Genomic DNA, 57,671 nt, shown 5'->3' on the forward strand with positions numbered 1-57,671 from the left:
TTTGCATTGACGTAAGGGAAAAGAAGAAGCGTTAACTCGTAGCCCAGGAACGCCGAATAACCGTTCAAACCGCTTGTTATCGTTTCCGTGCCTCCCTTTAACAAAAACGGCGTCAGTCGTGCAAATTCGAAGTTCGGTCCAAAAAAGAGAAGCAGCAAGCCCATCCAAACCGTTAACACGAAAAACGCCATCGTTGCTTTGGAGATGTTATAAATCCCTTTAATGAGCAACAAAAAAGCGACAATATCTATGAGGAGCTTAAAAAGCATAGGATGCGTAGTGGGAAAAGCCATCGTTTGAAAAATATAAACATAATGTTTCGCTACCATACACCCTAATAACGACCAAACGACAATTAAAACGAAATAAAGGGGATATGCCCCTATTTTTGTCAACGACGTCTCCAATATCTCAAAAACAGACCTTCCTTGGCCCAATCTGTAAACCACTGCAATCAAGCCGATATTTAGCGCTGCGATCAGCGTAAACACCGGCACCATCAACCAGCCGTTGTAGCCGAAGACCTCTGCCATAATCCGTGGAAGGCTAAACACGACCACTCCCGTCTGAATCATATACACCATAATCGCGATATGGACAGGATACAACTTCTCTTTCATAGGCGGTTCCTCGCTTATTGTTTGATCCTCGTCTTCCGTTTGTTGGGAGAACGGGACTGTGAAGGCCGTTCCTGTATCCAACTAAAGGGAGCGCGTATGAAGATATCAAGCCAATCCTTAAAGTTGATTGGTGCTACCGGTGTCAAATACGACGATTTTAAGCTAGTCAAGCCGCTCAAGTGAATGAAGATGATGGCAATCGCCATCACGATCCCAAAATTTCCAAGGAGTCCTGCCATTAATAGCAGCCCGAACCGGATTAACCGGATCGATGCGCTCATCACATAACTTGGAATAACGAAAGAAGCGATCGCAGAGGAGGCTACCGCAATGATTAAGATATTGCTTGTCAGTCCAGCCTGCACTGCCGCTTGCCCGATCACGATACCGCCTACGATGCCGATGGTTTGGCCGATTTTTGTCGGAAGTCTGGCACCAGCCTCACGCAGCAGTTCTATGGTGATCTCCATAAGCATCGCTTCGTACAAGGGAGGAAAAGGGACGCGGCTCCTGGATTGCGTTATTGTAATGAGCAAGTCCTCGGGAATCATCTCGTAATGGAAGGTCGTAACGGAAACGTACAGCGCTGTAAAAGAGATCGTAATGACGAAGGCGATGAACCGAAGCATTCTGGTCATCGTGCCAATCGCCCAACGTTGATAATAGTCATCCGATGAGGCAAAAAACTCAAAAAAGGACGATGGCGCGGAGAATGCGGACGGACTTCCGTCCATAACGACGACAATCTTTCCGCCTGCCAGTTTGGATGCTATGGCATCCGTTCTTTCCGTTGTCTGAAACAACGGGAATACGGAGTTCGGATGATCATCGATCAGTTGAGCCAGCATGTTACCGTCATGTACGACATCAGTCTCGACGAGCTCAATTCGTTTCTTCATTTCCTGCACGTTCTCTGTATTGGCCAGACCATCTATATACAGCAGATAAACATCCGTCTTCGAAACCTCGCCCACCTGCAGCTTGAGCGCCTTCAGGCGAGTTGATCTTATCCTGCGACGAATAAGCGACAAGTTAATAAGAACGGACTCGACAAAGCCGTCATGAGGTCCATTGATGGAGGTTTCCGTCTCCGATTGCGAGATGCTTCTTGTCTCCGGCAAGGAGACGCTTACGAGATAAACACTGCCTTTGTGGAACAAACAGACATTACCGTCCAATACCCCTTTCGACGCTGATTTGCAATCCAAAGCGGGCTTGTATTGAGAGCGGCTCAACACCTCTTCCATCTCGTCCGGTGTAATGGAGCGGAACGAATCGGATATTTCTCTGGTGAACTCTTCGTTGCCTACCAAATGGCTGAAATACAGCATATCCAATTGAGACTCCGGCCAACTCCGATGAATGAGGTCAGCGCAATCCGCGAATAACTCTTGCATGATCGGAAGCGTTGGATGCCGCTCGAGCAAGGCTTGCTGATCAATCGAATCGACATCGCGAAAAGCATTTTTGTTGTCTTTGCCGGGCCTTAACCATTTGGCGAGCAATGACATAGGATTCCTGCCTCCTAACATGGGTTGTTGCTATAATATTCGCAAAATTTTACAGTCCCATTCAGGAGCGGCCCCCTTCATCTATTAAGCCATGAGAAAAACCGTCAGGAGAAACTACCCTGACGGTTCTTTGAGTTCGAGTATGGCCACATTGCGTGAACAAAACGATAACGAGCTTGCCGAAATAGCTATGGAATTCCCTCTAGGACAACCCCTTACAGGTTATTTGATGTTGCGTCTCACCGACAAACTCGAACATTGCATGTTTGGATCGATATCCCCGCTACTCAGAAGGTTAGTTTCAGAGCTAAGTAACGGCGACTCGTTGCCGTTGCCGGGGCTGTGCATAGTACGGGCCGAAAATCGGCCTCTCTGTACATTTGTGCATTTCTCCCCAATTTCTCAGATAAATGGAGCCTTTGGATACCAAATTGTACGAAAATACACAAATTCTCGCTTCATATCTTCGATCGGGACGACTTTGAATCAATATTTGTGTATTTGTACAAATGTACGAATAACTTATTTTTACCTCATCATAATTGTGTATTTTTGCTCAATTTTATTGTACCGTTAGTTCATGGTTTTTTCTGAGTGTGACGTAGATACAGCCAAATTGTAATTTTTCGAGCCCCACGGCAAGTCGAATCGAATTTTTTCAAGATAAGGACCTCATCCCTCACTTTACAGTGGAAATCGAGGTCCTTTCACGTATAAAACCGAACGTTCCCTTATCATTCGAACACTTTTGGGACAGCCCCCGGCTTTTTTATTTCTTTGATGGAAGTATCCGGTCATACAAGTAGTCCACGATATGCATTGCCTCCATGCGGAAAGGCGGCTTGTGTTTTTCGATCCCATGCTTCATCTGGAGCAGGCAGCCCGGATTGCTTGTCAGCATATAGCTCGCTCCCGTCTGGCAAGCATGCTCCATCTTATGCTCCAGGAGCTGGCCGGCCATCTCCGGCTGAGTCACGTTGTAAATGCCGGCAGAACCGCAGCAGCGGTCGGCTTCCTTCATCTCGACATAGGAAACGCCCTCCACGCTTCGCATAAGCTGGCGCGGCGCGGAAGAACCTTTCATCACGTTGCGCAGATGGCAGGAATCCTGGTAGGTAACTGTGCCTTGCCCGCCTTCCGCAGCAAGCTCGGCGAATGCCGGGATTCTCCCCTTCTCGACCACAAGCTGGCTCACATCCTTGACTCGCTCTGCGAACCATTGCGCTGCCTCCCGCACATCGTTGTCGGCATCTTCGCCAAGCAGATGATCATATTCCACAAGAAGCGCGCCGCAGCCTCCCGCATTGGAGGCGATATAGTCTACGCCGGCCTCTTTGAATACGCGCACGTTCGTCTTTGCAAGCCCGCGAGCGTCGTCCATCTCTCCGCTATGCGCATGCAAGGCGCCGCAGCATACCTGCGTCTCCGGGATGACGACGTCGAAGCCCGCTTCCGACAACAGCTTTACCGTATTCACGTTCGTCCCCGCGAACATGACATCCATAATGCAGCCCCGGAACAACGCTACGCGGGCAATGGCTTCTCCTTTGGCAGGATAGAAGGTCCCAAGCCGCTCCACCACGCCCTTCGAGGATGCATCCGGCAGAATCGCCTCCATCTCCTGGAGATGCTTGGGGAACATCTTCATCAAGCCCGTGCCTCGAGCAAACTTCTGTAGGCCCGACTTCTGATAGAAGCCCATAGCTCCGCCTAGCAGCTTAAGTTTGCCGCGGTTAGGGAATACGCCTTTAAACATGACCCGGCGAAGTCCGCGCACCGGCAAACCATGCTCCGCGTGATCCTCGATCGCGTCGCGCGCCTGCTCGATCAGCTGTCCGTACTTGACGTCCGCGGGGCACGCGGGCTCGCAAGCCCGGCAGCCCAGGCAATGGTTCATCTGATCCTGGAACACCTGGTCGGGATCCATTACCCCATCGGCGACCGCTTTCATCAGGGCGATACGGCCGCGCGGCGATTCCGGCTCCAGTCCCGTCTCGCGGAACGTCGGGCATGCCGGCAAGCAGAACCCGCAGCGCATGCAATTGGTGAGCTGGTCGTAATCCAGCTTGTTCAGCAGCGTTTGCGCCAGCGGATTGGCATGCTTAATATCCGGCTTCTTCATCACGGTTCCGTTAGCCATGCTGCAACACCACCCTTTTCCTCGTTTCCTTCGCGAACAGCTTGCCAGGATTCAGCAAGCCTTGTGGATCGAAGGCCGCCTTGATGCCCTTCATCACCTCGATGCCTGGCGCTCCTACCTTCCATTCCAGATACGGCGCCTTTACGAGTCCCACGCCATGTTCGCCTGTAATGGTGCCTCCCAGTTCGATCGCCGCTTCGAAAATTTCCGCAAAAGCCGCTTCGACACGGTGCACTTCCTCCGTGTCTCTCGCGTCCGTAGTCGCCGTGGGATGCAGATTGCCGTCTCCCGCATGGCCGAAGGTAGCGATCGTCACGTTATGCTTGCGGGCGATCTCGTTAATGCGCAGCACCATATCCGCGATCCGGGAGCGCGGCACTGTCGCGTCCTCGAGAATCGTCGTCGGACGAAGCCTCGCCAGCGCCGTGAAGGCGCTGCGGCGGGCCGTAAGCAGCTTCTCCGCTTCCTCCCGGCTTTCGGCCACCTCCACGCGATCCGCCGCTTCCAAGGCGCAAATTTCGCGAATGCGCGCAATATCCCTCTCTACCGATGCAGCATCGCCATCCTGCTCGATAAGCAGAATCGCTTCCATATCGCGAGGAAGACCAAGGCCAGCGAAGTCGTCGACCACGCGAATCGTCGGATTATCCATAAATTCCAGCGTAGCCGGTATGATGCGGTTCTCGATAATGCGGGATACCGTCCGAGCGGCTCCATACAGATCGCGGTACATCGCCAGCATCGTCTTTTTGGTCTGAGGCGGCGGGATCAGCTTGAGCGTGGCCTCGGTAATAATGGCGAGGGTCCCCTCGGAGCCGACAAGCAGCTTCGTCAGATCATAGCCGGCAACGTCCTTCATCAGCTTGCCGCCGGTTCGTATAATGTCGCCGCTGGCCAGAACCGCTTCCAGCCCGATGACGTAATCCTTTGTCGTGCCATACTTCAATCCCCGCAAACCGCCAGAGCATTCCGCGATATTGCCGCCGATCGTGCTGATCCGCATGCTGCTGGGATCGGGCGGATAAAACAGACCGAGAGACTCCACATGCGCGATCATCTCGGCCGTAATAAGTCCGGGCTCTACCGTTACGGTCAAGTTCTCGGTATCCGTCTCGATAATCCGGTTCATGCGATGCATGACCATCACGATGCCGCCCTCCACCGGCACGGTCCCTCCGCAAAGGTTGGAGCCGGAACCGCGGCTTACCAGCGGAACGCCATGTTTGGACAGCAGCTTCATAATGGCGGATACCTGCGCCGTGGATTCAGGATAGATGACGCCTTGCGGCAAGCTTTGCAGCATGGGGGTTCCGTCATACGAGTGGGCAACCAGCGCCTCGGGATCATTGCGATAGTGGCGTTCGCCGACAATGGCGCGCAGTCCTTCAATCAATTCGGCATTCATGAAATAGACCTCCGTTTTCCAATCAATAATATAGATCAGGTCATCTGATGACTTTGCAATCATTATAGCTTATGCTTATATTAAAATACAGACCTAATTTTAGAAATGCTATATCGACGGCTTGCCAATAGATGACGGAGGTAGCGCACTATGAAAATCGAAACAGAAAAAGGACACGAGATCGTCAGCCGTATCCTCTTGACGAAAATTAGCGAGGGAGAATGGAAGCCGGGCGATAAACTGCCGTCCGTGGTGGAGCTGTCGTCTTCGTTCGGCGTTGGCCGATCTACCGTCCGCGAGGCGCTAAGCGCCCTTAAAGCGATGGGCTGGCTCGATATTCGCCATGGGGGCGGCACCTTCGTTAAGAAGGAACTTCCCAGTGAGCGCAAGGACGGCGCCGATCCCTTTAAGGATGCCGCCTCCATGATGGAGCTGCTGGAGGTGCGCAAGGTGCTGGAGACCGGCACGGCGTCGCTTGCCGCCCGAAATCGCAAGGATGAAGACCTTGACGCATTGCAAGCCATCCTCCGCACGATGCGCGAAGCGCTGGAGAGAGACGATACCGCGGCGGGAGAACAAGCCGATGTCGCCTTCCACGCCGCCATTGCCGCCGCTTCGCATAATTCGCTGCTGTCCGGCTTAATGGATTCTCTGGCAGAACGGCTTGGCCGCACGATCGGACAGACGCGGGAGCTTTGGTTTTACCAGGAGACGTCGACCGCGGTCCGCTTGCTGGAGGAACATGAAGGGATCTACGAAGCGATCGCCGCCGGAAATGCCGAAGAAGCGTCCCGATTAATCGGGACGCATCTAACAAAGGTCGAGAACGTATTGCGAGAGCGTCTCTAGCCGCTCGCGGCGCCGCTTATGGCAATCGGGCCCTTAAGAAGCGTCCCGTGTGGGAAGCTTCGATTGCGGCAACCTGTTCGGGGGTTCCCTGCGCCATGACGCTGCCCCCCGCCGCTCCGCCTTCCGGGCCGATGTCGATGACGTAATCGCATTGCCGGACAACGTCGATATTATGCTCGACGACAATAACCGTATTGCCCGCGTCCACCAGCTTGTTTAGCAGTACCATCAGCCTGCGGACATCGCCCGGATGCAGGCCGGTCGTCGGCTCGTCGAGCAGATAGACCGCATGCTTGCCCGTCCCCTTGCCCAGATGCTTTGCCAGCTTGATGCGCTGCCCTTCTCCCCCGGACAGGGTACTGAGCGACTGACCCCACTTCAAATAACCAAGGCCGACCTCGCAGAGCAGCTTAAGCGTATCGCCGACCTTTGCGAGACCGCCAATCACGGTCAGACTCTCTTCGATGGATAGATCGAGCAGATCGGATATACTGTATCCTTCGTGCGTGACGGCCAGCACCTCGTCCTGGAATCTCCGTCCCTTGCATGCCGTGCATCGCACCTCGATCTCCGGCAGGAAATGCATATGGATCGGCACGACGCCAAGTCCCTGACATCCCTCGCAGCGGCCGCCAGCGGTATTAAAGGAAAAATGTTTGGCCGTCAGCTTCCTTCTCTTTGCCTCGGGAAAACTTGCGTACCAATTGCGCAGATGCGTATACACATCGGTGTAAGTCGCGATATTGGAGCGCTGCATGCGGGACAGAGGCGATTGATCCACTTTGATGAGCGAGCCCGCATGCTCCCAGCCTGTTATGGCCTTGCACCCTGACGGCGCAGGTTTGTCCGGACCGGATTCCGCCAGCAGATCGAACACTAGCGTCGACTTCCCGGAGCCGGATACGCCCGTTACCGCTACCAGGCACCCCAGCGGAAAAGCAGCCGTGACATGCTTTAAATTCCGAAGCGTCGCTTCCCTAACCGTCAAAAATTGCCCCGTCCCTTCGCGGCGATTCGAAAGCGCAACCCCCTTCTCCAGTTCCTCCCTGAAATACGCGCCCGTTACCGACTTCGGCTGTTCCATGAGTTCCTCGAGCGTGCCTTGTCCGACAACGTTGCCGCCGAATGCGCCCGCTCCGGGACCGATGTCGATAATGTGATCGGCTGCCCGCATCACTTCTTCGTCGTGCTCGATAACAAGCACCGTATTGCCAAGGTCGCGCAGCTGCTTCATGACCGCGATAAGTCCTCCCGTATCCTTGGGATGCAATCCCGCCGTCGGCTCGTCGAGAATATACAGAACGCCGGTCAGACCCGAGCCAATGATTGAAGCCAGCCTCAGCCGCTGCGCTTCTCCTCCGGACAACGTCACAATCTGGCGGTCGAGCGTCATATATCCGAGCCCTGCTTCAATAATCCGCCGGATTCTCACGATCATGTCATGGATCAGACTTCCGACGAGCTTCTCTTCGTCGTCCGAGAGACCGTCCCTCATCTCCTCCAGCCAGGCGAGCGTCTTGCCCAGCGCACCGTAGGATGCTTCATGGATGGCCAGTCCGTTCACTTTTACAAGCAGACTCTCCTTCTTGAGCTTCGCGCCTTCGCAGCTATCGCAAATCCGCTGCTCGAACAGCGCCGCTTCGCCGGATTCGCCGCCCTTCTCTTTGAACCTTCGCCATATGCCCGTGACGATGCCTTCGTATTTGCCTTGACTCACCGTCTTCGGCGCCTTCATGTCGGGAAAGCGGGAAGCGAACGCTTCGCTGTCGACTCCATAATACAGAAGATCCAGCGCGGCGGAATCGAATTGCGCAAGGCGCTGATTCTCGTCGAATGCAACGCCGTAATGCTTCGCCGCCGCCTTAAGCGTGGCGATATTGTAATCGGCCCAGGCATCGAACCAGATGGAAACCGCCCCTTCCCGCAAGCTTTTGCCGTTATCGAACACCGCCTCCATGTTAAGCGTCGATACATGTCCGAGTCCGTCGCAGCTCTCGCAGGCACCTTCCGGCTTATTGAAGGAGAAATGGGACATCGTCAGCCTGTCCAGCGAATGACCGCAGGCGCCACAGTTCACGGCAGCGTCTCCTCCATTGTCGTCTTCCCATAGCCCCGCTGCCGGCTCCGCTTGTCCAATGACGCTGGCGACGTTCTCGCCGCAATTCGGGCAGGGTCGTTGCCCCAGCTTCGCATATACGATTCGCATGAGGGTGTAGATATCGGAAGCCGTCCCAATCGTAGAACGCGGGTTGCGATTGGTCTGATGCTGCCCGACGCTGATGGATGGCGAAAGGCCCTCAATCCCCTCGACCTTTGGCTTGCCCACGTTATCGGACACCAGCCCCATCGACTCCATATACTGCCGCTGGCATTCGCGCTGGAGCGTATCCATGGCGAGCGTCGATTTGCCCGAGCCGGAAGGTCCGGTTACGACGATCAACTTATGCTTCGGGATGGACAACGAAACATTTTTCAGATTGTTTTCACGCGCGCCTTTAATCTTAATCATACCGTTCATTCTTTTGCCTCCCAGTCCGATTTTGATCCAACCCCATCATTCTACAACATTCATGCAAGTCCGAAGCTTTGAGCGTATAATGGATGTAATAACGCCGTTTTTTGACCATCAATCCGTCAAGTAACTTTAAGGTATTAAATGAAGGTTCGACGACGGCGAATAGAAAGGGTGAGCTTGATGGGACAAATCAGGATCTGGAAGCCGCTGCAAATCGCCAAAAGCCTCCGAATTAGCACAAGCGCGCTGAGGCACTACGAGAGCTGGGGGATCGTGCCTCCGCCCGAACGGTCGCCGAGCGGATATCGGCTCTATACGGACGAACATTACGCCTACTTCGCTTGCATTCGCGCCATGTATCCCGGCTACGGTATGGATACGGTAAGGCAAGCAATGTCGCTTATCATCCAGAAACGCATGCACGAGGCGATGTGGCTGATCAACAAATGTCAGGCAGCGCTTCACGAGGACAAAGTAATTGCCGAGAGAACGATTGAACTGCTGGAGAAGGAAGACTTGTCCGAGGCCGACCGGAGAGGCGGGCGAGGCAAAATGACGATCAGCGAAGCGTCGGAGCTTACAGGCGTGCCCAGCACCGCAATTCGCCATTGGGAGAAGGAAGGATTATTGGAGATTCCTCGCGGCGAGGATAACGGATATCGCTTCATGACCGGCATGCATGTCCGGCAAATCTCCATTATTCGAACGCTCCGTGCGGCTAATCACCCGCTGGACGTCATTCGCGAGGTCATGGTCCAGCTTAACCATAATCATATCGGAAATGCGCTTCGAATCGCCCGCGAGGCAAGCGATTATTTAGATCATCGACTTCGGAATCAAGTCAAGGGGGCACACTATTTTTATCGATTATGTCTGGCAACGGGGTTAATGGATGAGGGCTAGCGACAGAGCGATATAGACACTCAAAAATTAATTTCGCGGACAGAAATTGGACAATAATATACCTTTTGTATCATTTTCTGCTATAATAAATGGCAACGACATGGGTCTCGCGGACTAAGGAGGAGCCAATGCAGATGGCAAGATACGGAAAGAGAATCGCGGAGCTCCGCAAAAAGAGGGGAATGAACCAGGAGACGCTTGCCGGGCTGTTGGGCATTACGAGAGCGTCCCTGTCCCATTACGAGACGGATCGCAGGGAGCCGGACTTCGAGATTTTGACGAAGATGGCCAATTTGTTCCGAGTGTCATTTGACGATCTTATGGGCCGTACGCAGCATGTGGCAACCGACCCCGCACATCATATAACGGAATTTTTAAACCGCGTCGAGTTGGCCGACGATCAAATTGAAAGCCGTTACGAGCTGACCATAGACGGTCGCAAGCTAACGCCGGACGAGACGCGGCGCTTCATTGCTTTCATTCGCTCTGAGCGAGCTGCGCATTCGGATCGGACAGGCTTTTAGCGGGTTCCTTGCCGACTTCGATCAGATGCGCGATGGACTCCCAGCTGATGCCAAGCCGGTCGAGGATATCGCAAACATCGAGCACTACTGCTCTACTGTTGCTTTCTACCATATCATAACCCTCTTTCCGCCCAACATTGGTATGTACCCGAGTTCATTATACTAACGTCGGGCGGATTCGTAAACGGACATCATTTGTCATCCGATGAGAAATTTTGTCGAATACCCCCGGATTGAGCCTCGACTTGACATTTAATCGCAAATTCTCTCCATATCCTCATAATCAACTCCTTAGCCACCCCTTACATTCGATCGTAATGTAAATATGGTGCCCTAATAGGAGGCTACTGTGAAAAAACCGATTCAGTGTACATTATTGGAATACTCTTGCAGCCCGCCATAACCCCATATATAACTATAGTTGAAGAGACAGATCAAAGGGGGTATGAGATCGCGATGACCAGGACGATCTACGTGGCGACGGATGGCAGCGACCGGGACGGAAACGGTACTGTGAAAGAGCCGTTCGGAAGTTTGGATCGCGCCGTGCAAGAAGTACGAAACCTTACCGCAGCCGGACTGCTCAAACCTGTTACCGTTTATATTCGGGGCGGTTGTTATGAACGGTCAGAACCGTTATGGCTTGACGAAAGAGATTCCGGCTCCCCGGAATGTCCCGTCACTTACCGCGCTTATCCAGGAGAAGAGGTCGTCATCACGGGCGGCAAAGCCGTTACGGGGTGGGAGCGGATGGAAGACGGAATTTGGCGAGCGTCCTATGATCTCGACTACGTCCCTTCGACTTTGTATGCGGATGGTCGTCGCGTCCTTCAGGCACGCCTGCCGTCAGTGGGCTACTATGAGACGGATACTCCAATCACCCCCCTACACGATCATAGACTAGGCATCACGTTCAAAGAAGGCGAAGCTCCGGAGATCCCCGCGGGCGATTGCCGCTTGTCCGTCTTTGTATGGCCCGGGGAAGGAGAATGGAACTGGTTCTCGGAGACGAAAACAGCCGTTCATTACGATGCAGCCAACCGATACCTCTCCTTCGGCAGTCCCGCTTCCTGGCCGATCGGCGAAGGCTCGAGATTTTATATTCAAGGCTCGCTTGCATTTTTGAGGTCACCGGGCCAATTCTGCATCGACGAATCCCGGGGATACGTGTATTATCGGCCGGCGGACAGCGGCGCGGATCCCAATGAACAGACGATCATTGCGCCGGCAATGAAGCGAATATTGCAAATACAGGGCTCTAGTCCCGAACTTCCCGTCTCGGGAATCACCTTCTCCGATCTGACGTTTTCGTGTACGGATTTTTTCCCGGAATACCGCATGATGGAAAATAACGTAGAGCGGGATGAGCATCGCGAAGGACTCATCTATATGAGAAACGCGGCGAATATACGGATCGAACGCTGCAGGCTGCTGCAATCGGGAAGCTGCGGCATCTATCTCGACAGGGATGCAGCCGGCATCAGAATGGACGGCAACATCATTGCAAGCTTTGGACATATCGGCATTAGCCTTAGCGGATATGCGCCGGGCGAAGGTGCTTTTTCCGGCCCCGCTGCAGCCGACCGGAACGGCCATCATGCCATTACGAACAATTACATCGAGCATGGCGGCGAGCTTGTCGGCCACGGCTGCGGCATCTTGCTCTACCAAAGCGGACATAACTTGATCGCGCATAACCGCATCTCCCATATGCCGAGATACGGGATTTCCATGAAAGGGCTGCGGTACGGCGAGATGCCCCCCGAATTGTACGGCTTGACGGTAACCTGGGATAATCACTGGGACTTCCTCCACGCGCGGGATAATCTCATCGCGGGCAACGATATTTCAAACGTGATGGAAGACAGCCAGGACGGAGGCATGATCGAGGCTTGGGGCGTCGGACGGGGCAATATCATTACGAACAACGACCTTCATGACAGCGGCATTCATTTCTCTTTTGGATTCGGCATCTATCTCGACGATGCGGCAGACGACTTTACCGTCTGCAATAACGTCATTCGAGGTTTATACAGCACAGGTAAAGGGAAACTGTGGATGTTGATCTTCTCCAAAGGGATCGGCAATCGCATCTTCAACAACCTGCTTGTCGATAATCCCATGGCGATCTCGGGCATCGGCTCGCAGGAAATGGCCGGAGAGCAAAATAAAGCTATCGAAATCGCTTCCAATATCGTATATAATTCGGGAAACCTTTATTATTTTGTTAATTACGCCGACGAACGGTTCGCTTCCGCCGACCGAAATCTGTATTGGCGGAATGGAGAGCCTTGCCGAATTGCCGGAGAGCTTCCCCTTGTGCCAAAAGGTCCCGACGAACTGGGACGGAACGTTTACGAATGGTCGCAATGGCGCACTCTCAAGGAGGGCAGCTACGACGCCGCTTCTCTATGCTGCGATCCCCTGTTCGTCGACCGGGCCTCCGGCGATTATCGGCTTCAAGCAGAATCTCCGGCCTATTCGCTTGGCTGGCAGGACATTGCGCTCGGCGAATTCGGTCCCAGGCAGTCGTATCCCGTGTGATGTAACGACCTACTCATCCTATGCTCGGGGGGCTTGAATACCATGAAAGTCGTGTTCGGCTTCTATAAGTCCAAAAAGTATTTGCAGCGGGTTATGCTGTCCATCGTGACGACGATGGTGCTTGTTCTGGTCGTGTCTTCGATCGCCAACACTTATATGCTGGAGAGAACCGTCAAGCGCATCCAGGAGGACTCCAACCTTAAGGTGCTGTCTCAAATTCGCTATAATCTGGCCTACATGAACGACATGATCTCCAGACTTTCCAATTTCGTTTACCGCGACAATTTCCTGATCCCGCTTATGTTCAGCACGGAATTGCCCAAGATGGATCTCATCAGGGGCCACAGGCAGATGGCCAATATTATGGAGAGCACATCGTTCCTAGATTCCATGGTCATCTACAACAAGTCGCAATCGGAGCTGTACGGCACCAGCGTCAACTTTATGCTGGACGGGGGCATTACGAAGGAGCGTATTCGTAAAGCGCTGATCAACGACCGGCCGCATCCCACCAACCGACTTATTCCCATGAGTCTTAACGGCAGCGTAAACCGGATCGATACGTTCGCATTTATTGTCACCGATTCATTGAAATCGTTTACAGAAACACAATCGGCTATTATCCTGTTCATTAAGTCGGATTGGGTATTCGACAGTCTAAAGAAGATGAACGTAACGAGCGGGCGCGACCTCGGGGAAGTCTATATTCAAACGGAGGACGGCTCTCTGTTGACATCCGACGCCGGCGCAAGCTACGCGGGCGCGGAGAATCAGAGCCGGCTGACGCAACTCGTTCATGCGGACAAGGTAGCGCAGGGCGGAACGACATCGGGATTCGTCATAGGAGAGGTTGCGGACAGGAAAAGCATGGTTACATATATGGATGACAGCCTGGGAGCATGGACGATTCTCTATATACAGGACTATAAGCAGCTTATGGCGGAAGTAACCAAATCGCGCAATGGATCGCTGGCGATCTCCGGCATCTTCCTGCTGTTCGCCATCGCCGTATCGATCGGGTTGTCCTATAAGCTCTACAATCCAATCGAAAACATGCTTAAGCAAATCAGGCCTTATCTGGCTGCGAACGATCGGAAAAACGAGCCTGCTGCCGGCGACGAGCTTGGTCTCATGAGCGAGAATGTGAAGCAGCTGTCGGACCAGCTCAAGGAGATCAGCTCCGAGCAGATCGTAAGCAAATATTATGTCAGAAGATTTCTTACGGATAGTCTTCTGTTCTCCCATGCCGATATGCAGCATCTGATCGAAAAACATAATCTTAACATTAAAGCCATGGACGGACTGCTGGTATGCGTGCTGAAGTTCGATCACTTCGCCGCTTACGACGGCAAGGTCGGCAACTCGTCCAAACTGCTCTACAACTTCGCGATCGTTAATATCGCTGTCGAGATCATGAGCAAGTCGTATCCTTGCGAAGCGGCAGAGATGCGAGGCGATCACTTCGTACTCATTTTGTCCAAAGTGCGGCGAGAAGATGCTGCTGCAATCGAGAACGTCCAAGGCATGCTGCGCGAGGTTCAAGATACAATCGACCGGTATTACGGGCTGTCGCTCACTTGCGGCATCAGCGACCCAATCTCTCAATTTCCTTCGCTCTCCTCGGCGTATGCGCAGGCGTTGCGCTTATGCCAATACAAGCTCGTAAAAGGCCACAAGTCCATCATCTCGTCAAAGGATGTTCGCGACAATCTGGCTAGCAAGCAGTCCGATCTCCCTGATGGGGTGACGCGAAAGCTGACCGAGGCACTCAAGAAAGGTCAATTGACGAACGCCGGAGGCGAATTGGAGAAGGCGTTTTCCCTAATCGCGGGCTACAATTACGATGACATGATTCGTGCCGTATCCAACCTGGCCTTCCAACTGAAAAACGTAGCGGGAGAAATCAATGACAATCGGATTGTCGCTTTTACGATCGATATGGAGAACCTGCATCAGCTCCTGCAAGAGAAGGAGACGCTTTCGGAGATGTATCTCTCCCTCCTCTCGGTATGCAGCCAAATTTGCGAAGGGCAACGCCCGGCCAATATGGAGCGCAACGAGATGATGCTGGAGACGGTAAAGGAGCTGATCGAGCAGCGTTTCACCGACATCAATCTTAGTCAGCAGTCTATCGCGAGCACAGTCAAGCTGTCTTCCGCCTACATCGGCAAGCTGTTTAAGGAAAGCTACAACATGTCCATTACGGAATACATAAACGAGGTGCGTCTTAAACATGCACAGAAGCTTCTGGAGGGAGACAGCTATACGATCTCGGAAATTATGGACAAATGCGGGTACGCGAATCAAAGCTATTTCTTCCGCCTCTTTAAGGGCAAGGTCGGCACCACGCCGAAGGAATACCGGATGAAAAAATCGTTAACCTGACCGCAAGCGATAACGAAGCAACTCCTGCAACTCGGATCTTCCAGGCCGGCAATCGGCCGCGGAAGGTCTTTTTTTGCTGTCATCAAGTCTCTTGAATCCGCGCCGTCACTGTATTTCCTGCGGAATTGCAGAGAATCGAAAATTGTACACTTCGGCAATACAGCTATTCGCAAACTCTATTCTATTCAGCCCGGCTCTTCCCGTGGCAAGATGGCTTCAGCGACGACGCCGCGCACCAATCGATACAAAGGACGGAGGAGATCCTAAAGTGGCCAACCGGCTGTACAAGGAATGGAAGCTGATGATCAAAAATCGGGAGCTGCTAGCACTCTCCTTGCCGGGCATTCTATATAAGCTCGTAATCGCTTATATCCCGATGGTCGGACTCATTCTCGCCTTCAAGTACTTCAGGTACGACCAAGGCATCTTCGGAAGCAAGTGGGTCGGACTCGACAACTTCGAGTTTCTGTTCAAAGCCCAGGACGCCTTCCGCATTATTCGCAACACCTTGCTGTATAACGTGACATATATCATTCTCGGAACCGTTGCCGCCTTGCTGCTGGCCTTGCTCCTGAACGAGTTGCACGGGAAGCTGGTCAAAATTTATCAAACCGCGTTGTTTCTGCCCTACTTCATCTCGTTCGTACTCGTCGGATATATTACCTCCGCATTCCTCGATCATAAGGCAGGTTACCTCAACACCATGCTTGCCTGGTTCGGGATGGATCCTCACAAGTGGTATCTGGAGACGACGCCATGGATATTTATCTTGCCGATCGTCGCCTTATGGAAGGGTATCGGCTTTTCGACTCTCGTGTATTATGCCGGCATTACCGGCATCAGCACCGAATATTACGAAGCCGCGAGGCTCGACGGCGCTTCCCGCATTCAGATGATGTGGCGCATCACCCTGCCGCTTCTGAAGCCGCTTATCATTATTTTGTTTATCCTGGGGCTCGGCAACATCTTTAGAGGCGACTTTGGCTTGCATTACTTCGTGCCGAACAACGTCGGACCGAACTTCCCGACTACGGATATTATCGACACCTACGTCTATCGGGCGCTCACGAAGCTCGGAGACATTAACTCCGCGGCGGCCGTCGGCTTCCTGCAATCGGTTGTCGGATTCGTTACCGTCATCGCGGCCAACTTCATCGTGCGCCGCATCGACCGGGACAGCGCACTATTCTAAGAAAGGAGCAACACAGCGATGCCTACCGCCAAACGATTCAACATCATGAACGGCTGCATCAATATATTTTTGACGATTCTGTGCTTGATGATCGCCCTGCCGTTCGTCCTGGTCGTTGTTATCTCCTTGACCTCGGAGAACAGCCTTGTGCAAAACGGCTACCAGTTCATTCCTAAGGAATGGTCGCTGGAAGCGTATCGCATCACGTTCGCACAGCCGGATCCGCTGATCCGCGGTTACTTGGTCACCATTATGATAACCGTCATCGGAACGGTTACTTCGCTCCTGCTGACGGCGATGACCGCCTATCCCATCTCGCGCCGCGACTTCCGTTACAATCGGCCGATCACGTTCTATATCTTTTTTACGATGCTGTTCAACGGCGGTCTGATTCCATTCTACATTCTGATGACGCAATATCTGCATCTAAAGAACTCGCTGATGGCCCTTATTATCCCGGCCCTTCTAAGTCCATTCAATATCATGATCATGAAAGGGTTCCTCGACAAGATCGGCAAGGAGATCATCGAATCCGCCAAAGTGGACGGCGCCAGGGAAATCCGGATCTTCTTTACGATCATTCTGCCCTTGTCCACGCCGGCTCTGGCCACATTAGGGCTATTCATTTCCTTCGGGTATTGGAACGAATGGTACAACGCGCTGCTGTTCATCGACAATGACCGGTTCGTGCCGTTGCAGCTTCTGCTTGTTCGCATTCTGACGCAGATCGAGTTTCTTGCGAATTCGCCGCTGGCTCAGGTGGCCGACAAGCTGGCCTTCGCGAATTTCCCGACCATGTCCGTCCGAATGGCTATGGCTATTCTCGCCGGCGGTCCCATGCTTGTCATCTTTCCTTTCTTCCAGAAATATTTCGTGAAGGGTATTACAGTAGGTTCCTTGAAAGGTTAAGGGACGACTATTGTGCCAAATATAGAAAACATACATTGGAGGGTTCAACGTGAAAAAAGAAAAAACGACCGTCTGGAGCAAATGGGTTCCTCTTGTCCTCAGCTTAGGCTTGCTGGCCGCCTGCTCCAATACGAACAACGCTCCCGAAGCAACGAATGCGCCAAGCGCCGGCACCGATCCCACCTCAGCCGCTTCGGAGATTCCGTCCCTGCCTGAAGCGAAGCTGACTTTCATCTATCCCGTAGCCTCGAATCCGGGTTCAGATCAGAAGCTCGTCAATGATGAAATCAACAAATATCTGAAAGAAAAAATCAACGCCACCGTCGACTTGAGACCGCTTACGTTCGACGAATACGAGCCGAAGCTCAACGCCATGCTCGCCGCTGGCGAAAACTTCGACATCGCTTGGAGCTCCAAGGGCTGGCTCGGCAACTATCAGCCGTACATCGACCGCGGCGCCTATCTCGAAATTACCGAAGACATGATCAACACGTATGCCAAGGAAGCACGCGCCAATATTCCGGACAAATTCTGGCCGGACATGAACGCAGTCGACGGCAAGGTATACGGCTTCCCGATTTATCAGGTCGCCGCCAAGACCAAGAGCCTGGTCATTCAGAAACGTTTCGTCGATAAATACAATCTGGACCTGGCCTCCATTCAAACCTACAAGGATATCGAGCCGTTCCTGAAGCAGCTCAAGGAGAACGAGCCGGACATCATCCCGCTTGGTCTCGCGCAAAACTCGTGGGGACTGTACGCCAACCGCGACGAGGTTGGCGAGGGCATGTCCGTGACGTACAGAAAAGACGATCCGACGCTTAAGATGGTAAGCAGCCTGGAGCAACTCGACAGCAAAACGGACTATTATAATACGATGCGCGCCTGGTATCAAGCGGGTTATATTAATGAAGATGCGCCTATCATCCAAAACATTAACGATCTCAAGGCTAAAGGCAACGTGGCCGTCGGCCTTGAATTCACCTCCAAGCCAGGCGGCGAAGTTGGCGAAATGGCCGTAAACGGCGGCAACGAGGTGGTCTACGCGCCGATCGCGGACAGCTACTTCACGGGAATTGCCAGCGCCATGCATGTCATTAACAAAGGTTCCAAAAACGCGGAACGCGCCCTTATGCTCATTAACCTGCTCAACACGGATCCCTACTTGTACAATCTGATCTGCAACGGCATCGAAGGCAAACATTATACGAAAATCGACGACAAGTTCATCGAGCCGATCAAGGATTCCGGTTATGCGCCTAACGGCGACTGGGTATTCGGCAACCAGTTCAATGCTTACTTAAAGCCGGGTCAAGCACCTGACACTTGGGATAAAACAATCGAGCTCAACGATAGCGCCATCGTCCCTGCATCCAGCGGCTTCGGCGTCAACGAAGAAAACATGAAAGCGGAAGTGGCCAATATTACGGCCATCAACAACGAATATCGCGTCGCGCTGGAATCCGGATCCGTCGATCCAGTCAAAGTATTGCCGGAATATCGGGCCAAGCTGGTCGCATCCGGTCAAGAGAAGTTCGACAACGAAATCAATGCGCAATGGGAACAATTCAAAAAAGATAAAGGGATCGGACAATAATGTTGCAAGCCTTCCCGCCCGCACATGGAAAACCGTCGATCAGCCTGGGCTGACGGCGGTTTTCTTTCATGAAACGGGTCAAATATGAACAATGTTTGACAAATTAAAAAACCTTATTCCCTGGCTGTGTATAGTCCGCGCTGCTTCTTGAAAAAATAGCTAATAAGTGCTAGAATCTGAATTTAGGTGAGCCTGTCAGGGAAGGAGGTAATGGGGCATGCATAAGTGGATTATGGCAACATTGCTCGGAGTAGCTGGCCTGTTGGCCGTGTACCTGCTCACGTTTAATCTCCCTGAGAAAGAGGAGCACGTAGCTGAGGAGCAGTTTACCGTTCCCGATACGCCTGTGGATGCTGCAACTGCCGAAGCGTTTTACAAGAGCAACTGCATGGGATGTCACGGCGATCAGTACCAAGGCGCTATGGGTCCTGCGCTTGCGAATATCGGCAGCTTGAGAAGCAAAGAAGAGATCTACAAGACCGTACTTAACGGCAAAGGCGGCGGAATGCCATCTTTCGAAGACAAGATTACGGAAGACGAACTGATCAATCTTACGAATTGGCTGGCGGAGATGAAATAAAAACCGTCCACGGCCGTAAGCCCCGCTCGGCGTTAGCGCCAGGCGGGGCTTATTATATTACCATGATCGTCTAGGATTGCGCCTTGCTATGATCCTCTCCGAGGCTCCAAGCTTTGTAGAGCTGCTTCATATAGGTTGTCATCCAGCCGTTAACTTCCTGCAGATCTGCGACGGGAGCGCCCGTTTCATGATGGATCGGCATATAACCCGGAGGACCGAACTCCGAGGTAAATGTCGCGACTGCTTCTCCCCGCTCTTTGCGTAGCAGCAGCATACGGCGCCACCAGCCGCTAAACAGCTCCAGCTCCCCCTGGAAAGCGTCTGCCGCGGGATGAGGCACCTGCGGGCCTTGGGGGTATCCGATCCTTCCGTGGATATGAACCGTTCTCTCTATCGCGAGAGACAGATTCTCCTCCTGATCCTGCAGATGCGACTCGCAGACGTTTACCCAATGGCTGAAATCCGCTGTAATTTTCAGCTCGGGGAATCGGCGAAGCAACCTGGCCGTCGTCCATGGCGTGAACAAGGGTCTGCTGCGATGCGTCTCATGACCGACCGGTATGCCGAATTGCTTCTCGATCCTTAACGCGCCTTCGTAAAAAGCATCTTGCTCGGACTCGCTCATGCTGTCCCTAGCGCTTTGGGCGTTGATGAGGACGGGACGGAAATCAGCCGCCCGCTTCACCAGCCCGCCGAAACTTGCGAGATGATCGCCGCTTGTATGGATTTGCGCTATAAACCGCAGATCGAGCCGTTCCAGCGTTTCTTTAAATAGCGTTGCCTCGTCCGCGGGCGGCAGCACCGTCTCGACGCCGTCATGACCGGCTGCTTTGGCCGCTTCCAGCTTCTCCGTCAGCGTTCCTTCCATACCCCACAGCGATTGATACGTAAGTAATCTCACTGTAAGTCCTCCTTGTTCGCAACTGTTCGATTAGTGCGGATAAGCTTTGTCGAATTCCACGCCGCAAGGCCCGCCGTCTTCGTTTAACTCAAGATCGACGGAAGTGCCGTCCTCGCGGAACAACGGACGGTAAAAGCCGCTTATACGGGACGCGGATGCATTGGCGTAATGGCAGATAAACGCTCTGCGGAATCTGTCTTTCGTCTTGTTCCGGTAGGAACCGTGAATCAGGTTGCCGTTAAAAAATAGAACATCGCCCGGATCCATGACCGCCGGCACGACAGCCCGGTCTTTGGGCGGCTTTACATAATGGGTTGTAAACGATTCCCCAGAATCCGCAAGCTCCGGACAACTGATCTCATGCTCCCCCGTGCGCGGCACAACCAGCAGTCCGCCGTTCTCCATGTCCGCAGCGTCCACTGCGGTCCATGCGGCTATGCAATTGCCCGGCTCCACTTGCAGGTAGAAGTTGTCTTGATGCAGCGCCTGACCTCTCGAACCTGGCGGCTTGTAGTAGAACATGCTTTGCGCGGCTAACGCTTCCTCGCCGTACAGCTCTCGCAGCACCGCCATAACAGGCGCATGAAGCATATACTTCTTCGCGGTATCGTTGAACCGGTGCGGTTGCATGACGCGCGGGTATCGCTTCAGCGGATCTTCCGTCCCTGCCTCCATATCGGGCTCAAAAAATCCAGGCACTGGATTCTGGCCGATTCTCTCAAATGTATCCGATATTTCGGCGAGCTCTTCCGGCTGGAACAGCCCTTTCACAATAACATAACCTTCCTCTACAAATTGCTGCATTTGCTCTTCGCTTAATATACGAACCTGCTTCTCCATATCTCTTCCCCTCCGTTTGCGGATCCATGATTGTCAATTCGATATTGCTTTCTTCATGGTTTCATTATAGAATTTCGAACCAAGAGGGGGAATAACGATAATGGTCGATAACCATAACAATCCTGCTGCAACGACTTTCACTCCTCCGCCCGGCGTCCTGGTCTCCGGCCACTTCCAGGAGACGTATGGATACGAGGTCATCCGACCGGAAGGGACTCGCGATTGGCTGCTGACGTTGACGGTGGGCGGCGTGGGCGAATACCGCCTGGGAGATGAGGTCATTATGCCTGCTGATGGAGATATTATACTGATTCCGCCGGGAACGCCCCATCATTACTACGCGCCCGAGCATGGCTATTGGGATTTTGTTTGGGTTCATTTTATCCCGGAGCTTCGCTGGCTTGAGCTTCTGCGCATGCCGCAGAACGGGAGTCGCATCATGACTTTCTCCTTGGGCACATCTTCAACCTTCATGCGAATGAAAAGCGCTTTTCTTCGGCTGGTTCGCGAAAACCGGCATACGGGACGCCATGCCGAGCTGCTTTCCCTTAACGCGTTGGAGGAAGTGCTTATTCATCTGGCCCAGCACGCGGTTACGACGGATCAACGGCTGGATGAACGGATCGCCGATACGCTGAATTATATGATCGACAACCTGAACGTTGCTCACGCCATTCCGGCCTTGGCCAGCCGCGTGGCGCTTTCGCCGTCCCGCTTCTCGCATTTGTTCAAGGAACAAACGGGGGACTCCGTTTTGGAGACGCTGCTTAAGCTGCGGCTCAAGCATGCCGCGAGGCTGCTGAAGCATACCCCTTCGCTAGTGTCCGAGATTGCCGGCCAGGTCGGCTTTCAGAGCCCTTTCTATTTCACGAAGCAATTTACCGCGATGTTCGGCGTTAGTCCTTCCGATTATCGGCGGAAGGACTAGTTTCATCATTTCCTATAAAACGAAAAAACCTCTCTTCCGCAGTCTCGCGTAAGAGAGGTTTAACAATTAACAGTGAGCATTAGACGTCGCGCACGACCCTGAAGCCGCAATTGCCCGTCGAGCTGTCGGGCGTATTGGAGCTTCGAGCTGCCACCCTGTAGCGGTTGCAGTAAGAACGATGGCAGAGATAGGAGCCGCCGCGCATGGATCGGCTGGCGGTCTGCTTGCCGTATAGCGGATTAACGGCTGATGTCGTCCTGTGATAATCCGGAGAGAACCAATCCGCGCACCATTCCCATACGTTGCCGGACATCTGGTACAGACCATAACCATTGGGCTTGTACGAATGGACAGGCGCAGTACCGACATAACCGTCGCTTGCGTTGTTCTTCACAGGAAATTTCCCCTGCCAAATGTTGCATTGATGCTGATCGTCCTGCTTCAGCAGATCGCCCCAAGGATACGTCTTTCCCTCGAGACCGCCTCTTGCCGCATATTCCCATTCCGCCTCGCTGGGCAGACGGACGCCGGCGAAGCGGCAATAGGCATTGGCATCGTTCCATGAGATATGAACGACGGGATGATCCATCCGGTCCGCTATCGACGAATCAGGACCTTCAGGCGCCGCCCAGTATGCTCCCTCCACAACAAGCCACCACGGCACTCCTTGCGGCACCGTCTTCACCTTCCTGCCTGTCTCCTCCGACACCAATAGATGGAACACGAACGACCAGCCGAAGACCTCGGCTTCCGTACGATACCCCGTAGCCTCCACGAACTGGCTGAACTGGGCATTCGTAACGGCATACGGCGACACGCGGAACGATTTTACCTCCACCTGTCGTACCGGGCCCTCCCCGTCATTAGGGAAACCTTCCCTTGTGTCCGTTCCCATCAGGAAGCTGCCTTCCGGAATGAGGACCATATCGTCATGCAGCAGGACGGGGTTATCCGACTCCTTTTTCCACCGTTCCAGCTTGATGAGACCGCTTGCCGCCGACGGCTTCGTCTCTATATGGATCCCATCGCGAGAAGCCGCGCAGCAGGATGGCAGTTTGTCTTCATTCAAGATCCTATTCCCCCCTTGCTTGCTACAATATTTAGCTGTATAACGCAATACCGATTAATCCGGATATAATAAGAATCGTTAACGGATGTTTGCGAAGCAGCAGCAACGCCGCAAGCGAACCCGCGAAGATCAGGAGCTGGCTCAGCGTAAACCATGATATCGACGTCACTAGCCCGTTGCGCACCGCGAAAATAACCGCTGCATATAGAATAAGTCCTGTAATTACGGAACGCAACCCGTATAGCGACGACTGGACCCACTTGTTCTGATGAATCCGGAAAAATATAGTTCCTACCGCCACGATAATAGCCAACGATGGCAGTACCATGCCAATTGCGGCAATGATCGCTCCAGCAATACCTGCCTGATGCATGCCTACGAATATGGCAATATTAGTAGCGATCGGTCCAGGCGACATCCCCGCCACTCCGATCATATCGGTAAACTCTGTCACGTTCATCCAGCCATGCCGTTCGACGACTTCTTGCTGGATAATCGGAATCATGGCATAACCGCCACCGAAAGCTATGAAACCGACCAGTAAGAACGTCAGAAACAGCTCCAGCAGAATCATCCTCATCGCCTCTCCCATGTTAGTGCATGTTCCCAACCTTTGTTGCCTAGATCATATAATCAAATATTTGCTCCTGCCCCTTGCCGCTTCGCTCCTGCCGCAACTCTTTGCTTCGCTCTTGTCCCAGCTTCGCTTTAATGGCCTGAATCACGATTCCCGCGGCAGCACCGCCACCTATGATTACAAGCGGATGGATCATGGAGCCTCCCACGAACAGGATCAGCACGGTGACCCCGATCAGTACGGCCGATGCTTTGTCGACGAGCGCTTTTTTGCCGTATTTGATGGCTGCATACGCGATTAGCGCCACGATCGTCGCCCTGATCGACAGAAATGCCGCTTCAATCTTGGGATTATCCTTCACCTGCAGAAATACATAAGACAGCACAACGATAATACAGAACGTTGGCAGCAGCATCCCTATCATAGCGGCTAACGCTCCGCGAATGCCGGCGATCCGGTATCCGATAAAAGTAGCGGAATTAATCGCAACCGCGCCTGGAATAGATTGCGCAACAGCGAATACATCTCCAATATCCTCGCTGTCCATCCACTTGCGTTTCTCCACAACTTCCTTCTCCATCGCCGGCATGACCGCAAAGCCGCCTCCGAAGGTCGCCGGAGCTATTCTCAGAAACGTTGTGAACAGCTGCCAGATTGTTTTCCCTGTCTCCGTCATCTTCTCCCGCCCCCATGATGTCATCTGAAAATCAATCCCGTTAATGCAATCAAGCTTTCCGTTCCAAACTCTATAGAACTAGTATATCATCTTTTTTTCATTTTGGAATTAAGTTTTTATGAAAAGGGCTATAAGTATTTGTGATAGGGTCAAATATAGGAGAAATCGTTGATTTCTTTACATTATCCAGAGAGGAATACTGAGGATTCGTTGAAGTTTTTATCATTTTGCAAATAAGTGGATATACTTGTATAGATTCTAGCAACCACTCTTCTTTTAAGCTATGATGAATATTAAAGGTGTATAAAGGAATAGGAGAAGTTGGGATGAGGACAGATGGACAAACCGCAAAACAATCCGTGAAACAAACGGTGTATCAACATATTGCGCATCAGGGCATCGTCTCCAAAGCCGATTTGCTTCCAAGCTATTCGTTGACTTCGAGCACGATGAATCGCCTGCTGGAAGAGCTGCTGGGCGACGGTTTGATCGCGGAATCCGGATTCGGCCCTTCAAGCGGCGGAAGGAAGCCCATACTCTATAAAATTAACGGAACCTACGGTTACGTTTTTGGACTGGAAATTTCGCGTTTTTACTCCACGCTTGGTTTGTTCGATATGGACATGAATCCCAAGTCGTTCGTCCGCTGGCGAATGGATGAGGATATGACGCCGGAGCAATTCGTAAAATATGTCGCCGGGCAGATCCGGGTACTGCTGACCGATCATGGCTTGACGGAGTCCCGGATCATCGGTATCGGCATCGGCGCCGTCGGACCGTTGAACCGCGAGGAAGGCATCATACTGAACCCTCTGTACTTCCCTGCAAAGGGCTGGAGCAACGTTCCCATCTGCAGCATGATCGAACAAGCGACGGGGATTGCCGCCATGTTGGACAACGGCGCGAACACCGCGCTGATCGGCGAGCACTGGGCGCTGCGGCACGAAGGCATCGAGCATATGGTCTATGTGCATGCAGGAATAAGCATGCGCTCCGCGATGATGTCCTACGGCCGAATCGTCTACGGCTCCGTGGATATGGAGGGCTCCATCGGACAGATGATTATTCAGACCGACGGGCCGCGCCTTAACGAAGAAGGCAACTACGGAGCGCTGGAGGCATTTGTCTCCGTTCAGGCGCTGGAGAAGCAGGCACGCTCGGATGCCAAGATGGGCCGCGGCGACCTGACGAATATGTATCATCTCCCTGCCGAGCGTATCGGCTACGATACGCTGCTACGGGAGCTGGCGAGAGACAGTGCTTACGTGTCGGAGCTGTTCCTTCGCTCGGCGAGATATTTTGGCATCGGCCTGTCAAACGTGATCAACCTGTTCCACCCTCAGACGATTGTCCTCGGCGGCACGCTGGTAACCTCGCATGAGCGTTTCTTCCAGACAGCGACGGAGGTCGCCCGAAGCAACGCCTATCATAACCCGGAATACGTGCCCGTGTTCTCCAAGGGCGTGCTCAAGGAAGATGCCGTCGCGACCGGCGCGGCTCTGATGGTCTGGAAGGCGATGCCGGTATAATAACCCGGCCTTTCGGTTTAAACGACGGTTGGCTGTTACCCCAGAGTAAAAGAAAAATCACGTTGTATGCCCTCGGCTGCCTGGTGCAGGAGAGCAACAACGTGATTTTTTAATGCATAGGAATCGAAGGACTCCGATAGCCGTATTTCACTACTTCAAATAAACGAATCGCTCGCCCGGCGCGAACATATGGAAGCTCGCACGTGGATAATGTTTGTACATATAATCGACGAAATAAGCCGGATTCTCGTCATTATGAGCGAACAATCCGTAATGCATCGGCACGGTCAGCCTTGCGCCGATCGCGACGCTAAGCTCGGCAGCCTCCCTATAGTTCATGTTGCCGACGATGCCTTTGCGGCCCCGGACGTAATCGCGACCGTTGATCGGTAACAGAGCGACGTCGATCTCTTGCGGCTTCAGCCAATCCTCCAGCTCCGTAAAGCCAATAGTATCCCCGGCATGCAGCAGCTTGATCTCCCCGAGCTTAGCGACATAACTTAAGTAGCAATGCTCACCTGCCCCATCCGTCTCAAAATCCTCGTGTTTCGCTGCGTGCGCGGCAAGCGACACGCCTTCCCCCAGTTGCAGGTTATCTCCGTGCGAGATCCCGATCAATTGCTCCTCTGCGACGCCCCATTCCATCATTAGGCCCAAGTGAGCTTTGGGGACGATGAACTTCGTTTTGTTCGATCGGGCTATTTCTTGCAAGGTAAGCTTGTCCATATGATCCTCATGGTGATGCGAGCAGACGACATAGTCCACGTCTAGACACTCCGAGGGCAACAATGGCGTCTCGAAAGCTCTCTGCCAAGGAGCGCCGGCAAGTTCGAATACCCAATCGGACAGATACGGATCAAAGAGGACGGTGGTTTCCTTCCATTTGACCAGAAATCCCTCTTGTCCCAATGACCAGATGGCAATAGCTTCGTGCGGCAGCGTCGTGGAACGCAGTTGGTTGAATACGGTTGCAGAATACTTGGTTGGTTTCATTTGCTCGCTCTCCTCGAATGGAATGGTATAATAGAGTAGTTAAAATAGGGTAGAATCTACGAAACGATCGGAAGGATGGATCACACGATGACTACAAAACAGCAACGCCAGCAGCAACTTAGAAAGCTGATAGCGGACCGTGCCTGTGCCACGCCCCTGCTTCCCAGCGGACTGTGGTTCCATGGGGACATCCGCGACAACTTCTATTATGCTTCTTATCTGTACTCTGCTGCAAGCGAAGGCCAGACCCTCGCGCTCGAGCAATCGTCTGCCCTCGATCTGGCTTCTTCCGTACTGACGAAAGTCTTGCGTCTGCAAGACCGCGATCCGGCCAGCGCTACTTACGGGCATTGGCCGCTGAACCTCGGAGACGATCCTGCGCAAGCGCAGATCAACAAGCTGCCTGTCGAGATCATGTGTTGTCTCCTAACTTTCTTCCACGAAAAGTATAAACCGGATTTGACGCCGGAGCTGCGCTCCGAGCTTTCGCGTTCCACCCAGCATATGTATCGTTCTCGCTACTATGCAGCGCCGCTAAGATCGTACAACCATCATGAAGCGAAACATACCGCTGCGGCCCTTCTACTAGGCACCGTACTTGAGGACTCGGAATTGCTTCGCGAAGGAGCGGCCCGCGTACGATCCACTTTGACGCAGCTGAAGACCTACGGCATGTCGGAATACGGCATCCTGCCATGGTTCTGGCACTGGACGCAAGCTTATGCGGCCGCTTGGGAGCTTGTCCGTGACGATGCTGTCAAAGCTGACATCCAGTCTCTGCTGGAATGGCTGTGGCAGGAACGTGCCGATTATTATTTCCATGGGGCGTGGGCGGGTCCGCATTCGCGTTCGTTGCCGCCTGACGCGCCTGCAGACCGCTGCGCTGCGTTCGATTATGTGCAATTCGGCGATTTCCCGCTGCCGGAAACGGTTCATCGTCCGGAATATGCCGGGCTGCTGGGTTACGAGATCCCGGATTACATCAGGCAATCCGCGTTAAAGCGATCCTACCCCTATCAGCTGAAACGCGACTATCCCGCTTCCGCGCTAGAGCCGTCCGGCGAACGCCGACATAGCATCCTTTATATGGACGAATCGTTTGCGCTTGGCGGTATGCTGGAGCGAGTGGCCGAATTCGACAACGAGCAGCATCGCTGGGATGTGACGTTTCCTGTGACCGATGGTACCGTCAACCAAGCTTACTTCGTCCTGCCTGCAGCCAAAGCTGGCGACAAGCTGCGCCATAGCGGTGAAGCAGAGGAGATCGCTCTGGACCGCAATGTGCTTATTGCCTTGTACCAGCCTACCTCTCCGGAAGAAGCCCGTCAATCACTTGTAGGCGTGTTGCCGCCGGGTGAGTGGATTGCGGATGCTCGCGCCGTGTACGGCATAGTCGGACAAGCGATGCTCGCCATCCACTTGATGAAGCCGTTCCGCCTGACGTCCAGACCGGATCGTTGCGAGATCGAGTCGATCGAAAGCGGCAGCAATGGCGTCGTCGTCGAAGCGATCTCTATGCGAGAAGCCTCCGCGAACGGGTTGACGACGCTCAGCGCATTTGTGGAGAACAGGCAAGCGAATGCGCCCGTATTTTCCGAGCAGCCGCTGTCCGCCTCCTATGAGAGCGTGACCGGCGCAACGCTGACACTTAAGCATAGCCGGTAAGATGCGAAGGTTGGAGTTAGCGGCATAGCCGCGCACGTGGCGTTCGCGAAGGGTCGGCCAACAAGCCGCCCCTTTACGCTAGCGTCGCCTTTCCGCCTCCTGAACGCGACTATTTTTGAAGCGGCAGCTCCTTCGCGAACCGTTCCTGGTACATCCGGGGGAGATGCTTTATTTTGTAATTGATCGTCTTCAGACTGTTCTGGAGCTCCGCCAGCTGCGATTCGACCATCTCCCTGTGCTTAAGCAAAATTTCCATCCCCTTCTCGAGCACGGCGTCATTGTCGGTGCAATGCTGGATCAGGCTGCGCAAATCCTTGATAGGCATACGCGTCTGCTTAAGGCAACAGATGAGATCGATCCAGTCGATGTCCTGCTCGCTGAAAATGCGTGTCCCATTGCGGCGGTCGATGAATGGCAGCAGACCTTCTTTGTCATAATATCGAATGGTATGGATGGACAGCCCCGTTTTTTCGGCCGCCTGAGATATCGAATACGTCATGATTCATACCCGCTTTCCAAAGCAATACATATATACTAAATGTCTAGAGGTTACGCCAACCTCCGCGGATTGTCAATGCTTGCAAGGAACAAACATCAGATTGCGGCTTTGCATAACAGGTCTGGATTTTTTTGTCCGATATATTCTTGACGTATTGACCTAGAGTCCACTCTATCATGTATGTTGATGTAGAACCTATTCTCGAGAGGAGCCACCTTTACTATGAAAATGATTCCAATAGCAGGCACGGATCTGACCGCCTCCAATATTGTGCTTGGCTGCATGCGCATTAAGGGCATGTCCCTGCAGGACACCGAAACGCTAATTCGCACCTCGATGGAAGAGGGCGTCAATTTCTTCGACCACGCGGATATTTATGGCGGAGGCGAATGCGAGACACATTTCTCCAAGGCGATTGGCATGAACGCAAACCTTCGCGAAAAGATGATCATCCAGAGCAAATGCGGCATTCGCGGCGGATTTTTCGACTTCTCCAAGGAGCATATTCTTGCTTCCGTCGATGGTATTCTTGGGCGTCTAAACACGGATTACTTGGACATTTTGCTGCTGCACCGTCCCGACGCGCTCGTGGAGCCGGAAGAAGTCGCCGAAGCCTTCGACAGCCTGCAAGCGAGCGGCAAGGTCCGTCATTTCGGCGTCTCCAACCATTCGCCGTTGCAGATCGAGCTGCTCAAAAAATTCGTAAAACAGCCGATCGTCGCCAACCAGCTGCAATTCAGCATCGCGCATACGCCGCTTGTCGACTCCGGCATTGCGCTGAACATGAATATCGACCAGTCCGTAAACCGCGATGGAGGCATTCTCGACTACAGCCGTCTTCACGATATTACGGTCCAAGCCTGGTCGCCATTCCAGCAAGGATTCTTCAAAGGTCCGTTCCTCGGCGATTTGGAGAACTACAAGGAGCTTAACGAGTATATCGACACGCTCGCGGCCAAATACGACGTCACCAACACGGCGATTGCCGTGGCTTGGATTACCCGTCATCCGGCGAATATCCAGGTCGTGCTGGGGACGACGAACGTCGGCCGTCTCAAAGATTCCTGCAAAGGCTCCGACATTCCGCTGACGCGCCAGGAATGGTACGGCATCTACAAAGCTGCAGGTAATATGGTGCCTTAACGGTAGTAAGCTGTTCGTATTTTATTTGGTACACTGCTTATAAAAATGAAGCTGGCGACATATAAACTGCTTGGAAATTTTGCAGCTGACATTCGTCCGCCATCGGCGAAGAACGCTTGAATCCACCTGACTGCCAGGTTGATTTGCGCGTTCTTTTTTTGCATGAATGCATTATCGTAACTATGAGAGGAGAAGATCACGATGACGTTTGAGAAGGAACACGAAGCCTTTATCCGGTGGCATTTGGAAAGACGGGCCGGGGAGCGAAGAGGAAGACTGGTGCGTGGACATCTGGAAGCGGAAACGCTGTTTTGCAAGCAGGTGTGGTGGCCGCTGAGGGGTACCTTTCTTGGGCTCCATCCGGAGTACGAGGTGCTGGATTGGGACGGTTACTCGTACTTTTGCGATTTTGTGTACGTGACGGGCATGGAGAAGATCGTCATAGAAATAAAAGGCTTCGGCCCCCACGTCAAAAACATGGACCGACAAAAGTATTGCAACGAGCTCAATCGGGAAACTTTCCTTACCTCTATCGGCTATCACGTTATTTCCTTCGCTTACGACGATGTGGCGCAACGCCCGGAGCTGTGCGTAACATTGCTACGCATGGTATTAAGCCGATTCGAGGCATCGGCTACACCTGTGACAATCTGCTCGCTGGCCGAACGCGAGACGATTCGGCTCGCCTATACGCTCGCTCGTCCCCTGCGGGTTGCCGATGTTGCCAAACACGTCGGAATCGACCTGGCGTACAGCCGTCAAGACACTGCGTTCATTATGCGATCACGGCTTATTTACTTCCGTCACGGTCCCCAATGGCAAATACGTGGTTAAGTACATGATGAAGCCCCATGCATTATTTGCTCTCAAATAAGAGTCGCTGGATAGTTGGTGGCATCGATTTGTACATTTACACACTAATTTCACGGCAATACTTGTACAAAACCGTGCATGTTGCTATTATGCTTCGTGCCTAAGGGGTACAGTAGGCAACAGAGGAAAATTGTACAAATATACACAATTTTCATGGGTAGACCAGCGGTAAACAGTAAAATTGTACAAATATACATAAAATTCAATAGCAGTAAGCTAAAACGCCTCTTCAGCTGGCCAAAATTGTGTATTTTGGTACAATTCTTTCACGGCAGGCTGAATTCCGGAGAAAAATTGAGCATATTTGCACAATCATCGAGTAGATTTCCGTGTACGAAGTGATAAGTGTAGGTGTAGGTGTAGGTGTAGGTGTAGGTGTAGGTGTAGGTGTAGGTGTAGGTGTAGGTGTAGGTGTAGGTGTAGGTGTAGGTGTAGGTGCGGGTGCGGGTGCGGGTGCGGGTGCGGGTGCGGGTGCGGGTGCGGGTGCGGGTGCGGGTGCGGGTGCGGGTGCGGGTGCGGGTGCGGGTGCGGGTGCGGGTGCGGGTGCGGGTGCGGGTGCGGGTGCGGGTGCGGGTGCGGGTGCGGGTGCGGGTGCGGGTGCGGGTGCGGGTGCGGGTGCGGGTGCGGGTGCGGGTGCGGGTGCGGGTGCGGGTGCGGGTGCGGATGCGGATGCGGGTGCGATGCGGGTGCGGGTGTGTGGGCGCGAGTGCAGGTGTGTGGGTACGGGTTCGCGTGCAGGTGTGTGGGTACGGGTTCGCGTGCAGGTGTGTGGGTACGGGTGCTGGGTACGGGTGCTGGGTACGGGTGCTGGGTACGGGTGCTGGGTACGGGTGCTGGGTACGGGTGCTGGGTACGGGTGCTGGGTACGGGTGCAGAGTGCGAGAGGCGGGTTGGAGTGCTGACCACATTGCGGCAGCGGCCAGCACCTCCAATACGCTATTCGCCGAATTTGTTCACATACGCAGACAGCGCAAGCAACGGCCAACTGACATTGTTACTTGGATAATGGGCATACATGCTGCCTGGCAACATCGCTCCCGTCGGGTAGACAGATGTCCAGTCACCCGCTCGCAAAACTCGCAGCAACGCCTCCACACCCCGCTCCATCTCCGAAGTCGGCTTGTCGTGGGCTGCTATCAGTCCGTTCAGCGCCCATGCCGTCTGCGACGGTGTGCTGGCGTTTAGAGGCACATACCGTTTCCGTTCGTCGCTTACACAGCTTTCTCCCCAGCCACCGTCGCTATTTTGTATGTCGAACAGCCAGCGAACGCCTTTCGTTACGGCCGGATGATCCTTCGCCAGCCCAACGGCAAGCAGCCCTTGCAGCGCCATGCCCGTTCCGTGAACATAAGCAATTCCCCATCTGCCATACCAGCTTCCGTCACGCTCTTGGCGCGACAACACCCACTTAACGGAATCGTCCACCCAACTGTGGCCGATTGTCATCTCCAGCTCCTTGCCTAGAAACTCCAGCACCCTGCAGCTAAGATCCACTGTAGAAGGATCCGATGCGATATCGGATTTGCCGTCGAAGGTAAAGAACAAGTCCGTTATCGAGCTTCCCCTTCTTTCGAAAGCTGGCCATCCCCCATCGTCGTTACGCATGGCTAACACGAAGTTCAACCCCCTCTGCCAGCTGGCGCGTCCATCCGGCAGCCTGCTCAAGTAGGGGCGGATCGTCCTCAATGCAGCTACGCTGTCGTCCACATCGGGGTAGAAGGTGTTCACGTCCGAAAAGCCCCATCCTCCCGGCTCCGTATGCGGGCTTCTTCGAATCCAATCTCCGACACGGGATTGCTGCCTGCTGGCAAGGTACAATGCGGCGTTCTCCAGCGATGTAGAGGTTTCAGAAGTCGGAAGACCAGCTTCTCTTAGTGCGTAACTAATCATGGCGGTGTCCCATATCTCGGACGAAGCTGTCTGAATGCCGGCACGATTCCAGCATTGCAGAGACAGAACGCCGTGCAGGAGTCGATCCATCAGAGGTGATGCGACAGGCTCTTGCAGCGCCATAAGCGCAAATGCCATCAGAATACTCGAAGTCGAGTATGTGAGCAGCGTCCCGTTCGGCTCCAGCCTCTCCAGCATAAATTGCCGAGCTTGCTCCAGCGCGTTCGGCGAACCGATGACAGGCAAGCTGTCGAACGGAATTGCCGATAAAAACGCATTTAGCGCCGATATCCATGTATGATCGTTGGCAAAAGTTCGCTCCCCGTGAACAAACAGATCTCCCATATCCGGCATCCATTCGTTGCGCGCCGAGAACTGCAGATTCGACATGATTAACGTCGGGATGAGATGGACGCGAGCATGCCCCGATAACGAAAAGAGATCGAGCCCTGCCTGCGAAAAAAACAACTCCAGCGGCAGCCGCAACTGCTTCGGCCACTCTACTTGCCCTGTCGCGGAGAAAATAACTTGCGTCAGCAAGCTTTTTGCCTGAGATAGTCCTCCCTTCGAGCGAATATATTGCTTAGCCCTTTCGATCGCAACATCCGTCTCCAAATAGAACCCTGCGCATAACAGCGCGTAACAGGCTTCCGCCGTCGCCTCCAAGCTGCCTTCCTCGTCGGGATACAGCTTCCACGCTCCATTTGGCTGCTGCAAAGAGGCTATCCGCGCGGCCAGCGGTCGGATAAAGGCGTCATCCCTTCGTCTGAGCGCTGTCAACAATACGATCCAATAACAATCCGTCGAGATCCCGGTGTCCAGGCATAAACGCCACGATCCATCCGATGACTGAGAAGCCATTGCCCCCATCGCGAGCGCACGAATCCCGTCCTTTATTTCATTCATGTCCATTGCATGCCCATCCTTTTCCCGTTTCTTTGCTACATATATATGCGTGTTAGGAGTAGGATAGGATCTGCACGAACAATAGAACTATTGACCTATACACAGGTCAATCGGCATGATATAGTCAACTAGAATGTTCTGGAATTATATCCAGCATTCGTACCAGGCGAATCTCACCCTATCTCTGACTAAGGAGCACAACTCAATGGCACAAGAACAAGAACTAGAACAAGAACCAGCCCCCCTCGCGCCCCAACAACCGACAAAACCCTGGATTCGCTTCTGGGCGAGATACTTCGATTATTTAAGTCATGCGATTTTAATTTCCATTGTTTGGATATTAATTGATTTTGATAGCTTTCTCCAAATCAATGACAATCTTCTAGGTTTCATACTATTGGTTGCCTTCGTTTTTCTGGATGCCCTGTACATGTACTTTTGGGGGACAACGCCTGGCAAAAAACTATTGAACATTAAAGTTCTGGATGCCGACGGAACAAGAATGCCCCAATCACTGGCTTTTAAGAGAGCCCGACTTGTCTGGTTGAGGGGAATGGGACTTGGCGTTGGCATACTGGAAATCATCGCGAACATTATTGGCTACCGACGATTAAAAAAAGAAGGAATAACATCGTGGGATCTGGAGTTAGGGCTTCAAGTCGTACACGGAAAAATCGGCATTTTCCGAATGCTACTAACCCCTGTTATCGTCGTTCTGCTGCTAGGCATCGCGGTTTGCGGCATGATATAAGAAATAACAGCATCAGTAGGAAGAACTAAACTTTCTATAACAAAAGCCATAGTTTCTAAGGGTTCGTGCGGCTTCCTTTTCGGATAAACTGGAAGGAGCATTCACTCAACGCTCAAGGAGGAACTATGATGGCTAAACGCAACGAACCCTTGGTGACTCATATTTATACAGCTGACCCTTCGGCGCATGTCTTTGAAGGCAAACTGTATATCTACCCTTCGCACGACCTCGATCATGAGAAAACCTCCAACGATAACGGCGATCAATACGATATGGAAGACTACCATGTTCTCTCCATGGAAGATCCGGACGCGGCTTGCGTCGATCATGGGGAAGCGCTCCATCTGCGCGATATTCCATGGGCCAAGCAGCAGCTGTGGGCGCCGGACGCCGCCTTCAAAAACGATACGTATTATTTATTTTTCCCGGCGCGTGACGGGCAGGACATCTTCCGTATCGGCGTTGCTACCGGCAAGTCGCCGACTGGTCCGTTCGAGCCCGAGGCGGACTACATCCCCGGCAGCTTCAGCATCGATCCCGCCGTTCTTGTGGACGAAGACGATAACGCTTATATGTATTTCGGCGGATTGTGGGGAGGACAGCTGGAAAAGTGGCAGACCGGCGAGTTCCTGCCAGACGCCGAAGGCCCTGCCCCGACGGAACCGGCACTGGGTCCACGCGTGGCAAGGCTGTCAGACGATATGCTGAGCTTCGCCGGCGCTCCCAAAGAAATTGCCATCGTGGACGAGAACGGGCGGCCTATTCTTGCGGGAGACGAGGAGAGGCGCTACTTCGAAGGGCCATGGGTGCACAAGTACAATGGACTTTATTACTTGTCCTATTCGACGGGCTCTACCCATTACATCGTCTACGCGACCAGCACGAATCCCGAAGGCCCCTTCCAGTATAAAGGCCGGATACTGACGCCGGTCATCGGCTGGACGACCCATCATTCCATCGTGCAGTTCAAGGAGCGTTGGTATCTGTTCTACCACGACAGCTCGCTCTCAGGCGGCGCGGATAACAAACGAAGCGTCAAATTTACCGAGCTCCACTACAACGAAGACGGCACGATTCGAACGATCGACCCTTACGAGGTTTCACTATTACGGTGACGTCTGGCTCTGCCGAAGGGGCTATCCCAAAAGCCAATTTGCGACTTTTGGGACAGCCCCAATCGACAGCTCATCATGGCTTCGGTAACGATACGACATCCATTCGAACAACCAGCTCTATCCGCTTTGCTCCGCTCCCTCCCGCCATGCCTGTTCCCGGTATTGCCCCGGCGTCTGCCCCGTCCATCGTTTAAAGGCGCTTTGGAACGCGCTTGGCTCCGAGAAGTGCAAGGCATAAGCGATATCGCCGACCGAAACACCTCGCTTCTCCAGATAATCTTTGGCCAGCTCTTTGCGAACCTGAATGGACAAATCATTGTAGGACGTCCCCTCCAGCTTGAGCTTATGCTGGAGCGTTCGAACGCTAACGCCAAGCGCCTCCGCCGTCTGCAAAACGGTTGGAAAATAGACTGGCAGACATGTCTTCATCCAAGCTGTCGCCCGATCCCCCATACCGTGGCTCTCCGTATGCGCCAGCTGTTCCAACGTCTGCCGGGCCATATTGTCGAACAGCTCCAGCAGCTTGGAGTCGGAATACATAACCGGATAGGCGAGCACCTCCGCAGGAAGACGAAGATACGTCTCTTGTCGTCCGAACTGCGGCAATACGCCAAACACATTCAGGTAAGGATCGACATCAACCGGAGGAACGTGCTGGAACGATACCTCTAGAAGGGCAATGGAGCGATTGCTTAATTTGCCCATTATTTTAAATATGGAGCAAGTCATATCCTCCACGCAATGGCGGGACATCTTGTCTTTATCGGGATGCTGAAGCCGTATGACGATTCTGACCTCGTCACCATCCGGCTCCACGTCCATAAGGAAGCCGCTGCACAATATATCGTTATACCGCCTATACGCGGCGAGCGCTTCGCCGACCGTGCGGGAGTGCATCATCACGTAACCGAGAATGCCCATATCCGCAAAATCCGTAATCTCGCCCTGGCGCAAGCCAAAATGATCGTCATCCGTATAAATAGCGGCGGCAATCATAAGCCGTTCCAGCTCGGCTGCAGGAATACGCGCCTCCGGATCCCGCAGCAATTCGTCGTTAAGCGATACCGATGCGCAGAATTGCTCGCGATCGTATCCTTTGTGCACAATGGTCTTTAAAATGGGAAATACCATCGTGATCGCTACCTTTTCGCTGCTCAAGCGCCTCCCCTCCTTTCTCTTGCGTAAATTCACAATCCGGGTTGCGCCATCCATCATCCACATGCTCCTCCAAAAGGCGTATGCTTAATTTGTCATTATGAATCCCATGATTGATGGAGGTAACTTCCATGACCCTAACGAACAAATCCAACATTCTTATTATTAACGGCCATCCCGACTCTGCCAGCTTTAATGCCGCGCTAGCCGACGCTTACGCAACCGGCGCCCTTGGCAGCGGCGCTCAGGTACGCAGGCTAAATCTTGCCGAGCTTGCTTTCAACCCTAATTTGTCCTTCGGCTACCGTAAGCGCACCGAGCTCGAGCCAGACTTAATTCGCGCTCAAGAGCTGATCCGGTGGGCTCATCACCTGGTATTCGTCTATCCCACCTGGTGGGGAGCCATGCCAGCCTTGCTGAAGGGCTTCATCGATCGTGTTTTCCTGCCCGGCTTCGCCTTCAAATACCGCGAGAACTCCGTTCTCTGGGATAAGCTGCTTTCCGGCCGCACCGCGCATCTGCTCGTTACGATGGATACGCCATCCTGGTACAATCGGCTCGTATATCGCAATGCGGGACATATTGTGATGAAAAAGAACATATTGAAGTTTAGCGGGATCAATCCTGTCCGCATTACAGAATTTACGCCAATCAAACCATCCACTCCCGAGCAGCGCGCCAAGTGGCTTAAGAAGGCGAAAACTCTCGGCGAAAAAAAGTCTTAAGCAGGTTTTGAACCGCTTCTTAACCACAAGGAATCGGCCACGGCGAGCGATAGCTCGCCTTTTGGATGAAAAGGTGTTCGGGCAACAGCCGACAGTCGAACAAGCTGTTACAGATTTCCGTTGTTTAACGGAGGCACATGGCCAAGCTTGTCGGGATTGCAAATGCAATAAATATGATCGATAACCCCGTCCCGGAAGCCGAAAGAATAGATGTATCGGTTCCCGTCGTCGAAATCGAAACGGAGTCCCGGCGTGCCGTTAATCAAAACATAATCGAATTGGTACGTAGCGTCATACATGACAAGCAGATTTTGCAGCAAGGACAAAACGGCGTTTGCGCCACGAACAGGCACTTGAGCCGCCCGCACCTTGCCGCCGCCATCTGACAGAAAGACGATATTGTCGCTGACCAGCTCCAGAATTCGCGACTTATCGCCCTTAAAAACGGACTGCACGAACGACTTGACAAGAGATTCCGCAACTTCTGCGGTTGGATGCTCACCCTTGCCGTCGCGAATGCTCTTTTGCGCCCGATGATAAATTTGCCGACAATTCGCTGCATGCTTGCCGACGATCTCCGCAATCTCCTCATAAGAATATTGATACAGCTCCCGGAGCAAGAATATGGCTCGCTCCACCGCGTTCAGCTGCTGCAGCAGCATAAGATACGCCGTGGACATCGATTCGCTCCGCTCGTAAGCCAGCGCGGGATCTTCGCCGCCTGTTGCACCGCCGTTGAAGTCTCCGACCAGCGGCTCAGGCAGCCATGGCCCGACATAGAGCTCCCGCTTCTTCGCAGAGGACCGAAGCAAGTCCAGACAGCGATTCGTCGCGATTCGATATAGATAAGCCCGTACGTTCCGAAGCGGCTCGGCGCTTAAAGATTGTCCGTACGCAATAAAGGTTTCCTGTACGATATCCTCCGCATCCATGACGCTCCCCAGCATGCGGTAAGACAACGCGAAAAGTTCCGCTCGATGTTCCTTATATAACGACTCGATGTCCATTTCTTGAGTTGCCCTCCCCGATGCCGCTCCCCAGCATATGCCGGACGGCCCTTTTCGCGCTGGCCGTGGCGGCGTCTACCAATAATTCGCCATGGGACGCCCATTCGCCTGCCACATATAATCCTCTGATCTCCGGTACGTTCGGACCCGGATGCACTCGACCGCGAACATGGAGGAAATCATGGCACACTGTTATTTTCGGCAAATATTGTTTCGCGACCAGCTCCCCTCGCCATCCCGGCTGCACGAGATCAAGCGTCTCCTCCAGCTCCTTCAGATCCTTCTCCGGATTCGAACCCGCCCCTTGATACTTGATAAGACATACGACTTGGGCGCCATCATCGCTTAGTCTGGCCGCACGGGACTGATTCGTGAGGAAAATCGGCCTATCGATGCCATAGACGAATTGCCGACTAGGCATCGGGAGCTTCCTCAGCGCAACATCCAGGCAAGCGGACGTAATTTCAATGGATTGCTCCTTCCACACGCGCAGGGCGGTAGCGTCGGCTTGAGGAACAAGCTTGTGCGCAACGGCTGGCGACGATGCAACGATGACATGTTCTGCTCTGATGGATGTCCCATCGTCCAGCACGACGCCGGTAACGGCACCTAGCTCATGCAATACGCTTGTCGCGTTTGTACCGGTCAAGAACGAAGCTCCCTCTCGGGAAGCCTTCTCCTGCAGCTCCCGAACAAGCGCACCCCAGCCTTCGTCCAGATAAATGACGCCTCGCATGGCGCTGGCAAGCCCTCGCAGCACCGGACCCGCCGCTTGCAGATCGGGCGCCATCCCATAACTCGCCGTACGCAGAAGCGAATAGAACACATGCCGCACCATAGGGTCTTTGATATTTCCTTCAATCCATTCTCTTAAGCTGATCCCATCGTAAATCCGGGTATCCAGCTTCGGAAATTTCATCAACCAACCCGCGAACTCCAGCTTGCCCCTCCAAGACAACAGCGGCGACGCCAGCAGCGAAGAAACGCTGGTGGGCAGCACGCTGAGCTTCCCGTTCCATATGCCGAAGGCGTCAATGGACGGCTCCCCTCCCTGCAACGAACATCCGAACTCCCGGAACGTCTCGTAGGCATCGCCTTTGTATAAAGCATGGCCCCCCAGGTTGAAGTAAGCTCCTTCCTTCCTATTCGTAATCGCCCTGCCGCCAAGCCGGTTCTGCTTCTCGATGACGACAACTCGTTTGCCAGCCTTGCTGGCCAAAACCGCGGCCGTTAATCCCGCAATTCCTCCGCCGACGATCGCCACGTCATATCTTTCCATCCCCATCACCCTTTCGCGTATTTGCCAATATGACGGGGAGGTCGATTGATTTGTGACATCTCTATCCGAAAAAAATAAACCAGCATGTTCGTATTTCCATATCCTTCCGAAGTCATGCTGTGCTATAGTGAACCTAATTATGCCATATGGGAGGAGAATAATGGACTATATTCGGGATTATGCCATGTACGCAGCCATTTTCGGCATGTTCAGCTTCAGTTGGTTCGGCTGGGCACAGGAAAGACCTCGCAATTCATGGCGTCTTTATTTGGGAATCGCTTCGGGACTGGCACTCCTCGTTTGTCTACTCGGCGTTTATCTCAGCATTACGAACTGGGATGAGGCATCCGCATTAAACGAAGCAAGCTCGTTCCGTGTTTATCTCATTACCGTGTACGCCGAGTTTATTATCGCGGGCATAGGGGCTTTCCTTCTCATTCGCAAGAAGCTGTCCGATTTCGTGGCGCCGTTAATCGCCTTTATCGTTGGTATTCATTTTATCGGGCTTGCTCCGGTGTTCGAGGATGCCAGCCTTTACGTGCTTGCCGCCTTGCTGACGGCCGCATCCATTTTATCGGTATTCGTCGCACCCAAGCTGGGAGTCGCCCGTAGCGCGATTACAGGCATTTGCAGCGGAACTGTGCTGTTTGCTTTCGCAGTTCTCGGTCTTATTCGTTACTTCTCGGTATAAATCCAAGTAAAGCAGCCCCTTCTTGACAAACGGAACGATTCGCTAGTCGGTCGTTCGCTGTTTAGTCAAGATATAGGGCTGCGTTTTCTTTCCACGATGTGATTGTTTTATTAAATCAACTTATGCTTGTACCACTTGTCTCCTTTGTACCTCCAGTAGAACACAGCCCCGCGCACGCCCCATTCGGCAACCATCGCGACCCATACGCCCATTAATCCGAACCCGAGCGTAATGCCAAGCACATAGCCCAAAATAATGCGGAGCAGCCACATCGTCAGCAGCGACGATATGGACGTAAACTTCGAATCGCCCGCGGCCCGAAGTGCCGATGGCAAGATGAAGCTAATCGACCACAGCAACGGCTGCGAGACGGAGATTAAGACGATAAGAGCGAATATATCCGGAACAATCTCCTCCGGCGGTGTGTACAGTTGAACGAGAAGCGGGAAGATCGCCAGCAGGATGATCGTGATCACCACAAAAAATACGTTGGACAAACCAAGAAAGGAGGAAATAAACTTTCTTGCGTCGTCAATATTTTTGCGTCCTATGGATTGTCCGACGACGGTAACGATAGCCGCTCCGAGCGCCATGCCCCCAATCTGGAACAGCATGGACAGCGAATTCGCAATCGCGTTGACCGTAATGGCCAACGTGCCGAGCTGGACGATAAACGTCTGCGTCAGCAGCTTGCCTCCATTAAAGAACATCTGCTCCAGCGCAAAGGGCACGCCGATGTACATAATCTTGCGAAGAAGCGACCAATGCGTCTGCAGCAGATGCTTCAGCTTAAAGCGAAGCGTCTGATTGTAACGCAGCAGGTAGATAATCGAGACGGCCATCCCCAGCACGCGTGCGGCAATTAGAGAGATGGAAAGCCCCACTACGCCCAGGTCAAACCCTTTAACCAGCAAGAGATTGAGCAGGAAATAAGAGAGATTCATGATTACCGATAACATCAGACATGCTTTCGTCTCCGCGACACCGCGCAAGGCGCCCGTAACCGCCTGATAAATGGCGAGGAACGGATAAGAGATGCAGCTCCCTATCAGAAAGATCTTCGCATTATGCAAGACGTCTGCTTCTGCGTTCCCGAAAAGCATTTCAATCACCGAGCCATGAAAGACGATCATGACCACGCATAGTATGATCGACAGCAAGGCCACGGTCGATACCGATTGGGAGGCTGCTTTCGACACCATCGCGTCATTGCCGCTGCCCTTGTATTGCGCGACTATGACCGTTCCTCCCGTCGCAATAGCCACGAACAGATTGATAATGAACATGTTAATGGAGTCGACCATGCTGACGGCGCTCACCGCCGCAACTCCCGAGGAGCTGATCATGGCCGTATTCATAATCGCCATCAAAACGATAAACGCGGAATCCACGAAGATGGGAATAATAATGGCGAAAATTTGTTTGTAATCCATAGAACTACCGGTAAAATAACGATTTAATAGCGCCACGCTTCGATTGCGCAGTCTCGTTGTCAAGCCGTGCACGGCATCATCACTTCTTTTCTGTTACGATAGCGGGAGTAACGACATCGTCGCCTCCAGCCTTCCCAGTATAACAAATAAAGCAGACGTTCAGCCGCTTTTCGAAATAAAATTTCAGTTCTTGAGCGCTCCAAGATCCGGCTTGCCAATCGGCGTATAGGGCAGCTCATCCATCATGACGATGGATCTGGGCAACTGGTATCTGGCCATACGCGGCCGAAGCCACATCATTAGCGACTCCTCCGACTGATCCGCTTGCTTTTTCAGCTCTACAAATGCGGCAAGCCGTTGACCGAACGCGTCATCATCTATCCCGATAACGATCGCGTCTTCCACATCGGGATGCTGCCGCAAAATCCCTTCGACCTCAGCGGGAAAGACATTTTCTCCTCCGGATACGATCATGTCGTCGATTCTGCCCATCAGCCGGTACAAACCGCTGCTTTCCCTGACGCCGACATCACCCGTCTCGATCCAGGAGGCGCGTTGTCCCGGCAATCCTTTCCCTCTTCTTATGCACAGCCTTCCGACTTCTCCATCCCGACCCAAGCGTCCTGACTCGCTCAGCACGTACAGCGGGACGCCTCTTATGGCTTTGCCAATGGTTCCCGGTATCCTGCGCATATCCCGCGGCGTCGCAATTGTAGTGAGTCCGCCCTCTGTTGTTCCGTAAAGGTTAAATAACACCTCGCCTAGCGTGTTCATGGTCTCCATTGCCAACTTGCCGCTCAGCGCAGCTCCTCCCGATACGATGCAGCGAAGCGATGCCAACGCTCCGGAATCATGCCCGAGCATCCGCTTCACCATCAAGGGAACTACGATCGTTACCTCTACTCCATGTTCGCGGATCAGGGCGCAAGCATCTTCGGCTTTGAATCGAGGCGTCAGAATCAGCTTATAACCAAGCGCGACAAACAGGAACAAATTCGCGAGCCCAAAACCGTGGGCCATAGGTGTCGCAATATAGACGGTACGGCAACCAAGCAGGGGCAGTCTGTTAAGAAGCGCGGCAAACGGGGGCAAATAATGCAACAGGGAAGGTTTATGCGCCACGCCCTTCGGCCGCCCGGTCGTACCGCCGGTCAGCAGCATGATGCGTCCGGATGAGGAGCGAGGAAGGCTTGGCGTCTCGCCTGCCGTCAACAATTGCCAATCCAATGACGCCAAGCTGGCGATCGCCCAGCCTCTTTGCTTCGATGGCTTCGATGTCTCTATGTCGAGCGCCCGTATGTCGTCATATAAAATAAGATCCAGTTCGTTGTAAGCCGCCAATTCCTTTAATTGACTCGGGCTAAGCTCTGCATTCATCATATACAGATCCGCTCCGGTTGCCGAGACGGCAAAAATAGAGCGCACTAATGCCAGCTTATTCCTCCCAATGAGTCCAATCTTCATGCCACGCTTTACTCCATGACGGGAAGTTAGCAGCGATGCAAGCCGATTTGCCTGCGAAAGCAGCTCGCGATAGGAGACACTGCCTCGGTCATCCACGATGGCTGGAGAGTCTCCATGCGTTCGCTCCGCTATTCGAAGCAGTGCCATCACATTTATGCCGTGCCTGACAATCGCCGACAACAGACGCCACAGGCCAGCTGGCGTAAGCAGCCGAAGCTTGTACGTCACCTCGAGCAGAAGCAGAAACCGCATTACCGCCTCTCCCTTCTCCGCAATAAGAAAGGAGCCACTCGCTCCCATGCCCCTCTGCCCCATAAGGAAGCAAGTTCACCGAAAGGAAGCCACCATGGCCTGATTCTTCGTTGTCGCGTGTACATGGATCTTGCGATTAGCTGCGCGGCATGTTCGGCGCTCATCGCCGGACTGCTCTCGTAAGCTTTGGTCGGCGCGATCATGGGCGTGCGAACAAGCGGAAGATAGACCGACGTCGTGGCGATCCCTGCCGCATTCAGCTCCGGCGCGGCAGAACGGAACCAGGTGTCGAAGGCGGCTTTGGACGCTTGGTACGCAGACCAGTGAGGGAATGGAATTAAGGACATATTAATCGTGGAGATGTTGATGATTTGACCGCCGTTACTTCGCAGACCGGGAATAAGCCCAAGCAGAAGCCTAAGCGGCGCCGTATAATTAATCGCAATCGTACGATCGAAGTCATGGGCGCGATCGAGCGAGTCGAAGATGGCTCTGCGGATCGATAAGCCCGCGTTGCTCACGACGATATCCGGCTGGTTCGGAAGTTCCCGAATAAAAGCATGCAACGCCTCCAACTGCGCCGCATCCCGAAGATCCGCGCTAAAAATCGACACTATCGCTCTCTCCGCCTCCTCTTCGATCGACCTTTTGACCGCCAGCAGTTTCTCCTCTCGTCTTGCCGTAAGAATGAGACTTCCCCCACATTTGCCTGCAAGATAAGCAAGCTGTTCCCCTATGCCGGAGCTGGCGCCGGTAATTAGAACCGTTTTGCCGCTTAGCGCCTCCTTTAGTTTCATCTCGCTCAATCGAGTACGGGGGAACAAAATTCGCTCCAGTACGCTGTAGCTCTTCATGTTGGTCGTCCCCCCTTCCGTCTTCGTACAATCCTAATCATTGACCGTCGAATAGATTTTTATAGTCGCTTCGAGCCGTCTTCACCTTTGACTATCGAATAAACCTTTAAGTCGCAATGAACGCCCTTGTTCAACACAACCTTGCGCAACGTTCCTTCGTAAGTCATGCCCGTCTTCTCCATCACCCTGGCCGAGCCAATGTTAGGTACGAGACATCTTGCCTTGAGACGGATAAGGTCCATCTCCGTAAAACCGAATTGAATGATTGCGGCCGCGACCTCTGTCATGTATCCCTTACCCCAATAGCGCCGGGACAACGCATATCCCAGTTCCGCTCTACGGTGAACGGGGTCCCAATGCACGAAGCCGCAAGTACCGATTAATCGGTCTTCTTCCTTGTCCACGACACCCCACGGCGCAACTTCGCCGCTATCGTATTTGCGCTCCAGATGGCGGATAAAGCCAAGCGTGTCATCGAGCGTCCCATGGGAATACCAGGTCGTATATTCGGCGACGGCTTCGTCCGAGCAATATCGGTACATATCTTCAACATCCTGTAAAGTGACAGGACGAAGCTTCGTCCGCTCCGTCTCCAGTAAGGGAAGCTTTCCAAATACGTCTTTTATTTGCATAGCCGCAACCTCCTTAGTATTCGATTCAATAGGTTGATGTATAAAGAGTCCGTATAGTCCGAAGCTTGAATAAGGTGTATCATTATAGTTACATCAAGTGCGGGATGAAGGAGAGTGGACATAATGTCTCGTTATATAGATCAATTTGTGCGCAATGAAGAGGAACGTTTACGTGTGGAGAATGTCGAGCGTTTGGCTGCGAAATTCGCGGAACGTGCGGCCCGGCATGATGAGGAGGGCTCCTTCCCATTCGACAATTTCGCCGACCTGCGGGAAGCAGGTTATCTAAAGCTGACTGTCCCGGCGGAATACGGCGGCGACGGCATCGACTTGCATGGTCTAGTCCTGTTGCAGGAGCGCCTGGCATACGGCGATGGCTCCACGGCTCTCGCCGTAGGCTGGCATGTCGGGCAAGTGTTTCACTATCGGGAATCGGGCAAGTGGCAGCAAAAATTGTTCGCGGAATTATGCCGTTCCGTCGTTCGGGACGGCACGATGATCAACACGTTTGCAAGCGAAGCCTCGACGGGAAGCCCCAGCCGCGGCGGCAGGCCGGAGACAATCGCGGTCCGTTCGGATGGCGGATGGCGGTTGACTGGCCGCAAGACGTTTAGCACCTTGTCGCCGATTCTGGACCGGTTCGTCGTATCCGCCTACATTCCGGAAGAAGCTGTCGTCAGCGAATTTCTAGTCATGAAGTCGGAAAACGTAACGCTGGTAGAGACCTGGAATTCGTTAGGCATGCGGGCGACAGGCAGTCACGACGTCGTTTTGGACGGCGCGTTCGTTCCATCGGAGCATCGCATCGCGGGCGGCGGCATCGACGACGGGTCCGGCTGGCTGCTGCATATACCGGCATGTTATATGGGCATTGCGCTTGCCGCCAGAGACTACGCGCTGGAATTCGCCCGCACCTATCAACCGAACTATACGGACAAGCCGATCGCTTCATTCCCGGCCGTTCAAGCTTCCATCGGCGAGATGGAGCTGGCGCTGCGATCTGCTCGCACCGTTCTGTTCGCTGCCGCGGACCGATGGGACAAGGAACGGGACAATCGTCCCGCTTTGAAGCCCGAGCTTGGTCTCGCGAAACATGTCACGACCAACAACGCGATTCGCGTCGTGGATCTTGCCATGCGGATTGTCGGGGGCACCAGTCTCTCTCGCAGCCTGCCGCTGGAACGTTACTTCAGGGACGTGCGGGCGGGACTGCATAATCCACCCATGGATGGCACGGTTATTCAGAATTTGGCAGCCTCCGCCCTCTCCGACGGCGTTTCAACGTTTTCCCCTTAATCAGAACATGTGATTATATGATGTCCAGCAGCTCCGACAAACGTTCCACCGTCGCGATGGGCTGTGCCGTTAGCCCATCTCGCCAAGGCTGGTTCGCCTTGACCCATATCGTCTTCATGCCGAGCTTATGCGGCGCTTCTATATCATTAACTGGGTGATCTCCGATGAAAAGACATTGCTCCGGTCTCAAATCCAGCTTGTTTAGTGCCATCGCGAATATGGAGGGCTCCGGTTTCTTCACGCCCGCTTCCTCCGATACGAGAATGACATCGAAATCATGTCGTATGCCAAGACGATCAATCTTGCCATATTGAATTTCATTCCTGCCGTTCGTGATCAGCCCCGTCTTGTATCGGGATCGCACATGAGCGATGATCTCGCCTGCATGATTCATGGGGGCGGCGCTCTTGACATATTCTGCTCGGTAAAAATCCATCAGCTCGCCCGCGTCAGGGCGTTGTTTCCATGGCAGCTCGAACATCAATTCCTCGAACAGCTTCGTTTTGTCTTTGTAACCGTCCTGGTCCAGCTCCACAATTCTCTTATGAAGCTCATCGACTGCATCCAAATGCGCGAAGTAGTTTTTCAGAAAAGCTCTTGTGAATACATCGAAGGTGGCCGTTCGATCCAGCAGGGTGTTGTCCAGATCAAATAGGATAGCTTTTATCGATTCCATTAAGAGACTCCCCCCCTTGCTAACTCCCCCTAATAAATATACCGTTCCAAATACCCGTTCCGGAATTTCCGCTCAGGATCAAACGTCTGCACCAGCTCCCTAAAGGCCGGCAGCTTCGGATAGAGCTCTTGCAGCTTGGCCGGCTCCATGGCAAAGAGCTTGCCCCAATGCGGACGCGCGCCGAACGGCTCAAGACTGGCTTCAATGATCGGCAACGCCGCGCTGACTCTCTCCCAATCCGGCTTCCATGTAAAGTGGATGCCAACGGAGTCTTGTCCGAAGCATGGACTTAACCACAGGTTGTCGCTTGCAATCGTTCGCACCTCCGTTACGAACAGAAGCGGAGAGATGAGATCGCGCAGGCCATCCAGCGCCTCGAGAGCAGCATGGGCATCCTTGCGCGCCACAAAATATTCGCTCTGCAGCTCCTCGCCCGCGCTTGGCGTAAAGTCCATGCGGAAGTGGGCCAACCTTTCATGCCAAGGTCCCGCGATGCCGCGTTGATCGCTGCAATTGTCCGCCGCATAGCCCGGCACGGGATGAAGATTGACATCGGATAACAAGGCTCCGTAACAGCTAATGGGATCTCCCCCAGCTGGCTCATCGCCTGGCTTTACAACGGACTTCCTCCACACCTGGTGGAAGGACGATGACTTCCAATCAGTAAACAAACTGACGCTGTATCCGGAAGCGAATAGGTCCTCAAAGCAGTCCGCAAGCTTGGAGAGCGGCAAACCTTGGTAGACATGTTGCTTTATTTCGAAGGCTGGCACAAGATCCAGCGTTAGCTTTGTCACGACACCCAGCGCTCCAAGACCAACGATTGCTCCCGCGAGCAGACCATCCTCGTCATCCCTGGTCAGAGTGATCAGTTTCCCATCACCTGTAGCCAGCTCGATGCCATAGACCACTGTAGCCAGATTGCCGTTGCGATCCCCTGAGCCGTGCGTCGCCGTCGCGCAAGCTCCCGCAATCGTAATATGCGGCAGAGAAGCCAAATTGTGAAGCGCATAACCATTCTCATGCAAATAACCGCACAGTTCGCCGTAGCGGATGCCGCCCTCGACGGTTACTCGATGTTGGACACGATCCAGCTCAACGACGCCATTTAACCTCTCCAGTGACACATGTGCCGCGTCCGTATCCGCGATGGCGTTGAAGGAATGTCTGGAGCCAAGCACCTTGATTCGATCTAGTCGGCTCACTAATTCGCGCACCTCTTCGGCCGTCCCCGGCACATGACATTCCTTGGCTTGGTACATGTAATTGCCTGCCCAATTCCGTTCGTATCTCAAGCTGTTCCTCTCCCTTGGCATCTATATTTTCATGCGTAAAGTTCTGTTTCCAGTTTATCGCAGAACGGAAGACTTGTCTTTAAAGAGTTGCCAGGATACCGAACAATGATTGCCCAGTATTTGCTAAAACGTGGTAACATAGGCTTAGTCTTATATCATTCAACTACAAAGGGGATGATCGCATGGGATTGTTCGACGGTTTAATGGGCAACGCTTCGGAGCTGAAGATGGAAGAGGTTCAGAAGGAATTTGGTCATATTCTGAGCAAAACGGAGAGGTTCGAGAAAGCCTATAAGCTCATTCGGGATTTGTTCGTCTTTACGGATAAGCGACTTATCCTGGTCGATAAGCAAGGACTCTCCGGCAAGAAGGTCGAGATTCACTCTTATCCCTATAAAAATATTACTCACTTCAGCATCGAAACCGCAGGCACGTTCGACATGGACGCCGAGCTGAAAATCTGGATTTCCGGCTCGGCGTTGCCCGTTCAGAAAAAGTTTAATAAAAGCCTGAATATCTACGAGTTGCAAAGCGTGCTTGCAGAATACGTATTGAAATAGAAGCTATTCGTAAAGGGATAAGGACTTCAAAAGTCCATCTTCCTTGGACAACGAGTACGTAATGAGAATATTTCCGTTAGGAAACGGAACGTCCATTCGGAATACGTCGACTGCTTCGTTGCTGGATTCGGAATCTTGCAGCTCGGCGTATCCGAATTGCTCCCCCGCCTTCGTCAGGTATGGAAGCAGCGTCCCCACTTCAGCGCCTTTGTAGAGGTCTCGCAATTGTGCCGTCCACTCCTCCGCGTCCCAATCAGGGCGTTTCACCTGTATCTCATGGTTTTGCAGCATGTCGAGCAGATCGACAACCATCCTTCCGTCCCCTTCCTGCAGGGCAACCGCAAGCGCGATTTGGCTTCTGTTTAACGTCGGCATATAGCTCTCCAGGTTTTTGGCTGCCAGCATGTCGAATATGGCATCCGGTTTATGACGCTTGGCGAACCAATAGGAATGGACGTCCATCGGATTCAACGGACTAGTGCCCGGTATGAGGAACCTGCCATCCGCCGATACACGGTTTAATGCAGATGATTCCAGACGTGCCGAATATTTCAAGACAAACACGTTTTCGCCGTTTCCGTCGACGAACATTCGTACGGATAGCGGTTCGCGCGGCTTCTCGTCTCCTGGAAGAATCGCAGCATAACCGTTATCGCTGGAATAATAGACGCTCCCGTCGTTCGAGCCATGACGGACAAGCCGATACAAGATCCGACTCTTGCGCTCCATTGGCTCTACCCAGATACTCGTCGTATTGCCGCTCGTCGTTCGTACCTCTTCATCTATTTCCCATGCGATGTCGGCAATACCCCGAAGCTCGTCTGGCTGTCTTCCATTCCCCAGTTCCGGCAGCTTCATATCCAACTTGTAATCTTCTGAACGCCATTCGTATGCGGTGTAACGTTGCTCAGAAGCATAGAAGACATCAGCGAAGTTCGACCGGCTCATGATGCCTTCATAAGTCGGCTTATGTGCCGAATCGAACAGAGTCAGATGTTTCCCCGACGAGGCATACACGCCTCCTGTAACCAATACCGGTATAAGAAGGACATTGATAATGGCGATGAGCCGGTTATGCGGTGCGACAACGGGCTGCAGTTTCGGGATCGAGTCTCCGTCTTTCTTGAGATTGGATGCCAAGGTAAACATAAGAGCCACGATTAGCAGCGTGCCTAAGCTGGAATGGAGAAGCAGCGGGACGGCGTAACCATACGGAGCCGGCATCATTCTCGTCAAACTGATCGCGAACGTGCACAGCATGGCGATCAAAGCAAGTGGGAGCATCGCGCCGAAATAACGGCGGAACATGCCGGGCGCTTTCGCAATAGCGTCGCCTAACGACAAGTCTTGAAGGACCATGAAGTAAGGCGTTATGGAATAAATCATCATGACCACGAGTAAAAGAAGTCCTAGCGGGAAAAATACCGCCGTTAAAAAAAGCATAAGGACTCCCGCCAGAAACTGAAGAATCGACCACGCCAGCATTTCGCTAAAATAGCGGCGTCCGTTTGCCCAAAACAGCGCAACCCTTCGATCGACAACCCATCCTCTCGCTCCTCCCAGAAACATGCCCCTTACAAAGCTCTGAAGGACCAATACAGCTGCCGAAACGAGCACGCTTGCCGCTCCCCACTGCGGCTCGCCGCTCTGGAGCGATGAATATCCCGCCTTCAAGTCCTGCAGCGACGGCATATATAGCGGCAGTGTAGCATGGAAGCTTTCCGTCCGGGTTTCCCAGCCTGCCGCTCCGCCTTCAATGAGGCTAACCGATGAAGACGAGGAAACATAAGGATAGACAGAAAAGCCGTAATAATAGCCCGCCACGATCAAAGCCGTAATAAACACCTCAAACAACAACACGAGCACGATTAAACGGCTATATGCCACTGTCCCTCCCACTAAAAGGAACCTCCGCACACAAGCCGATTCCACTCCTCGAGCTCCGGCAGCTCGCTTAACTGGACGCCCGGCGGGGTAATCGCGCACAACTGTTTTGGCTTGCCCCTGTTTCCGAATGTAAGGATAACCTCCGTCCGAATCGGACGGCTGTCAATCTCGAACGTTAACTCCGCATGTCCAGTGTTGTAGCTGCCATCGTCGAATTCGGCTCTGATCCCATCGAATGTCAGCAGCTTGAAATCATGTTTTTCGAATAATTCCCGCATGTCATTCGGCCAACTGTTGTTGGCGGCGGAATCCTCGAACCGTTTCATAGCCTCATTGAAATCCTGCTCGCGAATCTGCTCTAAAAAAGCTTCCGTGTTATTTTTCAGGAGCGGCGGATTCCAAAACCAACCTATCGTCTGGAAGAAAAAGTAGGCAGCTGCACCGATGCCAATCGCGAAAATGACAATTTTGATCCCTAAACTTGTTCGTTTGCTCACGTTATACCTCCGCTATGCTTACATCTTACCCTATAATTAGAAACGCATGTTGAGCAGAAAAGTTGTCTTTCTATAGGCGTAATAGTTGATTTCACCCTGCAATAAATTCACTTTGAAAATAGATCACTTCAAAAATTAGAAATGGCGGTGCTAGGGAAGCTTTCCCTGCCCGCCATTTACGGTTTTTTTGCAGAAATCTGTTTCAGCGACGTTATCGGCAGTTTGCCGAGAGCTGATCGGACAATCCCCAATGTGGCTCAAACGTCCTTCGGATTGCTTCGCAATTCGCAGCCGTTATCTCATCTTAAGGGCCGAAAGTTTCCAGCGGAATGGACATGACGTTAACTCGCGAGCCGTCCTTCGCGCTGTATTCGAACAGCTCCAGCGTCAGCGTGCCGTTAACGGGCTGCCCGGATTCCGGGATCGCGAGTTCGATCGCGAACGGAGACCATGCAGGAGCCCCTTCCGCAAGCGTATGGAATTGTTCCAGCAAATAATTATGCCCGTCCTCGACGGCATAATTCATGACTGCTTCGAATACGCGCGCTGTTCCCGATACGATATATCTGCCATTCGAACCGTTGACGCTGACATTGCAAAATGCATTGTTGCATGGACGCATATCCTCGTTTGCAGTGATATGGACTCGCCTTAAAGCATCATCCCAGACAACCGACGCCCCCAACAGATCGCCTACGGACCGAAGGGGCACATAAGTACTTCCCTGATAATTCAGAATGGGCAATTTTCCATCCGTATACGCCACATTATTTACGAATACAGGATACGATGCTTCCGTCAAAGAATACGTCGTCTTCTGCGTCGCGGCCATCGAAGGCAGCGCCGTCATGAGCAATCCTCCCATGACCAAGCCTATTATGAATCCTTTCGCATTTTTAAACAAACTTGCACCTCTCTTCCCCTCTATTCCCTCTGCGGGATTTATTCCATCTTATGCAGAAGAATAGTGAATCCATGTATGACGATTCTTCGGCGATGGAGTAGGCGCTGGGCAAAATCGCATACAAACAAAGCAAATACTCGCCCTTGCAACTCGATTGCGCGCACGATACGCTTGTATGACTACTAACAACAGAATGGAGCGTGCGCATGCTATGTTTGTTAATCGCCTTTCAATAAGCAGCTGGAGTCTTCATCGCTGCCTTGGTCCACTTCGCTGGACCGTCTGGGATCAGACTTCCCAGACTCAGTCCACCAACATTCAGGAGCAGCCGGAGCTATTTTCGCTCCTTGATCTGCCATCCGACGCCGCTTCCCGAGGATTGTCGTATCTGGAGCTCTGCCATTTTCATTTCCCATCCCGCGAGGACGATTACTTAAAGAAACTCCGTTCCTCGTTCGCCGAGGCCGGCATCGTCTTTCATACCTTGTTAGTCGACTATGGCGACATCTCCTCTCCGGATCCCATTCGCCGCGAATCCGATATCGCCTATTTGAAGGGATGGATGGAAACCGCTGCTCTGGCTGGCGCATCTGCTGTCCGAATCGTCGCCGGAGAACAGGCGGCCGGAGACTTGGAGGCGATCCGGCGAAGCGCGAATGCTCTGCTTGAGCTGAGCCACTTTGGCACGCCGCTTGGCGTTAAAGTCGTCACGGAAAATTTCCGCGAACTGACATCCACCCTAGACAGCTGGAGAAACTTGCTTGCCGGGACGAGCAACGAGGTGTCCACTATCGTCGATTTCGGCAATCTGGTTAAGAAGGAGAAGGAAGCTGGCATCGTCTATGGAGCACCTCTCGCTCATTCTATTCATGCCAAGCCGGAGTACGGCGACGATGGTTCCATTGACGCCGAATCGCTGCGGCAGCTGCTCCGACTAGCCGGAGCGGGCAATGCCAATGCGCCGGTGTCCCTTATTTTCGACCGGGACGGGGATATGTGGGAAGGCATCGAGAGGATCAAGAGCGTCGTTCTGAGCGTAGAAGAATAGCCCCGTTGAAAAAACAAAGACGCTCTGTCATCCCGTACAATTACTTGGATGCGAGCGTCTTTATTGTTCGGCATAGATGTTGCCGCTTATGACATTTTTACGAGGCTGTAGTTCTTTTTGCCTTTGCGGATAATGATAAAGCGGCCGCCGATGGCTTGACCTTCGGACACCTCAAGCGCCAGGTCGGTCACGCGTTCGCCGTTCATGGAGATTGCGCCGTTCGTAATATCTTCGCGCGCCTGGCGTTTGGAAGGTTCGATGCCGAGATCGACGAGCCAGTCGACGATGTTTTTCGACTCGCGGCCCGATTCGAACGTCGGCATTTCCTTGAAGCCCTGCTCGATCTCGTCCGCCGTCAAGGAGCCGATATCTCCCGTGAACAGTGCCGCCGTAATACGCTTCGCCTGCTCCAGCAGTTCCTCGCCGTGCACGAATCTCGTCATCTCTTCGGCAAGCTTTTTCTGAGCTTCGCGTTTATGCGGCTCTGTCTGCACCTTTTCCGCAAGCGACTCGATCTCTTCCATCGACAAGAAGGTAAAGTACTTCAAGTATTTGACGACATCGCGGTCGTCCGTATTCGCCCAGAACTGGTAGAATTCGAACGGCGTCGTTTTGTTGGGATCCAGCCAGATCGCGCCGCCTGCCGTCTTGCCGAACTTCGTTCCGTCCGCTTTGAGCATGAGCGGAATCGTCAGGCCGAACGCCTTGGCTTCGCTGCCTTCCTTCTTCCGGATCAGGTCCAGGCCGCTCGTAATGTTGCCCCATTGATCGGAGCCGCCGATTTGCAATTGCACATCCTCGTTCTGGAAAAGGTGAAGGTAGTCGAGCGATTGCAGAATCTGGTACGAAAACTCCGTAAAGGAGATTCCGCTGTCGAGACGGCTGGACACGACGTCCTTCGCCAGCATCGTGTTGATGCTGAAGTTTTTGCCGTAGTCGCGCAGAAATTCGATAACGTTGATCTTATGCGTCCAGTCGTAGTTGTTGACCATCCGGATGTTGTTGTCGCCGTCCGTGACGAACAGCTTGCGCAGCTGCGCCGTTAGCGCTTCAACATTGTCCTGGATCTGCTCCAGCGTCTGCAGGGATCTCTCCGACGTACGGCCGCTTGGATCACCAATAGTACCCGTTGCGCCGCCGATCAGGATTACAGGACGATGGCCGGCCAGCTGGAATCGCTTTAGCACCATAAAGGGAATCAAATGTCCGATATGCATGCTGTCGCCCGTAGGATCCACGCCGCAGTATAGCGACACGGCTTTCTCGTTCGTCAAGGCGCGGAGTCCCTCCGCGTCGGTCTGCTGATTAATGGCGTCGCGCCATTCCAATTCGTCGATAATGTTCATTTGTTAAGCACTCCTTCGATTATTCGTGAAATAAGGGGAAACGGTTGCGCCAACCCTTTAAATGCCTGAAAAAAAAAAAAAAACGCCCCTAGTCTATGGAAGACATAGGGACGATTATTAACCGTGTTACCACCCAAATTGCATCAACTAAGCAGCGCCCGCGGACGTGTCGTTGATACCACTCTAGGCGAGATATCGTTCGCCAATCCGCCCGGCATTACCCGGGATGCTCCAGAGTGTATTTCGCAGGCTTAATGTGTGCCGGGTTCCATCGCCCCCCGGCTTTCTGAGACAGGGACTAAGCCGCTACTGCGCTCTTTCGACGCAAGTCGCTTATAAGATTAAAGCAAGTATAGAGAATGGCGCATGGATTGTCAACCGTCTCTGTCGGCTCTATTGGCCCGTTTCTCTCTCGCATCCGAAGGGGAGTACCCGTAATATCGTTTAAACAGCTTGCTAAACGTATATATATCGGCATACGCCAGCGCATCCGCAACTTCCGTTACGGTCATGCCCGTCTCCTCCAGCAAGTGGACCGCGCGCTCCATGCGCAGCTTCGAAATCGTTTCCTTAAGCGTCAGCCCGGTATGACGTTTCATGAGCGAGCTAACGTAACGAGCGGTCAGACCCGAGGGGGCTGCTACAGCTTCGTAATTGATCTCCTCCGACAGCCGAAACCGTATCTCGTTATGCACTTGCTGGATCATTTGTTCAACATAATAGTTGCGCGGCGGCATAAGCTGCCTTTCCTTTCCCTTGCGCCAACGGGTCAGAATCAACTTAAGCAGCAGATCGAACTCGGCTTCCTCCCCCGTCTCCGCCAAAGAAGCCAGATCGACAAGCTGGTGGAGCAGCGGCTCCATCCGGTAAGTATCCCCAATATGGACGCAGCGCAGCTCGGTCAATGGATCGGGCAGCTCTCTCCCGTGCTTCGTTTTTTTATTCACGATTGTAAAATGGCAATAGAGTACAGTAAGCGGATTGTTCGGGCGATGGCTGGCTTTGATCTCGTCGCCAGGATGCAATAAAAAGCATGAGCCAGGCCGAATGTTATACTTGTCTCCGTTGATCCACATATCCCCTTGTCCTTTGACGGCATACCAGAGGTCGTAATCCGGCAGCGGAAGCGGCTGCCAGGACCAGTTCGGTTCGCATCTGGCTTTGCCGCTCGAGCCGCTTCTCGCAAAAAAACGCTCTTCCCAAGGCCATGCTGCCGATTCTCCGCCAAACGTGATTCCCATTATCACCAGCCTCCACTATTAGCATCTTTGTCCAAATTCATGCGAATGGATTCCATTTCTATATCGTATGCTCCCTGATACTCTATTGGCAAGGGATTTTTATTAATATTAAGGAGGTAAAGGCAATGAAAGAAACCACGTTAACTCCGGAGCAAATCAACTCCTTGTTATACCAATACGATAAGGTGCATGTAAGTCTAAATGGCATCAAAGAGCTGCACGAGGCACATTTTGCGCAATACAAACAAACGGGCTTCCTTGCCGTCGATGGCGTGCTGAATGAGCAAGAGGTGGGGCAAAGCATTCAAGCGATTATGGATTTGCTCCATGTCGATCGTAAAAAGTCGCGTCTGCAATTCACGAAACCCGAGCAAGAGTTGAATACACCGGAAGAACGCGAACTCTCCATTCGGAAAATTCACGAATTCGTGGATTCCGAAGAACGATTACACAGAATCGCCTATCACCCCGACGTCATCGGCACGATTCGACGCCTGTTCGGCGAAGAGCCGAAGCTGATTCAGGATATGGCGCTGCTCAAACCCCCGCACGGCGGCGGCGAGAAACCTTGGCATCAGGATATGGCCTATGGCAACCTGACCTATACGAAGTCGGCCATCGGGGTATGGATCGCCCTTGACGAAGCTACGGCCGACAACGGCTGCATGCACGTCATTCCCGGCTCCCATCAAGAGGGTGCCACGCCGCATTACGCTGTACGCGACTGGCAGCTATGCGATACGCAAGTACCGGTTAGCAAAGACGTTATCGTTCCCTTAAAACCAGGCGGCGTATTGTTCTTCCATGGTTTGTTGTACCACGGAACCCCGTCCAACTTCTCCACGCTTCGCAGGCGGGCCTTGCAATTCCATTACGTTCCAGCCTCTGCCGAAAAGATAAATCCCAAGGAGTACAAACGGATGTTCACGAACGAGATGACCGACGCGGAATGTTGAATCGAGCGACATAAATGGGGTTCTATATGTTATGTTTTGCCGCATGTCTCTTATTTGGCGAGCCTGTCTTCGTTACGACTTGCAAACAGCACAGACACAAAAAAATCGCCCTTGGTCCGTAACAGACCCGAGGGCGATTCGTCCTTATATATCCATCATTCCATCGGCTGGGTGATGGAGTTCTTATAGCCCAACCGTTTGAGCCAATTGCCGCAAAGCTCCGTCCAACGCGCCGTATCGGGCAGATGATGCGCCAGTCCGACGCCGTGCTCGCCCTTCTCGAAAATATGCAGCTCGAACGGCACCTGATGCCGGCTCAGAGCCATCGCGAACATTATGCTGTTCTCGACCGGTACGGGCCGATCCTCGGCGGTATGCCACAGAAATGTCGGCGGCGTCTCTGCACTCACCTGCATATCGTTGGATAACGAACGGAGCAGCTCC

51 protein-coding genes (2 of these 51 only partly in view) are annotated in these 57,671 nt (G+C 53.1%); 22 read left to right on the forward strand and 29 right to left on the reverse strand.

Translation table 11 applies throughout. The features are described from left to right. The 4 genes from H7F31_RS24115 to H7F31_RS24130 all read right to left on the reverse strand — a co-directional run. On the reverse strand, positions 1–620 hold the 5' portion of the coding sequence (locus H7F31_RS24115; RefSeq protein WP_187100846.1) for a GerAB/ArcD/ProY family transporter. 463 nt of this gene lie to the left of the window's left edge; 620 of the gene's 1,083 nt are visible here — the first part of the coding sequence; its start codon is at positions 618–620; its stop codon lies off the left edge, out of view. A gap of 14 nt (positions 621–634) precedes the next feature. Then, on the reverse strand, positions 635–2,131 hold the full coding sequence (locus tag H7F31_RS24120; protein ID WP_187100847.1) for a spore germination protein: 1,497 nt from the start codon (positions 2,129–2,131) through the stop codon (positions 635–637). Between the two features lie 769 nt (positions 2,132–2,900). Then, positions 2,901–4,271, reverse strand: a complete 1,371-nt coding sequence (locus H7F31_RS24125) for a (Fe-S)-binding protein (protein WP_187100848.1) — start codon at positions 4,269–4,271, stop codon at positions 2,901–2,903. Beyond that, a complete protein-coding gene (locus tag H7F31_RS24130; protein ID WP_187100849.1) occupies positions 4,264–5,676 on the reverse strand; it encodes an FAD-binding oxidoreductase in 1,413 nt (470 codons plus the stop codon). Before H7F31_RS24130 ends, H7F31_RS24125 begins: the two co-directional genes overlap by 8 nt. Positions 5,677–5,826: 150 nt before the next feature. Here H7F31_RS24130 and H7F31_RS24135 point away from each other — a divergent pair, with 150 nt between their 5' ends. Then, positions 5,827–6,525 carry a FadR/GntR family transcriptional regulator gene (locus H7F31_RS24135; RefSeq protein WP_187100850.1) on the forward strand — a complete coding sequence of 233 codons (699 nt, stop codon included), beginning with the start codon at positions 5,827–5,829 and terminating at the stop codon, positions 6,523–6,525. Between the two features lie 16 nt (positions 6,526–6,541). Here H7F31_RS24135 and uvrA read toward each other — a convergent pair whose 3' ends face one another. Beyond that, entirely contained in the window at positions 6,542–9,043 is a 2,502-nt protein-coding gene (gene uvrA / locus H7F31_RS24140) for an excinuclease ABC subunit UvrA (protein ID WP_187100851.1), read from the reverse strand. 177 nt (positions 9,044–9,220) lie between these two features. Here uvrA and H7F31_RS24145 point away from each other — a divergent pair, with 177 nt between their 5' ends. From H7F31_RS24145 to H7F31_RS24180, 8 genes are all read left to right on the forward strand, one after another. Further along, on the forward strand, positions 9,221–9,943 hold the full coding sequence (locus tag H7F31_RS24145) for a MerR family transcriptional regulator (protein ID WP_187100852.1): 723 nt from the start codon (positions 9,221–9,223) through the stop codon (positions 9,941–9,943). Positions 9,944–10,077: 134 nt separating this feature from the next. Further along, positions 10,078–10,467: a helix-turn-helix domain-containing protein gene (locus H7F31_RS24150; protein WP_187100853.1), complete on the forward strand. Its 390-nt coding sequence runs from the start codon at positions 10,078–10,080 to the stop codon at positions 10,465–10,467. A gap of 456 nt (positions 10,468–10,923) precedes the next feature. Next, positions 10,924–13,011 carry a right-handed parallel beta-helix repeat-containing protein gene (locus tag H7F31_RS24155; RefSeq protein WP_187100854.1) on the forward strand — a complete coding sequence of 696 codons (2,088 nt, stop codon included), beginning with the start codon at positions 10,924–10,926 and terminating at the stop codon, positions 13,009–13,011. A gap of 42 nt (positions 13,012–13,053) precedes the next feature. Next, the gene (locus H7F31_RS24160; protein ID WP_187100855.1) at positions 13,054–15,396 is read left to right on the forward strand and encodes a helix-turn-helix domain-containing protein; all 2,343 of its coding nucleotides are present in this window, start codon (positions 13,054–13,056) and stop codon (positions 15,394–15,396) included. Between the two features lie 268 nt (positions 15,397–15,664). Then, positions 15,665–16,588: an ABC transporter permease subunit gene (locus H7F31_RS24165; protein WP_315970517.1), complete on the forward strand. Its 924-nt coding sequence runs from the start codon at positions 15,665–15,667 to the stop codon at positions 16,586–16,588. A gap of 18 nt (positions 16,589–16,606) precedes the next feature. After that, a complete protein-coding gene (locus tag H7F31_RS24170) occupies positions 16,607–17,497 on the forward strand; it encodes a carbohydrate ABC transporter permease (protein WP_187100856.1) in 891 nt (296 codons plus the stop codon). Positions 17,498–17,546: 49 nt separating this feature from the next. Continuing rightward, positions 17,547–19,094 (forward strand): ABC transporter substrate-binding protein, encoded by a 1,548-nt coding sequence (locus H7F31_RS24175; protein WP_187100857.1) that lies wholly within the window; start codon positions 17,547–17,549, stop codon positions 19,092–19,094. Between the two features lie 217 nt (positions 19,095–19,311). Then, on the forward strand, positions 19,312–19,674 hold the full coding sequence (locus H7F31_RS24180; protein WP_187100858.1) for a c-type cytochrome: 363 nt from the start codon (positions 19,312–19,314) through the stop codon (positions 19,672–19,674). Positions 19,675–19,744: 70 nt separating this feature from the next. Here the strand turns inward: H7F31_RS24180 and H7F31_RS24185 are convergent, their stop codons facing one another. Then, positions 19,745–20,575 (reverse strand): sugar phosphate isomerase/epimerase family protein, encoded by an 831-nt coding sequence (locus tag H7F31_RS24185; protein ID WP_187100859.1) that lies wholly within the window; start codon positions 20,573–20,575, stop codon positions 19,745–19,747. A gap of 30 nt (positions 20,576–20,605) precedes the next feature. Continuing rightward, positions 20,606–21,415, reverse strand: a complete 810-nt coding sequence (locus H7F31_RS24190) for a phytanoyl-CoA dioxygenase family protein (RefSeq protein WP_187100860.1) — start codon at positions 21,413–21,415, stop codon at positions 20,606–20,608. Positions 21,416–21,515: 100 nt separating this feature from the next. On the opposite strand from H7F31_RS24190, the gene H7F31_RS24195 reads away from it, so the two are divergent. Then, a complete protein-coding gene (locus tag H7F31_RS24195) occupies positions 21,516–22,343 on the forward strand; it encodes a helix-turn-helix domain-containing protein (RefSeq protein WP_187100861.1) in 828 nt (275 codons plus the stop codon). Between the two features lie 79 nt (positions 22,344–22,422). Here the strand turns inward: H7F31_RS24195 and H7F31_RS24200 are convergent, their stop codons facing one another. The 3 genes from H7F31_RS24200 to H7F31_RS24210 all read right to left on the reverse strand — a co-directional run bounded on the left by H7F31_RS24200 (position 22,423) and on the right by H7F31_RS24210 (position 24,689). Then, a complete protein-coding gene (locus tag H7F31_RS24200) occupies positions 22,423–23,268 on the reverse strand; it encodes a formylglycine-generating enzyme family protein (protein WP_187105506.1) in 846 nt (281 codons plus the stop codon). 175 nt (positions 23,269–23,443) lie between these two features. Next, a complete protein-coding gene (locus H7F31_RS24205) occupies positions 23,444–23,986 on the reverse strand; it encodes a chromate transporter (RefSeq protein WP_187100862.1) in 543 nt (180 codons plus the stop codon). Positions 23,987–24,032: 46 nt separating this feature from the next. Beyond that, the gene (locus H7F31_RS24210) at positions 24,033–24,689 is read right to left on the reverse strand and encodes a chromate transporter (RefSeq protein ID WP_261800114.1); all 657 of its coding nucleotides are present in this window, start codon (positions 24,687–24,689) and stop codon (positions 24,033–24,035) included. Between the two features lie 302 nt (positions 24,690–24,991). Here H7F31_RS24210 and H7F31_RS24215 point away from each other — a divergent pair, with 302 nt between their 5' ends. Beyond that, positions 24,992–26,194, forward strand: coding sequence for an ROK family protein (locus tag H7F31_RS24215; RefSeq protein ID WP_187100863.1), 1,203 nt, complete (start codon positions 24,992–24,994; stop codon positions 26,192–26,194). A 150-nt stretch (positions 26,195–26,344) separates the two neighbouring features. Here H7F31_RS24215 and H7F31_RS24220 read toward each other — a convergent pair whose 3' ends face one another. Beyond that, the gene (locus tag H7F31_RS24220; RefSeq protein WP_187100864.1) at positions 26,345–27,187 is read right to left on the reverse strand and encodes an MBL fold metallo-hydrolase; all 843 of its coding nucleotides are present in this window, start codon (positions 27,185–27,187) and stop codon (positions 26,345–26,347) included. Between the two features lie 87 nt (positions 27,188–27,274). Between H7F31_RS24220 and H7F31_RS24225 the strand changes: the two genes are divergently transcribed. Next, entirely contained in the window at positions 27,275–28,852 is a 1,578-nt protein-coding gene (locus H7F31_RS24225; RefSeq protein WP_187100865.1) for a hypothetical protein, read from the forward strand. A 109-nt stretch (positions 28,853–28,961) separates the two neighbouring features. On the opposite strand, the gene H7F31_RS24230 is transcribed toward H7F31_RS24225, so the two are convergent. After that, the gene (locus H7F31_RS24230; protein WP_187100866.1) at positions 28,962–29,351 is read right to left on the reverse strand and encodes a MerR family transcriptional regulator; all 390 of its coding nucleotides are present in this window, start codon (positions 29,349–29,351) and stop codon (positions 28,962–28,964) included. Between the two features lie 222 nt (positions 29,352–29,573). On the opposite strand from H7F31_RS24230, the gene H7F31_RS24235 reads away from it, so the two are divergent. Further along, positions 29,574–30,494, forward strand: coding sequence for an aldo/keto reductase (locus H7F31_RS24235; protein WP_187100867.1), 921 nt, complete (start codon positions 29,574–29,576; stop codon positions 30,492–30,494). 201 nt (positions 30,495–30,695) lie between these two features. Then, positions 30,696–31,328 (forward strand): endonuclease domain-containing protein, encoded by a 633-nt coding sequence (locus H7F31_RS24240; protein ID WP_261800115.1) that lies wholly within the window; start codon positions 30,696–30,698, stop codon positions 31,326–31,328. A 305-nt stretch (positions 31,329–31,633) separates the two neighbouring features. Here H7F31_RS24240 and H7F31_RS24245 read toward each other — a convergent pair whose 3' ends face one another. Both H7F31_RS24245 and H7F31_RS24250 read right to left on the reverse strand, forming a co-directional pair. Further along, entirely contained in the window at positions 31,634–32,299 is a 666-nt protein-coding gene (locus tag H7F31_RS24245; RefSeq protein ID WP_187100868.1) for a hypothetical protein, read from the reverse strand. Between the two features lie 4 nt (positions 32,300–32,303). Next, positions 32,304–34,169 (reverse strand): prenyltransferase/squalene oxidase repeat-containing protein, encoded by a 1,866-nt coding sequence (locus H7F31_RS24250; RefSeq protein ID WP_261800116.1) that lies wholly within the window; start codon positions 34,167–34,169, stop codon positions 32,304–32,306. 199 nt (positions 34,170–34,368) lie between these two features. On the opposite strand from H7F31_RS24250, the gene H7F31_RS24255 reads away from it, so the two are divergent. Together H7F31_RS24255 and H7F31_RS24260 are read left to right on the forward strand one after the other, a co-directional pair. Further along, positions 34,369–34,914: an RDD family protein gene (locus H7F31_RS24255; protein WP_187100869.1), complete on the forward strand. Its 546-nt coding sequence runs from the start codon at positions 34,369–34,371 to the stop codon at positions 34,912–34,914. A 128-nt stretch (positions 34,915–35,042) separates the two neighbouring features. Then, complete coding sequence (locus H7F31_RS24260; protein ID WP_397372982.1) at positions 35,043–36,029, forward strand: glycoside hydrolase family 43 protein; 987 nt, start codon at positions 35,043–35,045, stop codon at positions 36,027–36,029. Positions 36,030–36,146: 117 nt separating this feature from the next. Here the strand turns inward: H7F31_RS24260 and H7F31_RS24265 are convergent, their stop codons facing one another. Further along, complete coding sequence (locus H7F31_RS24265) at positions 36,147–37,187, reverse strand: AraC family transcriptional regulator (RefSeq protein ID WP_261800117.1); 1,041 nt, start codon at positions 37,185–37,187, stop codon at positions 36,147–36,149. Between the two features lie 128 nt (positions 37,188–37,315). Between H7F31_RS24265 and H7F31_RS24270 the strand changes: the two genes are divergently transcribed. Beyond that, a complete protein-coding gene (locus H7F31_RS24270; RefSeq protein WP_187100871.1) occupies positions 37,316–37,909 on the forward strand; it encodes an NAD(P)H-dependent oxidoreductase in 594 nt (197 codons plus the stop codon). Between the two features lie 107 nt (positions 37,910–38,016). Here H7F31_RS24270 and sigJ read toward each other — a convergent pair whose 3' ends face one another. After that, the gene (sigJ, locus tag H7F31_RS24275; protein ID WP_187100872.1) at positions 38,017–38,916 is read right to left on the reverse strand and encodes an RNA polymerase sigma factor SigJ; all 900 of its coding nucleotides are present in this window, start codon (positions 38,914–38,916) and stop codon (positions 38,017–38,019) included. Then, positions 38,894–40,195 (reverse strand): phytoene desaturase family protein, encoded by a 1,302-nt coding sequence (locus tag H7F31_RS24280; protein WP_187100873.1) that lies wholly within the window; start codon positions 40,193–40,195, stop codon positions 38,894–38,896. The genes sigJ and H7F31_RS24280 overlap by 23 nt, the downstream gene beginning before the upstream one ends. A 160-nt stretch (positions 40,196–40,355) precedes the next feature. Here H7F31_RS24280 and H7F31_RS24285 point away from each other — a divergent pair, with 160 nt between their 5' ends. Continuing rightward, positions 40,356–40,886 carry a hypothetical protein gene (locus H7F31_RS24285; protein ID WP_187100874.1) on the forward strand — a complete coding sequence of 177 codons (531 nt, stop codon included), beginning with the start codon at positions 40,356–40,358 and terminating at the stop codon, positions 40,884–40,886. A 110-nt stretch (positions 40,887–40,996) separates the two neighbouring features. Here the strand turns inward: H7F31_RS24285 and H7F31_RS24290 are convergent, their stop codons facing one another. The 4 genes from H7F31_RS24290 to H7F31_RS24305 all read right to left on the reverse strand — a co-directional run bounded on the left by H7F31_RS24290 (position 40,997) and on the right by H7F31_RS24305 (position 45,521). After that, a complete protein-coding gene (locus H7F31_RS24290; protein WP_261800118.1) occupies positions 40,997–42,391 on the reverse strand; it encodes an MATE family efflux transporter in 1,395 nt (464 codons plus the stop codon). A 111-nt stretch (positions 42,392–42,502) separates the two neighbouring features. After that, complete coding sequence (locus H7F31_RS24295) at positions 42,503–44,035, reverse strand: AMP-binding protein (RefSeq protein ID WP_187100875.1); 1,533 nt, start codon at positions 44,033–44,035, stop codon at positions 42,503–42,505. Continuing rightward, positions 44,035–44,889 carry an SDR family NAD(P)-dependent oxidoreductase gene (locus tag H7F31_RS24300; RefSeq protein ID WP_187100876.1) on the reverse strand — a complete coding sequence of 285 codons (855 nt, stop codon included), beginning with the start codon at positions 44,887–44,889 and terminating at the stop codon, positions 44,035–44,037. The genes H7F31_RS24295 and H7F31_RS24300 overlap by 1 nt, the downstream gene beginning before the upstream one ends. Positions 44,890–44,948: 59 nt before the next feature. Beyond that, positions 44,949–45,521 (reverse strand): GNAT family N-acetyltransferase, encoded by a 573-nt coding sequence (locus tag H7F31_RS24305; protein ID WP_187100877.1) that lies wholly within the window; start codon positions 45,519–45,521, stop codon positions 44,949–44,951. Between the two features lie 123 nt (positions 45,522–45,644). Between H7F31_RS24305 and H7F31_RS24310 the strand changes: the two genes are divergently transcribed. Next, positions 45,645–46,817: an acyl-CoA dehydrogenase family protein gene (locus H7F31_RS24310; RefSeq protein WP_187100878.1), complete on the forward strand. Its 1,173-nt coding sequence runs from the start codon at positions 45,645–45,647 to the stop codon at positions 46,815–46,817. Between the two features lie 13 nt (positions 46,818–46,830). Here the strand turns inward: H7F31_RS24310 and H7F31_RS24315 are convergent, their stop codons facing one another. Further along, positions 46,831–47,493: an HAD family hydrolase gene (locus tag H7F31_RS24315; RefSeq protein ID WP_187100879.1), complete on the reverse strand. Its 663-nt coding sequence runs from the start codon at positions 47,491–47,493 to the stop codon at positions 46,831–46,833. Between the two features lie 29 nt (positions 47,494–47,522). Continuing rightward, on the reverse strand, positions 47,523–48,788 hold the full coding sequence (locus H7F31_RS24320; RefSeq protein ID WP_187100880.1) for an FAD-binding protein: 1,266 nt from the start codon (positions 48,786–48,788) through the stop codon (positions 47,523–47,525). A gap of 182 nt (positions 48,789–48,970) precedes the next feature. Between H7F31_RS24320 and H7F31_RS24325 the strand changes: the two genes are divergently transcribed. Beyond that, complete coding sequence (locus H7F31_RS24325) at positions 48,971–49,348, forward strand: PH domain-containing protein (protein WP_187100881.1); 378 nt, start codon at positions 48,971–48,973, stop codon at positions 49,346–49,348. Between the two features lie 3 nt (positions 49,349–49,351). Here the strand turns inward: H7F31_RS24325 and H7F31_RS24330 are convergent, their stop codons facing one another. The 3 genes from H7F31_RS24330 to H7F31_RS24340 all read right to left on the reverse strand — a co-directional run bounded on the left by H7F31_RS24330 (position 49,352) and on the right by H7F31_RS24340 (position 52,582). Continuing rightward, positions 49,352–51,247, reverse strand: coding sequence for a hypothetical protein (locus tag H7F31_RS24330; protein ID WP_187100882.1), 1,896 nt, complete (start codon positions 51,245–51,247; stop codon positions 49,352–49,354). Continuing rightward, a complete protein-coding gene (locus H7F31_RS24335) occupies positions 51,247–51,732 on the reverse strand; it encodes a hypothetical protein (protein ID WP_187100883.1) in 486 nt (161 codons plus the stop codon). Before H7F31_RS24335 ends, H7F31_RS24330 begins: the two co-directional genes overlap by 1 nt. A gap of 304 nt (positions 51,733–52,036) precedes the next feature. After that, the gene (locus H7F31_RS24340; protein WP_261800119.1) at positions 52,037–52,582 is read right to left on the reverse strand and encodes a Gmad2 immunoglobulin-like domain-containing protein; all 546 of its coding nucleotides are present in this window, start codon (positions 52,580–52,582) and stop codon (positions 52,037–52,039) included. A 265-nt stretch (positions 52,583–52,847) separates the two neighbouring features. Between H7F31_RS24340 and H7F31_RS24345 the strand changes: the two genes are divergently transcribed. Next, positions 52,848–53,684 carry a sugar phosphate isomerase/epimerase family protein gene (locus H7F31_RS24345; RefSeq protein WP_187100885.1) on the forward strand — a complete coding sequence of 279 codons (837 nt, stop codon included), beginning with the start codon at positions 52,848–52,850 and terminating at the stop codon, positions 53,682–53,684. Positions 53,685–53,770: 86 nt separating this feature from the next. On the opposite strand, the gene tyrS is transcribed toward H7F31_RS24345, so the two are convergent. Then, entirely contained in the window at positions 53,771–55,030 is a 1,260-nt protein-coding gene (tyrS, locus tag H7F31_RS24350; RefSeq protein ID WP_187100886.1) for a tyrosine--tRNA ligase, read from the reverse strand. A gap of 374 nt (positions 55,031–55,404) precedes the next feature. Continuing rightward, a complete protein-coding gene (locus tag H7F31_RS24355) occupies positions 55,405–56,271 on the reverse strand; it encodes an AraC family transcriptional regulator (protein ID WP_187100887.1) in 867 nt (288 codons plus the stop codon). 125 nt (positions 56,272–56,396) lie between these two features. On the opposite strand from H7F31_RS24355, the gene H7F31_RS24360 reads away from it, so the two are divergent. Continuing rightward, complete coding sequence (locus tag H7F31_RS24360) at positions 56,397–57,227, forward strand: phytanoyl-CoA dioxygenase family protein (RefSeq protein WP_187100888.1); 831 nt, start codon at positions 56,397–56,399, stop codon at positions 57,225–57,227. A gap of 155 nt (positions 57,228–57,382) precedes the next feature. Here H7F31_RS24360 and H7F31_RS24365 read toward each other — a convergent pair whose 3' ends face one another. Continuing rightward, positions 57,383–57,671 carry the final stretch of an alpha/beta hydrolase gene (locus tag H7F31_RS24365; RefSeq protein WP_261800120.1) on the reverse strand. The gene runs 497 nt beyond the window's last position, so only the last 289 of its 786 coding nucleotides appear in the window; its start codon lies beyond the right edge, outside the window — the gene reads right to left on this strand; it ends in the stop codon at positions 57,383–57,385.

The sequence above is a fragment of the Paenibacillus sp. PAMC21692 genome (assembly GCF_014303795.1).
Classification (GTDB): Bacteria; Bacillota; Bacilli; order Paenibacillales; family Paenibacillaceae; genus Pristimantibacillus; species Pristimantibacillus agaridevorans.

Coding starts and splice junctions, on each gene's coding strand:
- H7F31_RS24120 (WP_187100847.1), bottom strand. CDS start 2,131: ATGTCATTGCTCGCCAAATGGTTAAGGCCCGGCAAAGACAACAAAAAT.
- H7F31_RS24125 (WP_187100848.1), bottom strand. CDS start 4,271: ATGGCTAACGGAACCGTGATGAAGAAGCCGGATATTAAGCATGCCAAT.
- H7F31_RS24130 (WP_187100849.1), bottom strand. CDS start 5,676: ATGAATGCCGAATTGATTGAAGGACTGCGCGCCATTGTCGGCGAACGC.
- H7F31_RS24135 (WP_187100850.1), top strand. CDS start 5,827: ATGAAAATCGAAACAGAAAAAGGACACGAGATCGTCAGCCGTATCCTC.
- uvrA (WP_187100851.1), bottom strand. CDS start 9,043: ATGAACGGTATGATTAAGATTAAAGGCGCGCGTGAAAACAATCTGAAA.
- H7F31_RS24145 (WP_187100852.1), top strand. CDS start 9,221: ATGGGACAAATCAGGATCTGGAAGCCGCTGCAAATCGCCAAAAGCCTC.
- H7F31_RS24150 (WP_187100853.1), top strand. CDS start 10,078: ATGGCAAGATACGGAAAGAGAATCGCGGAGCTCCGCAAAAAGAGGGGA.
- H7F31_RS24155 (WP_187100854.1), top strand. CDS start 10,924: ATGACCAGGACGATCTACGTGGCGACGGATGGCAGCGACCGGGACGGA.
- H7F31_RS24160 (WP_187100855.1), top strand. CDS start 13,054: ATGAAAGTCGTGTTCGGCTTCTATAAGTCCAAAAAGTATTTGCAGCGG.
- H7F31_RS24170 (WP_187100856.1), top strand. CDS start 16,607: ATGCCTACCGCCAAACGATTCAACATCATGAACGGCTGCATCAATATA.
- H7F31_RS24180 (WP_187100858.1), top strand. CDS start 19,312: ATGCATAAGTGGATTATGGCAACATTGCTCGGAGTAGCTGGCCTGTTG.
- H7F31_RS24190 (WP_187100860.1), bottom strand. CDS start 21,415: ATGGAGAAGCAGGTTCGTATATTAAGCGAAGAGCAAATGCAGCAATTT.
- H7F31_RS24195 (WP_187100861.1), top strand. CDS start 21,516: ATGGTCGATAACCATAACAATCCTGCTGCAACGACTTTCACTCCTCCG.
- H7F31_RS24200 (WP_187105506.1), bottom strand. CDS start 23,268: ATGGTCCTCATTCCGGAAGGCAGCTTCCTGATGGGAACGGACACAAGG.
- H7F31_RS24205 (WP_187100862.1), bottom strand. CDS start 23,986: ATGATTCTGCTGGAGCTGTTTCTGACGTTCTTACTGGTCGGTTTCATA.
- H7F31_RS24210 (WP_261800114.1), bottom strand. CDS start 24,689: ATGACATCATGGGGGCGGGAGAAGATGACGGAGACAGGGAAAACAATC.
- H7F31_RS24215 (WP_187100863.1), top strand. CDS start 24,992: ATGAGGACAGATGGACAAACCGCAAAACAATCCGTGAAACAAACGGTG.
- H7F31_RS24220 (WP_187100864.1), bottom strand. CDS start 27,187: ATGAAACCAACCAAGTATTCTGCAACCGTATTCAACCAACTGCGTTCC.
- H7F31_RS24225 (WP_187100865.1), top strand. CDS start 27,275: ATGACTACAAAACAGCAACGCCAGCAGCAACTTAGAAAGCTGATAGCG.
- H7F31_RS24230 (WP_187100866.1), bottom strand. CDS start 29,351: ATGACGTATTCGATATCTCAGGCGGCCGAAAAAACGGGGCTGTCCATC.
- H7F31_RS24235 (WP_187100867.1), top strand. CDS start 29,574: ATGAAAATGATTCCAATAGCAGGCACGGATCTGACCGCCTCCAATATT.
- H7F31_RS24240 (WP_261800115.1), top strand. CDS start 30,696: ATGACGTTTGAGAAGGAACACGAAGCCTTTATCCGGTGGCATTTGGAA.
- H7F31_RS24250 (WP_261800116.1), bottom strand. CDS start 34,169: ATGGACATGAATGAAATAAAGGACGGGATTCGTGCGCTCGCGATGGGG.
- H7F31_RS24255 (WP_187100869.1), top strand. CDS start 34,369: ATGGCACAAGAACAAGAACTAGAACAAGAACCAGCCCCCCTCGCGCCC.
- H7F31_RS24260 (WP_397372982.1), top strand. CDS start 35,043: ATGGCTAAACGCAACGAACCCTTGGTGACTCATATTTATACAGCTGAC.
- H7F31_RS24270 (WP_187100871.1), top strand. CDS start 37,316: ATGACCCTAACGAACAAATCCAACATTCTTATTATTAACGGCCATCCC.
- sigJ (WP_187100872.1), bottom strand. CDS start 38,916: ATGGACATCGAGTCGTTATATAAGGAACATCGAGCGGAACTTTTCGCG.
- H7F31_RS24280 (WP_187100873.1), bottom strand. CDS start 40,195: ATGGAAAGATATGACGTGGCGATCGTCGGCGGAGGAATTGCGGGATTA.
- H7F31_RS24285 (WP_187100874.1), top strand. CDS start 40,356: ATGGACTATATTCGGGATTATGCCATGTACGCAGCCATTTTCGGCATG.
- H7F31_RS24295 (WP_187100875.1), bottom strand. CDS start 44,035: ATGCGGTTTCTGCTTCTGCTCGAGGTGACGTACAAGCTTCGGCTGCTT.
- H7F31_RS24300 (WP_187100876.1), bottom strand. CDS start 44,889: ATGAAGAGCTACAGCGTACTGGAGCGAATTTTGTTCCCCCGTACTCGA.
- H7F31_RS24305 (WP_187100877.1), bottom strand. CDS start 45,521: ATGCAAATAAAAGACGTATTTGGAAAGCTTCCCTTACTGGAGACGGAG.
- H7F31_RS24310 (WP_187100878.1), top strand. CDS start 45,645: ATGTCTCGTTATATAGATCAATTTGTGCGCAATGAAGAGGAACGTTTA.
- H7F31_RS24315 (WP_187100879.1), bottom strand. CDS start 47,493: ATGGAATCGATAAAAGCTATCCTATTTGATCTGGACAACACCCTGCTG.
- H7F31_RS24325 (WP_187100881.1), top strand. CDS start 48,971: ATGGGATTGTTCGACGGTTTAATGGGCAACGCTTCGGAGCTGAAGATG.
- H7F31_RS24340 (WP_261800119.1), bottom strand. CDS start 52,582: ATGACGGCGCTGCCTTCGATGGCCGCGACGCAGAAGACGACGTATTCT.
- H7F31_RS24345 (WP_187100885.1), top strand. CDS start 52,848: ATGTTTGTTAATCGCCTTTCAATAAGCAGCTGGAGTCTTCATCGCTGC.
- tyrS (WP_187100886.1), bottom strand. CDS start 55,030: ATGAACATTATCGACGAATTGGAATGGCGCGACGCCATTAATCAGCAG.
- H7F31_RS24355 (WP_187100887.1), bottom strand. CDS start 56,271: ATGGGAATCACGTTTGGCGGAGAATCGGCAGCATGGCCTTGGGAAGAG.
- H7F31_RS24360 (WP_187100888.1), top strand. CDS start 56,397: ATGAAAGAAACCACGTTAACTCCGGAGCAAATCAACTCCTTGTTATAC.